Origin of the sequence: Mycobacterium sp. (assembly GCF_019247615.1) — a bacterium.
GTDB lineage: Bacteria > Actinomycetota > Actinomycetes > Mycobacteriales > Mycobacteriaceae > Mycobacterium.
Window position 1 is genome coordinate 1 of record NZ_JAFBAT010000174.1, and the last position, 45,425, is coordinate 45,425.

Annotated in this window: 44 protein-coding genes; 21 read left to right on the plus strand and 23 right to left on the minus strand. The window is 68.0% G+C overall.

Going from position 1 to position 45,425, the window contains the following annotated elements; all coding sequences use genetic code 11:
* The coding region (locus JO059_RS11635; RefSeq protein WP_293318710.1) for an AarF/UbiB family protein at positions 1 to 755 on the plus strand (755 nt) is incomplete at its 5' end.
* 7 nt (positions 756 to 762) lie between these two features.
* Here the strand turns inward: JO059_RS11635 and JO059_RS11640 are convergent.
* The 3 genes from JO059_RS11640 to JO059_RS11650 form a co-directional block, all read right to left on the minus strand.
* Positions 763 to 1,053 (minus strand): WhiB family transcriptional regulator, encoded by a 291-nt coding sequence (locus tag JO059_RS11640; protein ID WP_293318712.1) that lies wholly within the window; start codon positions 1,051 to 1,053, stop codon positions 763 to 765.
* Between the two features lie 134 nt (positions 1,054 to 1,187).
* Positions 1,188 to 1,337 carry a hypothetical protein gene (locus tag JO059_RS11645; protein WP_293318714.1) on the minus strand — a complete coding sequence of 50 codons (150 nt, stop codon included), beginning with the start codon at positions 1,335 to 1,337 and terminating at the stop codon, positions 1,188 to 1,190.
* A gap of 98 nt (positions 1,338 to 1,435) precedes the next feature.
* Complete coding sequence (locus JO059_RS11650) at positions 1,436 to 3,547, minus strand: ATP-dependent DNA helicase UvrD2 (RefSeq protein ID WP_293318716.1); 2,112 nt, start codon at positions 3,545 to 3,547, stop codon at positions 1,436 to 1,438.
* A 101-nt stretch (positions 3,548 to 3,648) separates the two neighbouring features.
* On the opposite strand from JO059_RS11650, the gene mrx1 reads away from it, so the two are divergent.
* Positions 3,649 to 3,903 carry a mycoredoxin Mrx1 gene (gene mrx1 / locus JO059_RS11655; protein ID WP_293318718.1) on the plus strand — a complete coding sequence of 85 codons (255 nt, stop codon included), beginning with the start codon at positions 3,649 to 3,651 and terminating at the stop codon, positions 3,901 to 3,903.
* Positions 3,904 to 3,908: 5 nt separating this feature from the next.
* Here the strand turns inward: mrx1 and nudC are convergent, their stop codons facing one another.
* The 4 genes from nudC to JO059_RS11675 all read right to left on the minus strand — a co-directional run bounded on the left by nudC (position 3,909) and on the right by JO059_RS11675 (position 12,574).
* Positions 3,909 to 4,841: an NAD(+) diphosphatase gene (nudC, locus tag JO059_RS11660; RefSeq protein WP_293318835.1), complete on the minus strand. Its 933-nt coding sequence runs from the start codon at positions 4,839 to 4,841 to the stop codon at positions 3,909 to 3,911.
* Between the two features lie 113 nt (positions 4,842 to 4,954).
* The gene (locus JO059_RS11665; RefSeq protein WP_293318720.1) at positions 4,955 to 6,025 is read right to left on the minus strand and encodes a potassium channel family protein; all 1,071 of its coding nucleotides are present in this window, start codon (positions 6,023 to 6,025) and stop codon (positions 4,955 to 4,957) included.
* 94 nt (positions 6,026 to 6,119) lie between these two features.
* Positions 6,120 to 9,437 (minus strand): ATP-dependent DNA helicase, encoded by a 3,318-nt coding sequence (locus JO059_RS11670; protein WP_293318722.1) that lies wholly within the window; start codon positions 9,435 to 9,437, stop codon positions 6,120 to 6,122.
* Positions 9,434 to 12,574: an ATP-dependent DNA helicase gene (locus tag JO059_RS11675; RefSeq protein ID WP_293318724.1), complete on the minus strand. Its 3,141-nt coding sequence runs from the start codon at positions 12,572 to 12,574 to the stop codon at positions 9,434 to 9,436. The genes JO059_RS11670 and JO059_RS11675 overlap by 4 nt, the downstream gene beginning before the upstream one ends.
* A gap of 145 nt (positions 12,575 to 12,719) precedes the next feature.
* On the opposite strand from JO059_RS11675, the gene JO059_RS11680 reads away from it, so the two are divergent.
* The 3 genes from JO059_RS11680 to JO059_RS11690 are packed head-to-tail and all read left to right on the plus strand — an operon-like array spanning position 12,720 to position 14,048.
* Entirely contained in the window at positions 12,720 to 12,926 is a 207-nt protein-coding gene (locus JO059_RS11680) for a hypothetical protein (protein ID WP_293318726.1), read from the plus strand.
* 25 nt (positions 12,927 to 12,951) lie between these two features.
* Complete coding sequence (locus JO059_RS11685) at positions 12,952 to 13,737, plus strand: alpha/beta hydrolase (RefSeq protein ID WP_293318728.1); 786 nt, start codon at positions 12,952 to 12,954, stop codon at positions 13,735 to 13,737.
* Positions 13,738 to 13,739: 2 nt separating this feature from the next.
* Complete coding sequence (locus tag JO059_RS11690) at positions 13,740 to 14,048, plus strand: MGMT family protein (RefSeq protein WP_293318730.1); 309 nt, start codon at positions 13,740 to 13,742, stop codon at positions 14,046 to 14,048.
* Here the strand turns inward: JO059_RS11690 and JO059_RS11695 are convergent.
* From JO059_RS11695 to JO059_RS11705, 3 genes are all read right to left on the minus strand, one after another.
* Entirely contained in the window at positions 14,045 to 14,899 is an 855-nt protein-coding gene (locus tag JO059_RS11695; protein ID WP_293318732.1) for a TIGR02569 family protein, read from the minus strand. The two genes, JO059_RS11690 and JO059_RS11695, sit on opposite strands and share 4 nt — an antisense overlap.
* Before the next feature lie 111 nt (positions 14,900 to 15,010).
* The gene (gene moeZ, locus JO059_RS11700) at positions 15,011 to 16,198 is read right to left on the minus strand and encodes an adenylyltransferase/sulfurtransferase MoeZ (protein ID WP_293318734.1); all 1,188 of its coding nucleotides are present in this window, start codon (positions 16,196 to 16,198) and stop codon (positions 15,011 to 15,013) included.
* Positions 16,199 to 16,313: 115 nt separating this feature from the next.
* The gene (locus JO059_RS11705) at positions 16,314 to 17,348 is read right to left on the minus strand and encodes a DUF3152 domain-containing protein (RefSeq protein WP_293318736.1); all 1,035 of its coding nucleotides are present in this window, start codon (positions 17,346 to 17,348) and stop codon (positions 16,314 to 16,316) included.
* Between the two features lie 198 nt (positions 17,349 to 17,546).
* On the opposite strand from JO059_RS11705, the gene JO059_RS11710 reads away from it, so the two are divergent.
* Positions 17,547 to 18,233 carry a TetR/AcrR family transcriptional regulator gene (locus JO059_RS11710; RefSeq protein ID WP_293318738.1) on the plus strand — a complete coding sequence of 229 codons (687 nt, stop codon included), beginning with the start codon at positions 17,547 to 17,549 and terminating at the stop codon, positions 18,231 to 18,233.
* Here the strand turns inward: JO059_RS11710 and JO059_RS11715 are convergent.
* Positions 18,220 to 18,492, minus strand: a complete 273-nt coding sequence (locus tag JO059_RS11715; protein ID WP_293318740.1) for a DUF3107 domain-containing protein — start codon at positions 18,490 to 18,492, stop codon at positions 18,220 to 18,222. The genes JO059_RS11710 and JO059_RS11715 overlap by 14 nt on opposite strands.
* 193 nt (positions 18,493 to 18,685) lie before the next feature.
* On the opposite strand from JO059_RS11715, the gene JO059_RS11720 reads away from it, so the two are divergent.
* Positions 18,686 to 19,396 carry an MmpS family transport accessory protein gene (locus JO059_RS11720; RefSeq protein WP_293318742.1) on the plus strand — a complete coding sequence of 237 codons (711 nt, stop codon included), beginning with the start codon at positions 18,686 to 18,688 and terminating at the stop codon, positions 19,394 to 19,396.
* A gap of 53 nt (positions 19,397 to 19,449) precedes the next feature.
* Here the strand turns inward: JO059_RS11720 and JO059_RS11725 are convergent, their stop codons facing one another.
* Positions 19,450 to 20,169 carry a ferritin-like fold-containing protein gene (locus tag JO059_RS11725; RefSeq protein ID WP_293318744.1) on the minus strand — a complete coding sequence of 240 codons (720 nt, stop codon included), beginning with the start codon at positions 20,167 to 20,169 and terminating at the stop codon, positions 19,450 to 19,452.
* A 268-nt stretch (positions 20,170 to 20,437) separates the two neighbouring features.
* On the opposite strand from JO059_RS11725, the gene JO059_RS11730 reads away from it, so the two are divergent.
* Together JO059_RS11730 and JO059_RS11735 are read left to right on the plus strand one after the other, a co-directional pair.
* Positions 20,438 to 21,973, plus strand: a complete 1,536-nt coding sequence (locus JO059_RS11730) for a DEAD/DEAH box helicase (protein WP_293318746.1) — start codon at positions 20,438 to 20,440, stop codon at positions 21,971 to 21,973.
* Positions 21,974 to 21,987: 14 nt separating this feature from the next.
* Entirely contained in the window at positions 21,988 to 23,211 is a 1,224-nt protein-coding gene (locus JO059_RS11735; protein ID WP_293318748.1) for a hypothetical protein, read from the plus strand.
* A gap of 21 nt (positions 23,212 to 23,232) precedes the next feature.
* On the opposite strand, the gene JO059_RS11740 is transcribed toward JO059_RS11735, so the two are convergent.
* Positions 23,233 to 24,033 (minus strand): AAA family ATPase, encoded by an 801-nt coding sequence (locus JO059_RS11740; RefSeq protein ID WP_293318750.1) that lies wholly within the window; start codon positions 24,031 to 24,033, stop codon positions 23,233 to 23,235.
* A 165-nt stretch (positions 24,034 to 24,198) separates the two neighbouring features.
* Between JO059_RS11740 and JO059_RS11745 the strand changes: the two genes are divergently transcribed.
* The 3 genes from JO059_RS11745 to JO059_RS11755 all read left to right on the plus strand — a co-directional run bounded on the left by JO059_RS11745 (position 24,199) and on the right by JO059_RS11755 (position 26,470).
* Positions 24,199 to 24,810 (plus strand): acid phosphatase, encoded by a 612-nt coding sequence (locus JO059_RS11745; RefSeq protein ID WP_293318752.1) that lies wholly within the window; start codon positions 24,199 to 24,201, stop codon positions 24,808 to 24,810.
* A 110-nt stretch (positions 24,811 to 24,920) separates the two neighbouring features.
* A complete protein-coding gene (locus tag JO059_RS11750) occupies positions 24,921 to 25,991 on the plus strand; it encodes an isochorismate synthase (protein ID WP_293318837.1) in 1,071 nt (356 codons plus the stop codon).
* Entirely contained in the window at positions 25,988 to 26,470 is a 483-nt protein-coding gene (locus tag JO059_RS11755; RefSeq protein ID WP_293318754.1) for a GNAT family N-acetyltransferase, read from the plus strand. The genes JO059_RS11750 and JO059_RS11755 overlap by 4 nt, the downstream gene beginning before the upstream one ends.
* Here JO059_RS11755 and JO059_RS11760 read toward each other — a convergent pair.
* Positions 26,422 to 26,856 (minus strand): hypothetical protein, encoded by a 435-nt coding sequence (locus JO059_RS11760; protein WP_293318756.1) that lies wholly within the window; start codon positions 26,854 to 26,856, stop codon positions 26,422 to 26,424. The two genes, JO059_RS11755 and JO059_RS11760, sit on opposite strands and share 49 nt — an antisense overlap.
* Positions 26,857 to 26,917: 61 nt before the next feature.
* On the opposite strand from JO059_RS11760, the gene JO059_RS11765 reads away from it, so the two are divergent.
* Both JO059_RS11765 and whiB1 read left to right on the plus strand, forming a co-directional pair.
* Complete coding sequence (locus JO059_RS11765) at positions 26,918 to 27,907, plus strand: diacylglycerol kinase family protein (protein WP_293318758.1); 990 nt, start codon at positions 26,918 to 26,920, stop codon at positions 27,905 to 27,907.
* A gap of 254 nt (positions 27,908 to 28,161) precedes the next feature.
* A complete protein-coding gene (whiB1, locus tag JO059_RS11770; RefSeq protein WP_023371700.1) occupies positions 28,162 to 28,416 on the plus strand; it encodes a transcriptional regulator WhiB1 in 255 nt (84 codons plus the stop codon).
* 87 nt (positions 28,417 to 28,503) lie between these two features.
* On the opposite strand, the gene JO059_RS11775 is transcribed toward whiB1, so the two are convergent.
* The 4 genes from JO059_RS11775 to JO059_RS11790 all read right to left on the minus strand — a co-directional run bounded on the left by JO059_RS11775 (position 28,504) and on the right by JO059_RS11790 (position 31,488).
* Entirely contained in the window at positions 28,504 to 30,000 is a 1,497-nt protein-coding gene (locus JO059_RS11775) for a sensor histidine kinase (RefSeq protein ID WP_293318807.1), read from the minus strand.
* A gap of 32 nt (positions 30,001 to 30,032) precedes the next feature.
* Positions 30,033 to 30,248, minus strand: a complete 216-nt coding sequence (locus JO059_RS11780) for a biotin/lipoyl-binding carrier protein (RefSeq protein ID WP_293318839.1) — start codon at positions 30,246 to 30,248, stop codon at positions 30,033 to 30,035.
* Between the two features lie 278 nt (positions 30,249 to 30,526).
* Positions 30,527 to 30,832, minus strand: coding sequence for a mycothiol system anti-sigma-R factor (gene rsrA / locus JO059_RS11785; protein WP_293318809.1), 306 nt, complete (start codon positions 30,830 to 30,832; stop codon positions 30,527 to 30,529).
* Positions 30,829 to 31,488: a sigma-70 family RNA polymerase sigma factor gene (locus JO059_RS11790; protein WP_293318841.1), complete on the minus strand. Its 660-nt coding sequence runs from the start codon at positions 31,486 to 31,488 to the stop codon at positions 30,829 to 30,831. The genes rsrA and JO059_RS11790 overlap by 4 nt, the downstream gene beginning before the upstream one ends.
* A gap of 240 nt (positions 31,489 to 31,728) precedes the next feature.
* Here JO059_RS11790 and JO059_RS11795 point away from each other — a divergent pair, with 240 nt between their 5' ends.
* Both JO059_RS11795 and JO059_RS11800 read left to right on the plus strand, forming a co-directional pair.
* Positions 31,729 to 32,589, plus strand: a complete 861-nt coding sequence (locus JO059_RS11795; protein ID WP_293318811.1) for an NAD(P)-dependent oxidoreductase — start codon at positions 31,729 to 31,731, stop codon at positions 32,587 to 32,589.
* 11 nt (positions 32,590 to 32,600) lie between these two features.
* Complete coding sequence (locus JO059_RS11800) at positions 32,601 to 33,095, plus strand: aminoacyl-tRNA deacylase (protein WP_293318813.1); 495 nt, start codon at positions 32,601 to 32,603, stop codon at positions 33,093 to 33,095.
* A 67-nt stretch (positions 33,096 to 33,162) separates the two neighbouring features.
* Here JO059_RS11800 and JO059_RS11805 read toward each other — a convergent pair whose 3' ends face one another.
* Genes JO059_RS11805 through JO059_RS11815 form a run of 3 tightly spaced genes read right to left on the minus strand, consistent with a single transcriptional unit; the run spans position 33,163 to position 37,209 of the window.
* A complete protein-coding gene (locus JO059_RS11805; RefSeq protein ID WP_293318815.1) occupies positions 33,163 to 33,984 on the minus strand; it encodes an alpha/beta fold hydrolase in 822 nt (273 codons plus the stop codon).
* Positions 33,985 to 34,009: 25 nt separating this feature from the next.
* A complete protein-coding gene (locus JO059_RS11810) occupies positions 34,010 to 35,695 on the minus strand; it encodes an alpha/beta fold hydrolase (protein WP_293318817.1) in 1,686 nt (561 codons plus the stop codon).
* 2 nt (positions 35,696 to 35,697) lie between these two features.
* Positions 35,698 to 37,209, minus strand: coding sequence for a long-chain fatty acid--CoA ligase (locus JO059_RS11815; protein ID WP_293318819.1), 1,512 nt, complete (start codon positions 37,207 to 37,209; stop codon positions 35,698 to 35,700).
* A gap of 145 nt (positions 37,210 to 37,354) precedes the next feature.
* Here JO059_RS11815 and JO059_RS11820 point away from each other — a divergent pair, with 145 nt between their 5' ends.
* A complete protein-coding gene (locus JO059_RS11820) occupies positions 37,355 to 38,596 on the plus strand; it encodes a helix-turn-helix domain-containing protein (RefSeq protein ID WP_293318821.1) in 1,242 nt (413 codons plus the stop codon).
* Here JO059_RS11820 and JO059_RS11825 read toward each other — a convergent pair.
* Positions 38,593 to 39,198, minus strand: coding sequence for an HdeD family acid-resistance protein (locus JO059_RS11825; protein WP_293318823.1), 606 nt, complete (start codon positions 39,196 to 39,198; stop codon positions 38,593 to 38,595). The two genes, JO059_RS11820 and JO059_RS11825, sit on opposite strands and share 4 nt — an antisense overlap.
* Positions 39,199 to 39,461: 263 nt before the next feature.
* Here JO059_RS11825 and JO059_RS11830 point away from each other — a divergent pair, with 263 nt between their 5' ends.
* Complete coding sequence (locus JO059_RS11830) at positions 39,462 to 39,647, plus strand: hypothetical protein (RefSeq protein ID WP_293318825.1); 186 nt, start codon at positions 39,462 to 39,464, stop codon at positions 39,645 to 39,647.
* A 24-nt stretch (positions 39,648 to 39,671) separates the two neighbouring features.
* Here JO059_RS11830 and JO059_RS11835 read toward each other — a convergent pair whose 3' ends face one another.
* Entirely contained in the window at positions 39,672 to 40,970 is a 1,299-nt protein-coding gene (locus JO059_RS11835) for a helix-turn-helix domain-containing protein (protein WP_293318827.1), read from the minus strand.
* A gap of 138 nt (positions 40,971 to 41,108) precedes the next feature.
* Between JO059_RS11835 and JO059_RS11840 the strand changes: the two genes are divergently transcribed.
* From JO059_RS11840 to JO059_RS11850, 3 genes are all read left to right on the plus strand, one after another.
* Entirely contained in the window at positions 41,109 to 42,908 is a 1,800-nt protein-coding gene (locus JO059_RS11840; RefSeq protein ID WP_293318829.1) for a DUF3556 domain-containing protein, read from the plus strand.
* Positions 42,905 to 44,320: an NAD(P)/FAD-dependent oxidoreductase gene (locus tag JO059_RS11845; RefSeq protein ID WP_293318831.1), complete on the plus strand. Its 1,416-nt coding sequence runs from the start codon at positions 42,905 to 42,907 to the stop codon at positions 44,318 to 44,320. The genes JO059_RS11840 and JO059_RS11845 overlap by 4 nt, the downstream gene beginning before the upstream one ends.
* Before the next feature lie 196 nt (positions 44,321 to 44,516).
* Positions 44,517 to 45,425 (plus strand): sensor domain-containing protein (locus tag JO059_RS11850; RefSeq protein WP_293318833.1); only part of this gene is annotated, 909 nt, incomplete at its 3' end.

Consider the following 45,425-nt stretch of genomic DNA (forward strand, 5'->3'; position numbering starts at 1 on the left):
TGATCGAGCGCACCGAAATGGAACTTGACTACCGGCTGGAAGCCGACAACCAGCGCGCATTCGCCAAGGCGTACCACAACCACCCGCATTTCGCGGTGCCACACGTGGTGGCCAGCGCGCCGAAGGTGGTGATCCAGGAGTGGATGCAGGGCGTGCCGATGGCCGAAATTATCCGCAACGGGACCACCGAGCAGCGCGACCTGATCGGCACCCGGCTCCTCGAGCTCACCTTCGACGCGCCGCGCCGGCTCGGGATGCTGCACGGTGACGCCCACCCGGGCAACTTCATGCTGTTGCCCGACGGCCGGATGGGTGTCATCGATTTCGGCGCGGTCGCGCCGCTCCCGGGCGGTTTGCCGATCGAACTGGGAATGACGATCCGGTTGGCCCGCGACAAGAACTACGACCTGCTGTTGCCGACGATGGAGAAGGCCGGTTTCATCCAGAAGGGCCAGCAGGTGTCGGTGCGCGACATCGACGAGATGCTGCGCCAATACGTCGAACCCATCGAGGTCGAGGTGTTCCACTACACCCGCAAGTGGCTGCAGAAGATGACCGCCATCGAGATGGACAAGTCGGTGTCACAGATCAGGACCGCCCGGCAGATGGACCTTCCACCCAAGCTGGTGATCCCGATGCGGGTGATCATGTCGGTGTCGGCCATCCTGTGTCAGCTGGATGCCCATGTGGCGATCAAGGCGCTGTCCGAGGAGCTGGTCCCCGGTTTCGCCGAGCCCGATACCGCCGTCGTCTGATACCGCCTCAGGCGGCCTCAACGTCTTTGCGGGCGTCTTTGCGGCCTTTGCGCGGACGTCCGCGCGGGCGCTTGTAACCGACGATCGAACCGCGCTCGAAGATCTCGCCGCCCCACACGCCCCACGGTTCGGCCCGCTGCAGCGCCGCGGCCAGGCACTGGCGGCGTATCGGGCAGCTCGCGCACAGCCGTTTGGCGCGCTCCAGCTCGGCCGGGGCCTCGGCGAACCATAGATCCGGATCGCCGCGATGACACGGCAATTCCGGGAGCAACTGTCTTCGCACGGTCCGTGCCGACATGTCGGCATCACCTGCTTCCTGGTCTGGGCGCTTTGGTTTGTTGTGATCCGGACCAGGCTGCGGGCTTCGACCGCAAAACTATGGCCACGGATCCTTGACTTCGGGTCCGTGGCCAGTGGGAAAAACCGGGCTAGTTAGGTATGACCCCGATTCACGGACGCGTCGGTCGCGGCGGCGACACGGTGCTTGACCGCTGCCGCCGGCGCGGCGGCGTGGGCGGCATGGGAGGTCGCCGCGGTCGGCACCGCGGTGGCCACGCCTGCACCAAACGCGTTGGTGATCATCGTGGCGACCCTCCTCTCATCGGCAGCGGTATGCGGTTCGAGGGTAGACGGTAGCAGGCAAGACTGACAATCAATTTTCTGACCTGCACGTTTGCCCCTCACGCGCGGCCACGCACTAACCCCAGCACGTCCGGGCCGTATTGCTCGAGCTTGCGTGCGCCAATACCCGGGATCGCGATGAGGGCCGCATCGTCGGACGGCAGCATCTCGGCGATGGCGATCAGCGTGTTGTCGGAGAACACGATGTACGGGGGCACCTTCTGTTCCTTGGCGACGTCCAGTCGCCAGGCCTTGAGCTGCAGCAACAGCTCCTCGTCGACGTCGCCCGCACACGTTTCGCAACGCCGCAGCATGATGGCAGCCGGCGTCGTCAGGCTGTTGTTGCAGACCCGGCAGCGTGTTGGCGTTCCGCGGCTGCGTCGGGATTTTCCCGGCGCCGGATCGGCACGCGCCTGCGGCGCGATGCCGTTGAGGAACCGCGACGGCTTGCGCGTCTGCCGTCCCCCCGGGCTCCGCGCCAAGGCCCAGCTGAGCGCCAAATGCACTCGCGCCCTCGTGATGCCGACGTAGAGCAGCCGGCGCTCCTCCTCGACGGCCTCGCTGTCTGCGCCGTGCGCCAACGCGTGCGAGATGGGTAGGGTGCCGTCGGCCAACCCGACCAGGAAGACCGCGTCCCACTCCAGTCCCTTGGCGGCGTGCAGTGATGCCAGCGTGACGCCCTGTACCACCGGCGGGTGCCGGGCGTCGGCGCGCATCCGGAGCTCGGCCACCAAGCCGGGGAGGTCGAGCCGCGGACGCTGCGCCACTTCTTCGTCGACCAGCTCGGCCAGCGCGGACAACGAATCCCAGCGATCCCGGGCCCGGCTGCCCGCCGGTGGCTCGCCGGTGAGTCCGAGGGGTTCCAGGAGCGCGCGCACGACGTCGGGCAATGGACGGCCTTCTAATGCCGCGCCGCGTTCGGCAGCACGCTGGAGCGCCAAGAGGGCCTGCTTGATCTCCTGGCGGTTGAAAAACCCCTCACCGCCGCGAATTTGATAGGTGATGCCCGCCTCGGTCAAGGCCTCCTCGTAGACCTCGGACTGTGCGTTTACCCGGTAGAGCACCGCGATCTCGGATGGCGGAGTGCCCGATTCGACGAGTCGGGTGATCGACGAGGCCACCGCGGCGGCCTCGGCTGTCTCGTCGGGATGCTCAGTAAACGACGGGGCCGGACCGGGCGGACGCTGGCCGGACAGGTGCAGCTTGCTGCCGGCGACCCGGCCCCGGGCCGCGGCGATCACCTGGTTGGCCAACGACACCACCTGCGGCGTCGAACGGTAGTCGCGTTCCAGGCGCACCACTGTGGCGTCCGGAAACCGACGCGAGAATTCCAGCAGGAACCGCGGCGTGGCCCCGGTGAACGAATAAATGGTCTGGTTGGCGTCGCCGACGACGGTCAGGTCGTCGCGATCGCCCAGCCAAGCCGAAAGCACGCGCTGTTGCAGCGGGGTGACGTCCTGATACTCGTCGACCACGAAACAGCGGTAGCGATCCCGGAACTCATCGGCCACGCCGGCGTCATTCTCGATCGCCGCCGCGGTGTGCAGCAGCAGGTCGTCGAAGTCGAGCAGCGTCACCGATTCGTCGCGGACCTTCAGGACCTCGTAGGCGGAGTAGACGGCGGCGACCTGCGCGGCGTCCATCGGGATGTCCCGGCCCGCGCCGGCGACGGCGGATGGATACTCCTCGGGGCCGATCAGGGACGCCTTCGCCCACTCGATCTCGCCGGCCAGGTCGCGCACGTCATCCGAGCTCGTGTTGATGCGGCAGCGGCCGGCCGCCCTGGCCACGACGGCGAACTTGCTGTCGAGCAGCTGCCAGCCGGTGTCACCGACCACCCGCGGCCAGAAGTAGCGCAGCTGGCGGTGCGCGGCGGCGTGAAAGGTCAAGGCCTGTACCGCGCCGACATCGGAACCGGTGCGCGCGGCGGCGGCCAAGGCCCGCAACCTTGACCTCATCTCTCCCGCGGCGCGCTGGGTGAAGGTGACGGCAAGCACCTGCCCGGCCGCGACATGGCCGCTCGCGATGAGCTGCGCGATCCGGTGCGTGATGGTGCGGGTCTTGCCCGTTCCGGCGCCCGCGAGCACACAGACCGGTCCGCGTGGAGCCAGCACCGCTTCGCGCTGCTCGTCGTCCAGCCCGGCGGTCATTGGGTCTGCGACCGTTGGCATGTCGTCCATCTTGGCAGTGGTGGGCGACAAACCGGCTACAGCGCCACGCCTGAATCGCACCGTCTCGGAACTCCCCATGACCGTGTCGCGTTGAGTGGGCTATGACCAATGTTCCGCTGACCGTCTACACCACGTCCTGGTGTGGCTTCTGCCATCGGCTTAAGACCGTGCTCAACTCCGACGGAATCTCCTATGACGAGGTCGACATCGAGCAAGACCCGGCCGCGGCCGAGTTCGTCGGTTCGGTCAACGGCGGCAACCGGACCGTCCCGACTGTCAAGTTCGCCGACGGGTCGACGCTGACCAACCCAAGCGCGGCCCAGGTCAAGGCCAAGTTGGCCGAAGTCGGCGGGTAGGCGGCTCAGTCGAGCGCGGCCCAGGATTCGATGATCACCCTCGCGATCGAAATCGATCCGGGCAGCAGCAGTTTCGACTCCTTGGACTGTTTGGCGTTGCTCCAATCGCCGGCTTGCAGCGCTGCCCGCACCTCGTCGCGGGTGAACCACTTAGCCTCGGCAATCTCGCCGTCGTTGAAGGAGAAGTCTTCGGCGGGGTCGGCCAGCGCATGGAAACCGACCATGAGCGAACGCGGAAACGGCCACGGCTGGCTGCCCAGATAACGCACGTCTCGGACGGTCAGGCCGATTTCCTCGCGGATCTCGCGAGCCACGCAGACTTCGAAGGATTCGCCGGCTTCGACAAACCCGGCCAGCAGAGAAAACATCCGCTCGGGCCACACCGCCTGCCGCGCCAGCACCGCACGGTCACCGCCGTCGTGGACCAGGCAGATCACCGCCGGGTCTATGCGCGGGAACTCCTCCTGGCCCGTGAGCGGGTTGACCCGTGACCAGCCCGCCCTGGCCGGCCTGGTCGGTGAGCCGTCGAGCGCACTGAAGCGTGCACTGTCATGCCAGTTCAGCAGCGCGATGGCCGACGACACCAGTTGGCTGCTGGTGTCGTCGAAGATCGGGCCAAGACTGCGGAGGTTCACCACCTCGGGTTGCACGTCGGGATCCTCGGGCGCCTGCAGCGCACTCCGGATGGCCCAGACATGGCGGCCGCCCTCGATCCGGCCCAGGAACACCGCCTCCGGCGGCGGCTCGTCCGCCAACGCGGCCGCCGCGCCGAGCAGCACCCGGCCGTCGGCAATCAAAACCTGATTGCGCGAATCCACCCGCAGCAGGGCGGCGTCGGCCCATCCCGCGGCCGCCGCCTCGACATCGGTGCGCAGCTTATCGGCGCGGTCGGCGCCCACGCGGGACAGCAACGGGACAGCCCGCAGCCGGAAGTCGATCAGGTCCGACGTGTGGCGACCCGCCGCGCCCGGCTCCGCCGCGCTTGCGGTCGCCACTGGGTCCGATCGGTGGCGACCGGCCGCGCCCGGCTCCGCCGCGCTTGCGGTCGCCACTAGTGCCCCGCGCTTCGGATGTACAGCAGCCGGTCGGTGGCCTCAATGGCGTCCACCTCGGGCGCCCCGATGCGCAACAGGTGACCGTCGCGCACCACACCGAGCACGATGTCGCGCAGATGCCGCGGAGATCCCCCGACCTCCGTCTGCTCGACCTCGCGCTCGGCGATTGCCAGCCCCGCGTCCGGCGTCAGCAAGTCCTCGATCATCTCCACCACGCTCGGCGTGGTGGTGGCGAGGCCCAGCAGCCGACCGGCGGTTTCCGAGGAGACCACCACCGAGTCGGCGCCCGATTGCCGCAACAGGTGCTGGTTCTCGGCCTCCCGGATCGAGGCCACGATCTTGGCCTTGGGCGCAAGCTCTCGCGCCGTCAACGTCACCAACACGGCGGTGTCGTCGCGGCTGGCGGCGACGACGATCGAAGCGGCGTGTCGCGCCCCCGCCAGGCGGAGCACATCGGACTTGGTGGCATCGCCGTGCACGGTCACCAGGCCCGCTGTCGCGGCGTGTTCGAGCGCGGTCCGATCGGTGTCGACGACGACGACCTCACCTTGAGCCGCCTCGTCACCGAGGATCGCTGCGACGGCTGTCTTCCCCTTGGTGCCGTAGCCGACGACGATCGTGTGATCACGCACTTTGCCCCTCCAACGCTGGATCTTCCACGCCTGGCGGGACCGCTCGGAGAGCACCTCGAGCGTCGTGCCGACCAGCACCGCCAGGAACGCGATCCGCAGCGGCGTAAAGATCAAGGTGTGGACGAGCCGAGCGGTTTCGGTGTATGGCGTGATGTCCCCGTACCCGGTAGTCGACAGCGACACCGCCGCGAAGTACAAGCAATCCAGAAAAGGGAGGCGCTGGCCGCGCACGTCGCGGTAGCCGTTCGGGTCCAAATAGACGATGACGGCAGCGCCGACCAACACCACCAGCGCGATCGCCAGCCGGCGGGTGATTACCCGGATGGGACCGGGGTGATCTTCGGGGATCCGCAGGATGCCAACCAGCTGATGGCCCGGCTGGGCGGTCAGTGTCTCATCGAGACCGCTCAGTTTGCGTGACCTACCGTTGCCCACGGCGGTCCATCATCGGCTTGGGGCCAGCGCACGAGGCACGCACGACTCAAATGTAACCGCGGTGGCGGGCCACCCAGAAGGTGGGCGGTGCACGTCACAAGGCCCTCGCCACCGACAACGCAGCAAGCGCAGCGGCATCGGGCAGTTCGCCGGGATCGACCGTGACGCCGGCACGCACGTAATAGAACGCCGTCCGCACTGAGGATTCCGGAAGGCCGGACAAAGCCGCCCAGGCCAGGCGGTAGACCGCGAGCTGGACCGCGGCCTGCCGCCTGACTTCCGCGCCGCGCGGCGGTTCGCCGGTCTTCCAGTCGACGACGGTGACATCGCCATCGGGGTCGGTGAACACCGCGTCAATGCGGCCGCGCACCATGGTATCGCCGATCGGCATCTCGAAAGGCACCTCAATCGCCACGGGAGTCCTTGCGGCCCAAGCCGACTCGAGGAACGCCGCCTGCAGCTCGGCCAATTCCGGGGTATCGCCGACGTCGGCGTCCGCCGCGCCGGGCAGGTCGCCGAGGTCGAACAGCTTGTCGGCGCCGTAGAACTGCTGGACCCAGGCATGAAACATGTTGCCTAACAAGGCATGAGGGTCGGGACGGGCCGGCACTCGACGCATCAATCGCTGCGCCGCACCCTTCGGGTCTCGCGCCAGGTCTACCAGACCGCTGACCGACAACTGGCTGGGCAGGGCGGGGGTGGCCGCGGGCTCCGAACGTGCCCGCTCGGCAAGCAACGCATCGACGTCGGCGGCCCAGTCGTCGATTTCGGTTTCGCCAGCACGGCTGTCGGCGGCACAACTGTCGGCCGACATCGCCCTGACCACCAAGGCCGCCCCGCGTTCGACATCGGTGCGACGGGCGGCCAATGGGTCCGCCGGCCACATCGCTTCGACAGCGCTGTCGCGCAGTGGGTTTGGCTCCCCGTCGGGGGGCGGGGGCGCCCACCGTTCCACGACCCCGCAGGGATCGCCTGCGGCGGCCGAACGGTCGACGACGGCCTTGAGTTCGCACAAGAAGTCCGAGGGGCCCCGCGGCTTGACCCCGCTGGAGCCCCAATGGTGGCCGGACACCAGCAGCGTGTCCTCTGCCCGAGTGATGGCCACGTATAGCAATCGGCGCTCCTCATCGATGCGCCGCTGCTCGAGCTGGCGACGATGGTCGAAGATCTTGTCGGACAACTGCTTTCGATTCGTGACCGCCGAGGTGTCCAGCACGGGAACGCCCAACGAGCCCTCCGAGGCGCGGTCACCGCGCAACAGCGGCGGCAACTGGCCGGCGTCCGTGAGCCAGGTGCTCCGTGACGTCGTCGACGGAAAGATTCCGTCCGATAGGTGTGCCACCGCGACCAGCTCCCACTCCAAACCCTTAGCGGAGTGCACGGTGAGGATCTGGACGCGGTCCCGCGCGACCGTCGGCGGGGCGGACGGCAGACCATTCTCGACCACCTCGGCGACATCCAGGTAGGCCAACAGGCCGGCCACCGATGCCAACGGTGCCCTGGGCGACACGTCCGTCGCGGCGCCTGCGCGATCGGCGTAGCCGGCGACGACGTCGGCGAACGCGTCGAGGTGCTCCACCCCCGACCAGCTGGCGGACACGCCCGCTGTGGCACGGGCCTCGCAGTCGACCCCCAGCACGCGGCGCACCTCGGCGACAAGGTCCGGCAGGGAATGGCCGAGGTGGCGCCGCAGGCCGCGCAATTCGCCGGCCAGCGTTGTGATGCGCCGATATCCTGCGGGCGAATAGAAGCCCGCCGGGCCGGGGTCGGCTATCGCGTCGGCGAGACACGCCGCGTCGGCGCCCGAGTGTCCCGCCGCCATCGCGATCGATTCGGGCGACAGCGCTGCCTCGTCTGGTTGCTGCCCAGCAAGGGCTAGCGCGCGCCGCCACAACGCCGCGATGTCGCGACCGCCGAGCCGCCATCGAGGACCGCTCAACACCCGCATCGCCGCCGTCCCGGCTGTTGGGTCGGCGACCAGCCGCAGCATGGCCACCACGTCGGCAACCTCGGGGATGGACAACAGCCCGGCCAAACCCACCACCTCGACGGGGATTCCGCGCGCGCGCAGGGCATCGGCGATCGGTGCGGCGTCGGCGTTTCGGCGAACGAGCACCGCCGCGGTCGGAGGGCTGACGCCTGCGGCCTGGGCTCGCTGGTATTGCTCGGCGAGATGGTCCGCGATCCACTCGATTTCCGCCCTGACATCCGCCAGCAGCGCGCACCGGACGGTCCCGAGCGGGGCGTCCGGACGTGGCCGCAGCGCGTGTACCGCGACGGAACGCCGCCGCGCCTCGGCCGATACGGCGTTGGCCACCTGTAGGACGCTCGGCGGATTGCGCCAGCTGGTCGACAGTTCCAGCACCGGCGCGGGGGCGCCATCCCAGCGGGGAAAGTCCGTGCTGAACCGTGGCAGATTGGTCGCCGAGGCGCCCCGCCAGCCGTAGATCGACTGGATCGGATCGCCCACGGCCGTCAACGCCAGCCCCTCGTCTGCGACCTCGGAGCCGCCCCCGAAGAGGGCCGACAGTGCGATGCGCTGAGCGTGCCCCGTGTCCTGGTACTCATCGAGCAGCACAACCCGGTAGCGGCTCCGCAGGTCCCGACCGACCTGCGGGAAGGCCACCGCAAGCCGTGCGGCATACGCCATCTGCAGACCGAAGTCCATCACCTTCGCCGCGCGCATGCGCTCGTGCAGTGCGTCGAGCAGCGGCACCAGCTCGGCACGCTCGGTCTGCGTCGCCAGCAGCCGCAGCAGCCACTGGCCGGGTCCACTATCGCGCTGGTACGGACCGGCCGGCAGGGCCCGGATCAGCCGTTCGAGTTCGACGTGCGTATCGCAGAGCTGCCGGGTGTCCACGAGGTGCTCTGCCAACTGGCCCCACAGCCGCAGCACCATCGAGGTGACCAGCGCGGGCGTCTTGTCGGTGCGCAGGCTGCCGCGGTAGCCGTTGACCACGTCGAAAGCGAACTGCCACAGCTCGGTATCGCCGAGTAGCCGGGTGTCCGGCTCGACGGGCAGCAACAGGCCATAGTCACGCAGGAGCGAGCCGGCGAACGCGTGGTAGGTGCTGACCGCGGGGGCGCCCAACGGTTCGGCTTCCGGCGCGGTGGGGTTGGTTGGGGCCAAGCCGATGCCGGCCAGCCGGGCCAGCCGGGAACGAACCCGGCGCAGCAGCTGGCCCGTCGCCTTGCGGGTGAACGTCAGCCCCAGCACCTGGCCGGGTTCGGCGTAACCGTTGGCGACCAACCACACCACCCGCGCGGCCATCGTCTCGGTTTTGCCGGCCCCGGCCCCCGCGATGACCACCAGTGGGCCCGGCGGCGCCGCAATAACCGCGGCCTGCTCTGTCGTGGGCGGGAAAAGCCCTAGCGCGCAAGCTAATTCGGCCGGGCTGTAGCGGGCCTTCAACGCGGTCCCCCCAGTTCCGAATCGACGTGGGCGGGGCAGGATGGCCGCACCGGGCAGTGCGCGCAGCCGTCGTTGCGCCGGGCGATGAACTGTGGGCCCGCCGTCGCCTCCGCCGCCGCCCGAACCAGGTCGCGCCATTCGTCGCGGGCGCCGGCTGTCATCGGGTCCTGCTCGCGGACCGTGGCTCCCGCAGCGCCCACCCGGCCGAGGTAAACGAGCCGGCCGCCCCCGGGCTCCTCGGCGGCGCCCAGCAAGCCTTCGTCCACCGCCAACTGGTACATGGCCAGTTGCGCGTGGTGTTGGGCGTCGTCCTTGCTGACCGGTGTCTTTCCGGTTTTGAGGTCGACGATCACCAGCCGGCCGGCGCCGTCTCTCTCCAGCCGATCGATCCGGCCGCGCACCCGGATTCGGCCCCCGCCAGGGCGCATGGTTTCGAGAATTCCGTCGACCTCAACCTCGACACCGACTTCGGTCAACTGGGTTCGGGACTGCGCCCGCCATTCGACGAACGCGTCAACCATCGCGCGGTGCCGCTCCAACTCGTTCGCGGCATGCCAGTCGGCTTCGAACGGCAGGTGCTTCCAGGCCCGCTCGAGCCCGGCGCGTAAGTCCGATTCACTTGTGTCGGGTTGTGCGATCAGGGCATGCAACACCGAGCCGACGGTGGACCGCAGATCGCGTCCGTTGGTGCCGCCGTGTCGTTCGGCCAGCCACCGCAGCGGGCATTCGTTGAGCGCCTGCAGGGTCGACGGGGTCAACGTGACGGGGTCGCCGGCTCCTCGCAGCGGCTCGGCTGTGCTGACCGGCAGCAGGCCATGCCAGCCGGCCGGATCGGCGCCAGCCACACCGGCATTCGCCAACCGAGCCAAATGGTGTGCCGCGCGATCACGAACGGCGTCGTCGACGGCTCCCGCCGGCGCGCACACGACACCGCGGAGCCCGCCCACCAGCGCCGCGGCGGACAACACCGGCGGTGCCGAATCAGGTTGCACGGCAACCGGTTCAACCTTCCCAACCGCGGACTGCGCGATCTCGTAGAAGAATGCCGACGGCAGCGCAGCCACGCGGCCCGGCCCGTCCGTGTCGCTGTCCACGGCGGTCACCAACAACCGGCGCCGCGCCCGGCCCATCGCCGCCACCAGCAGCCTGCGCTCCTCGGCCAGCAGCGGCGCCCGCATCGAGGCGTCCTGCGTCACCCCGTCCACGGCGTCGAGCAACCGCTGGGTGGCCAGCACGCCCCCGCGTGGAATTGTGTTGGGCCACAACCCTTCCTGCAGCCCGGCGATGACCACGAAATCCCATTCGTGCCCGAGTGCTGCGTGCGCGCTGAGCACCCTGACCTGCTCCGCGTCAGCCATCGGCTCGGGGTTGGCGGTGGGCAGTCGCAGCCCGGCGACGTGGTCGATCAGTCCGCGCAACGACGCACCGGGCGTGCGTGAGACGTAGAGATCGGTGACGTCGAACAAGGCGGTCACCGCCTCCAGGTCCTTGGCCGCCTGGGCGCCCAGGGGGCCGCCGCACTCGATGGCCGTCAGCCAGCGACGCTGCAGCCCCGACCGGTGCCATGCGGCCCAGAGGGTGTAGCGCGGATCTTTACCTGCGCGATGACAGCGCGCGGCGGCACCCAGCACGGCACGCACCCGCTGCAGTGGGCGCGACCGCGCTGCGGGGGACGCCGCGTCACCGTTCAGTGCCTCGACCAGGAGATCTCCAATGTCGCGCGGCCCGGGCGCGGTGTTCGTGGGCTGCAGGCTTCGGCCCAGCTGGCGAAGCGACACCGGGTCGACGCGACCGATGGGACCGGTCAACAATGTCAGCGCCCGGTCGCTGTCCAGCCGGTCGGCGGTGGCCGCCAGGACGGTGAGCAGCGCCCCGACCGCGGGCTCGCGGGCCAACGGTCCGCTCACCGGGGCTGTCGCCAGCGGAATTCCGGCCGCAGCCAAGGCTCGCGGCAACCGGGCCCCGACCCGCGGCACCGACCGCACGATGACCGCCATCTGCGACCAGGGCACCCCGTCGATCAGGTGCGCACGCCGCAACGCGTCGGCGATCAGCGCTGCCTCCGCATGAGCCGAAGCGGCCAGGCGCACCGCGACCGATCCCTCCTCTCCGGTGCCGTCAATGTGCCTGCCGCCGTTGCCACCCGGCAATCGCAGCGCGACGCGGCTGACCGCCCGTGCGACGGCCGGCGCACACCGGTGCGACGTCGTCAGCATCACCGAGGGCGAGTCACCGGCGAGCAACCCGGAGGCGTCGCCGCCCCGGAAACCGAACACCGCTTGGTGCGGGTCCCCCGCGACCAGGGTCGCGTCAGTGCCTGCGGCCAGCACCCGAGCCAGGCGCGCCGCTTGCGGGTCGAGCTGCTGGGCGTCGTCGATCAGCAAGACGCGGACGCGGGCGCGTTCCGCCGCCAGCAGCTCCGGGTCGACCGCGAACGCCTCCAGCGCGGCACCCACGAGTTCGGCGGCACCCAACGCCCGCGTCGTCGTGTGCGGCGCCCCCGTGCCGACGGCAGCCCGGAGCAACATCACCTGCTCGTACTGGCGCGCGAACCGACCGGCGGCGGCCCATTCCGCACGCCCCCGCCGACGGCCCAACCGCTCGAGTTCCTGGGGGTCGACGCCGCGTTCGGCGCAGCGCGCCAAGAGGTTCCGCAGTTCGTTGGCGAAGCCGGCGGTGCTCAGGGCGGGCCACAGGTGGGGCGGCCATCCGCTGGCCGCGCACGGTCCGTCTTCGAGGTCGCCGGCCAGCAGCTCCCGGATGATCGCGTCCTGTTCGGCGCTGGTGACCAGCCGCGGGGCGGCATCGCCGGCACGCTCTGCGGCCCGCCGCAGGACGGCGTACGCGTAGCTGTGCACGGTGCGCACCACGGGCTCGCGAACGGCGGATCGGCCGGAATCAGCCGGAACCGAGCGCAGCAACGCGCTCGTCAAGGCGGTGCGCGCGCGCATACCGATCCGACCCGAACCGGAAAGCAGCAGAACGGATTCCGGCTCCGCGCCGGCACCGATTCGGGCGATCGCGGCGTCGATCAGCAGGCTGCTCTTGCCGGTGCCCGGGCCGCCCAGCACACGCACCAGGCCGCGCAGGTCCGGCGCCAGGACGGCCCGCGCCTCCAGATCCCAGGAGTGTGACATGGCTGCATGCAATCACTAGGGTCTGACATCGGACCGTTGCAGCCCGTCCGGGCAAGCGGCCATCGGACCCGGATACTGGATGAGGGAACGCCGAAACACCCGGGGCAACGCCGGGCGGTTAAGCAGTTAAGGAGGAATTGGAGTCGTGAACGACGTCGAGGGTGTCGGCCCGGATGACGGGGTGCCCGAAGCGGACGCGGTGGAACAACTGCTGGCGATCGATTCCGAGGAGGCCGGCTTGGACACCGAGTATCTGAACGCCGACGCCGCGGATCGCGATGCCAATGAAGCCGACGTGATCGAGCAGGCGTTCATCGTCCCGGCCGACGACGAGTGGGGCGACGATCACTGAACCCGGCACGGAATCGGGGAACGTGGTGAGCGCCGACGTTCACGTGCACCGCTACGGTCCGGCCGGTCCGGTACGGGTGCTTGCCATTCATGGGCTGACCGGCTACGGGGGGCGCTGGCGACAGCTGGCGGGCCACTTGCCCGAAATCGCCATCGCCGCGCCGGATTTGCTGGGCCACGGCAGGTCATCGTGGGCGGCGCCGTGGACCATTGACACCAACGCCACGGCGCTGGCGAGACTGCTCGACGACGAGGCCGACACACCGGTGCTGGTGGTCGGCCACTCGTTTGGCGGCGCGCTCGCATTGCACCTGGCCGCCGTTCGCCCGGACCTGGTGGCGGCGCTGCTGCTCCTCGATCCGGCGGTCGGGTTGGACGGCACGTGGATGCGCGAGATCGCCGACGGGATGTTCTCCTCCCCCGACTACCCGAACCCCGAGCAGGCCCGCGCGGAGAAGGCGACCGGTTCCTGGGCGGACGTCGAGGCGGGGCTGCTCGAGACCGAGATCGCCGAACACCTCGTCAGGCTCCCGGGCGGGCGGTACCGATGGCGTGTCAGCATGCCGGCCATGATGTCCTACTGGAGTGAGCTGGCACGCGATATCGTGTTCCCGCCACCCGGAACGGCGACGACGCTGGTGCGGGCGAAGCAGACTTCGCCGCCCTATGTCAGCAACGAACTGATCGACGGGCTGCGCGAGCGCCTCGGACGCGATTTCGCGCTGGTGGACTACGACTGCAACCACATGGTGCCCCATGCCAGGCCCACGGAAGTAGCGGAACTTGTCCGCGAGCTGTTGACGAACCACTGACCGTGGCGCCGGTGACCGACGAGCAAGTAGAACTGGTACGTTCGCTGGTCGCTTCGATCCCGTCCGGGAACGTCGTCACCTACGGCGACATCGCCCGTGCCGCTGGGCTTTCCAGTCCGCGTATCGTCGGATGGATCATGCGGACCGACTCCTCGGACTTGCCCTGGCACCGCGTCATCACCGCCTCCGGGCGGCCCGCGCGGCACCTGACCACCCGGCAGCTGGAGTTGCTCCGCGCCGAAGGCGTGCTGGCCGTCGACGGAAGGATCGCGCTGGGCGAAGTTCGCTACGAGTTCCCGCTCCGCGGTTAGAGCACCAGACGGATCAGCGCGGCGGTCCGAGCCAGGCCGGGGAATGCCTCGGCCGTCGACCGCGGGTGCAGCGCGTGGACGGCCAGCCGAAACATCAACGCCCGCAATAACATCTGCGGCCATTCGGGCAGCGCATTCCAGCGCTCGATGAGGCCGTCATCGGCGTCGCCCCAGGACAGCGCGTCGACGACGACCACCCCCGCGGCCCACGAAGCCGGCCGCCAGTAGGGCGTGATGTCGGTGATCCCGGGGGCCGCGGTGCCGATGAAAAGCACTGTGCCGTAAAGGTCTCCGTGCACCAGCTGGTTGGGACTCCTGGTCGGCCGGCGCAAGGTGGCGAGCTGGTTGATCAACTCGATGGATCGCTCGGCATCGGCCGACGGCGGGGCCGTCCGCGCGCCCGGCGGCACCGACTGCAATGGCCGCTCCTCCCAGGCGGCGCGGTCGGCGGCGATGAAAACATCGACTTCGCCCCAGGGCGCCGTGGGCCCCTGTGTCAGGAAGCGTGGCCGCTCCAATTTGCCGGTCGCCTCGTGCAGCCGGACCGCCGCCGACACGACTTCGTCATGACGGGGTTCCGGCGTGCCTGCGACGAAGGTGTCCGCCCGCCAGCCGGAAACCACGTATCGGCCGTCGGTCGAGCGAACCGGCCGGGCCAACCGGACCCCGTCCACGAACAACGTCTCCCGCACGCGGGCCGACCACGCGGCCCGGGCATGGTCGGCGACGATCGACAGGACGACTTCGCCGCATCGCCAGCCGCCCTCCCAGTTGCTGCCCAGGGCAATGGGCTGCACGCCGGTCAAGCCGAACGCCGCCAGCACATGGTCCGGCGGTGGCTCGACTGTCACACCGGTAGCCTAAACGAGCCCACCAGCGGCGACCGCAAGCGCGGCGAAGCCGGGCGCGGCGCGGCATAGCCGGGCGCGGCGCGGCATAGCCGGGCGCGGCGGGTCGCCGCGTCAGTACATCACCATGTCGGGCTGCACCTGTTGGGCCCATGCCTCGATGCCGCCCTGCAAATGAACGGCGTCGGAGAAACCGGCCTTCTTCACCGCGGCCAGCGCCTCGGCCGAACGCACGCCCGTCTTGCAGTAGAGCACCGCCTTGCGGTCGTGTGGCAGCTGCGCCAGGCCCTCGCCGGAACTGATCAACGAGTTCGGGATCAGCTGGGCGCCGTCGATGTGGTTGATGTCCCACTCCACAGGCTCGCGAACGTCGATCAGGGCCAGCTTCTTGCCGGAGTCCAGCAACTCCCGCAACTCCCGCGGGGTGATGGTCGAGCCCATCGTCGCCTCGGCGGCGGCTTCGGACACCGCACCGCAGAATCGCTCGTAGTCGATCAGTTCGGTGATCCTCGGTGTCGACGGGTCCTTGCGGATCTTGATCGTGCGGTACGTCATCTCCAGCGCGTCGTAGATCAGCAACCGACCGAGCAGCGGTTCGCCGATCCCGGTGATGAGCTTGATCGCCTCGGTGCCCATCACCGAAGCGATGGAGGCGCAGGTTATCCCCAGCACGCCACCCTCCGCGCAGGACGGCACCAGCCCGGGCGGCGGCGGCTCCGGATACAGGTCGCGGTAGTTCAGGCCGCTCCCATCCGGGGCGTCCTCCCAGAACACCGACACCTGGCCCTCGAATCGATAGATGGATCCCCACACATACGGCTTTGCAGCCAGCACCGCGGCGTCGTTGACCAGATAGCGGGTGGCGAAGTTGTCGGTGCCGTCAATGATCAAGTCGTATTCACCGAACAGCTCGACGGCGTTGCCGGGCTCCAGCCGGAACTCGTGCAGTCGCACCTGGACCAACGGGTTGATGGCCAGGATCGAGTCGCGCGCCGACTGGGCCTTGGACCGTCCGACGTCAGCCACGCCATGGATGATCTGACGCTGCAGGTTCGACTCGTCGACGACGTCGAAGTCCACGATGCCGATGGTGCCGACGCCCGCGGCCGCCAGGTAGAGCAACGCGGGTGCGCCCAGCCCCCCGGCGCCGATGACCAGCACCCGGGCGTTCTTGAGCCGCTTCTGACCGTCGACCCCGAGGTCGGGAATGATCAGATGGCGGCTATAGCGGGCCACCTCATCGCGACTCAGCTCGGGCGCGGGCTCGACCAGTGGCCGCAATGATGTCTGGGGCGTCGACACCGAACATCTCCTCGGTAGCTTTCGTCGGCTCTATCCATCACAACAGTTGCCGGCATCAACGGCAAACATCCGCGGTTACTTCCCCTGCCCGGCCTGCAGCAGCTGCTCGCGAGCTTCAGGCGATCGGATACGGCCAGGGGTTGAATCGGCAGATTTTCCCGTCTGCCTTGACGAAATCGGGGTCGAACTTGGCGGCGTCGTCGTTCGACGTGGAGAAGGTCTGCTGCATCATCACGGGCGCCAGGCCACCTTGCTGCGCGCAGGGCTCGTGTCGCACGTATCCGATGGCGTGGCCGACCTCGTGGTTGATGACGTACTGACGGTAGGAACCGACGTCGCCCTCGAAAGGCACGGCGCCACGCACCCAGCGCGCCTCGTTGATGAACACCCGCGCCTGCCGGTCTAGCCCGTATACCGGGTTGTAGCAAGAGGTTTCCAACCGGAATTCGTAGCCGCAGCCCTCGCGCACCGTCACCGGTGACACCAGCGAAATACGCAAATCGGGTTTGCCGCCCGCGTTTCCGTCGATCCGGACGAATGCGAACTGCGGATTGTGTGTCCAGCCCTTGGGATTGGCCAGCGTCTGGTCGACCATCTCGGCGAAGGCGTTGTCGCCGCCGAACATCGTGGGGTCGATGCCGTTTTCGACTTCGACGGTGTACCGCACCACTCGGGCGGTGCCCTGCCCGACCTGTGGCGTGGTGCCCGCAACGGCATGCCAGGTTTTGTTGCCCGCCTCGGTGAAGGGGCCGCCGTCCGGGAGCGTCCCGGCCGGCAGATTGGCGTCGAAGGCCGCGAGCCCGCGGGGTGGTGCGTCGATGATCGCGGTGCCCACCGCCGTGATGTCCGGCGGACCCTGAATGGGTTGGCTGGCCGCCGGTTTCGGCGCGCTGGTGCCGGTCACCGTCTGGTAGATGACCAGTGCGGTGATGACGACGAGCACCGGCAATGCGTAAGCGCGCCAGCCGTAGGTGGAGACGAAGCGTCCCAGCCATGTCTGCTTGCGCCATTGGCGCTGTCGGTCGCGGTCGGCCCTGGCCCGTCCGGCTTCGTGCGCGACGGGGTCACGCAGGGCCCGAAGTGGTTCCCGCCAGTCGTCGCGCAGCATGGGGACCGGACCGGTGCCATGCACAGGCCGCTGACGCGTCATTTCCCCAGGATTGCACAGCCGACACCGCGGCCGCCCCCGGCGCGCCCTAATGCGCCGCCCGTCACCGTTTCTGCCAGCGGCGACGGCGGCGATGACGGTCGAAAAAGCGTCGCGGGTAGTAATGTCGTTGCGACGAGCGGTGCGTGGCTGGCCCCGGGGGGTCCGGCGGCCAGTTGCCCACGATCAGATGAGGACTCGATGAGCGATCTCGCCAAGGCAGCGGCACGACGTGCCGTCAAACCGGTCGAGCGAACTCGGCCGGCGGACGGGATGGCGGCCGCCAGCCGCCGCGGCAACCGGTTGCCGCGCGACGAGCGTCGTGGCCAACTGCTGGTTGTTGCCAGCGACGTCTTCGTCGACCACGGATACCACGCGGCCGGTATGGACGAGATCGCTGACCGGGCCGGAGTTAGCAAACCCGTTCTATACCAACACTTTTCGAGCAAGCTCGAACTGTATCTGGCGGTGCTGCAGCGCCACGTCGAAAACCTGGTCTCCGGCGTGCAGCAGGCGTTGAGCACCACCACCGACAACCGGCAGCGGTTGCACGCCGCGGTGCAGGCCTTCTTCGACTTCATCGAGCATGACAGCCAGGGCTACCGGCTGATCTTCGAGAACGACTTTGTCACCGAGCCCGAGGTGGCCGCGCAGGTGCGCGTCGCGACCGAGTCGTGCACCGACGCTGTTTTCGCCCTGATCAGCGAGGATTCCGGGCTGGACCCGCACCGGGCCCGCATGATCGCCGTGGGGCTGGTCGGCATCAGCGTCGACTGCGCCAGATATTGGCTGGACTCCGACCGTCCGATTTCCAAATCGGACGCCGTCGAGGGCACCGTCCAGTTCGCCTGGGGCGGGCTGTCGCACGTGCCGCTTACTCGCTCTTAGCGGCCTTTCCCGCGGCGCGGGCGACGGATTCCACCCCGATTCCGAAGCCGACCCGGCGCGCGTCGGCGACACCGATCTCGACGTACGCGATCTTCACGGCCTGAACCAGGAACCGACGGCCCCGCTCGTCGCTCAGGCTGAGCAGGCCCGAGCCTTCGCGGACCGCGGCGGCCACCCGTTCTTCGACTTCGGCGGGCGTCTGCGTACTGGAGAAGACCAGTTCGCGCGGACTATCCGTGATACCGATCTTGACCTCCACGGGTGGCCCCTTCCGTTGGCTTCGAAGTCGTCAGGCGTGTCAGCAGCAGGCTAGTGGACGCGGAGGGCTCCGGTGGTTCGCGGTCCGCGAAACGGGCGGCGGGACGGTAACGATTGGCTCCCAACTGAGCCAAGATGCCGCTGGCCACCGAGTGCTCATCGTTCACGTCAGTAACATCGGCACCATTATGAACATGGTCACCGATCGCATCGGCCGGGTCCATGACTACCCCGACGACGACGAGCTTTACGGCGGAGCCGACGACGAGGACGGCTACGGCGAATCCACCTGGGCGCCCGAGGGCCGGTGGCGGCCCGCCGCCGCAATCATGGGCGTCGTGGTGGCCCTCGGCGCCATCGCCACCGCCGTGATCATCAACAGCGGCGACAGCGCAACGACGAAGGCGACTGTCGGGCCACCGGCTCCCCTGACGTCCGCTCCTTCCGCGCCCCGGACGTCCGCCACACCCAGCGCCCCTCCCAGCGCGTCTCCCAGCCCGGTACCCAGCGCCACGCGCGCGCCACAGTTACCGCCCGAGACCGTTACCACCGTGACCCCGCCAAGCACGCAGCCCACGTTGCCGCCGAGCGCCGCGCCCGCGCCGACGACCTCGCCACCTTCGCCACTGCTGAATCCGCGCACCGTCGTCTACACCGTTGCGGGGACCAAACAGCTCCTGGACCTGGTCAACGTGGTGTACACCGACGCCCGGGGCTACCCGCAGACCGAGTTCAACGTCTCTCTGCCGTGGTCGAAGGTCGTTGTCCTGAACCCCGGCGTCCAGACCGAGTCGGTGGTCGCAACCAGTTTCTACGGCCGGCTCAACTGCGCGATCGTCAATGCCGCCGGCCAGACGGTACGGGCATCGACCAACAACGGAGCCCTGGCGACCTGCACGCGGTGACCGGATAGCCCGATATCGGTTCAGCCCGATATGCGTTCAGCGCCGACATCGGTTCAACTCAGACCCAGTTCGCGCATCCGCCGGTCGTGTGTCTGCTGCAGGCGGTCGAAGAACGCGCCGAGCTGGCCCAGACCAGCGGGACCGGACACCACCAGGTCGACCAGCTCGTCGTGCTCGGCCAACACGTACTGAGCCTGGGTGATCGCTTCGCCGAACAGGCGACGAGACCACAGCGCCAGCCGGCTGCGCTGTTTCCCGCTGGCGGTGACGGCGGCGCGAACTTCGGCGACGACGAACTGCGAATGCCCGGTCTCCGACAGGGCCGCGCGCACCACATCGGCGACCTCGTCGGGCAGGCCATCGGCGAGCTCGAGGTAAAGGTCCGCCGCCAGGGCGTCGCCGACGTAAGTCTTCACCAAAGCTTCCAGCCACGTACTCGGCATCGTCAGCCGGTGGTAGTTTTCCAGCGCCGAGACGTATTTCGACATCGCCGCCACCACGTCGACACCGCGGCTTTCCAGGGCGTCGCGCAGCAGCTCGTAGTGCTGCATCTCGGCGGCGGCCATGCTGGCCATCGAGATCCGTCCGCGCAGATCGGGCGCCATTCGCGCCTCGTCGGTGAGCCGGTAGAACGCCGCGATCTCGCCGTATGCCAGCACCGCGAACAATTCGTTGACGCCCGGGTGATCAGCCGACAGCCGCGAGGCGGCGGAATCGTCTACCTGGTCGGCTTCCTGGCCGGGGGATGCGGGCTTCCAGGTGGGCCGGGTCATGGCAACACTCTAGTCGCCGGGCTTAGCGGAAAATGGGCGCCAGTTGTCGACCAGCTATCATGCAGGTAGGTATTGGCTGTATTTCTTCGACCGCCCTTGCCTGCGAAATGTGCGTGCACAGCTGGCCCGCCTAGTCCGAGCTCCGCTCGGACCGAGCAGGGCCGCGATTCGGCGACGTATCGGGAGTCGGAATTCGTGCGCGCGTGACCGCGACAGAGAAACACCGACACAACACCGATACCGTCACCGAAAGGCTCGTCATTCACATATGACCTCAGTTACCAGCGCAACCGAACCGACCCCCCAACCCACATTTGCCCAACTCGGCGTTCGCGACGAAATTGTGCGTGCACTGGCCGAAAAAGGCATCGAGCAAGCATTTGCCATTCAGAAGCTGACCTTGCCGCTGGCGCTGGCCGGCGACGACGTGATCGGCCAGGCCCGCACCGGGATGGGCAAGACCTTTGCGTTCGGCGTGCCGCTGCTGCAGCGCATCACGGCCGGCGCCGATGCCAGGCCGCTCACCGGCGCGCCCCGGGCACTGATCGTGGTGCCCACCCGCGAGCTGTGCCTCCAGGTGACCGAGGACCTGGCGACCGCCGCGAAGTATTTGACGACCGAGGCCGGCCGGCCGCTGTCGGTGGTCGCCATCTACGGCGGACGCGCCTACGAGCCACAGATCGAGGCCCTGCAGGCCGGCGCCGACGTCGTGGTGGGCACGCCCGGCCGGCTACTCGACCTGTGCCAGCAGGGCCACCTGCAGCTAGGCGGGCTGTCGACGCTGGTGCTCGACGAGGCCGACGAGATGCTGGACCTGGGCTTTTTGCCCGACATCGAGCGGATCCTGCGGCAAATCCCCGCCGAACGGCAGTCGATGTTGTTCTCGGCGACGATGCCAGACCCGATCATCACGCTGGCCCGCACCTTCATGACCCAGCCCACCCACATCCGCGCGGAAGCGCCGCACTCGGCCGCCACGCACGACACCACCGAGCAGTTCGTCTACCGCGCGCACGCCTTGGACAAGGTGGAGCTGGTCAGCCGTGTGCTGCAGGCCGAGGGCCGCGGCGCGACGATGATCTTCACCCGCACCAAACGCACCGCGCAGAAGGTCGCCGACGACCTGGCCGAGCGCGGCTTCAAGGTCGGCGCGGTGCACGGCGACCTCGGTCAGATCGCCCGGGAGAAAGCGCTCAAGTCCTTCCGCTCCGGTGACATCGACGTGTTGGTTGCCACCGACGTCGCGGCGCGGGGCATCGACATCGACGACGTCACCCACGTCATCAACTATCAGATTCCCGAGGACGAACAGGCCTACGTGCACCGGATCGGCCGCACCGGCCGCGCCGGCAAGACGGGTGTCGCGGTGACCCTGGTGGACTGGGACGAGCTGCCCCGCTGGGAGACGATCGACAAGGCCCTGAGCCTGGATTCCCCGGATCCGGCCGAGACGTACTCCAACTCGCCGCATCTGTACCGGGAGCTCGGCATCCCCGCCGAAGCGGGCGGAACCGTCGGCGCACCCCGCAAGTCGCCGGCCAAGCGGCGCGACGCCGAACGCACAGACGCGACCGCGGGCCAGGCCTCGGTGAAGTCCGGGCGGGCGCGCTCCGGCACCCGGCGGCGGCGCACCCGTGGCGGCCAGCCGGTCACCGGTCACCCCGACGGCAGCACAGCCGCCGGCGGCGCCACCGGTGAAGTCGGCGCGGAGGCGTCGTCGGGCGGCGGCACTGCGTCCAGCCGGCGGCGCCGTCGGCGGCGGAAGCCCGCTGACGGCGCCGCGGCCACCGCCCACGCCAACTGAGCCCTCGCGGGCGCATGGTCAAACCCGAACGCCGGACCAAAGGCGACGTTTTGGCCGCCGTCGCCATCGCGGTCGCGGTGGCGGCGTCCGCGGCGCTGATCTGGTGGACGAGCGACGCCCGGGCCACCACCAGCCGCCCGGCCTCCGCTCCGGCGTCCAACCCCACCCCGGCACGCGAAGTGCCGGCCACCCTGAATCAGCTGTGGACAGCCGCCAGCCCCGCCACCACCGCCCCCGTGGTGGTGAGCGGGACGGTTGCCACCGGCGACGGCCGCCGGGTCGAGGGACGAGATCCCGGTACCGGGCAGATCCGCTGGAGCTACGCCCGAGACGCCGACCTGTGCGGGGTGTCGTGGGTGTACCACTTTGCCGTCGCCGTCTACCACGACGACCGCGGCTGCGGGCAGGTCAGCGCCATCGACGGGGCCACCGGCCGGCGGGGGCCGGCCCGCAGCGGCTATGCCGATCCGCGGGTCACCCTCTCCTCCGACGGCACCACCGTGCTGGCAGTCGGCGATACCCGGCTGGAACTGTGGCGCTCGGACATGGTCCGGATGTTGGCCTACGGCGAGACCGATGCGCGGGTGAAACCGTCGGCGCGGGGGCTGCACTCCGGCTGCCGGTTGCTCTCGGCGGCGGCCAGCTCGTCGGCGGTCTCGGTGCTCGAGAGCTGCGCGCATCAGGCCGACCTGCGACTCGTCCTGCTGCGCCCGGGTAAGGAGGATGACGAACCCCAGCAACACGTGGTGGCCGAACCCGGCATCAGGGCGGATTCCGGCGCGCGAGTGCTGAGCGTCTGGGAGAACAACACCGCGGTGTATCTCCCCGGAAACGCCGGCGCCCAGCCCCGGGTTGACGTGATCGACGACACCGGCACCACCGTGTCGAGCACGCTGCTCCCCAAGCCGCCGTCTCCCTCGGCCACGGTGTCCCAGGCCGGCAGCCTGGTGACCTGGTGGACCGGGGATTCCCTCATGGTCTTCGAGGCGGGCAATCTGACGCCGCGCTACACCATCGCCGCCGGCGAGACCGCCGCGCCGGTGGGACCGGGCGTGATGATGGCGGGCCGGCTGCTCGTGCCGGTCACCGGCGCGATCGGCGTCTACGATCCCGTCAGCGGCGCGAACGAGCGCTATATTCCGGTGAACCGCACATCGAGCCCGTCCGCGGTGGTCCCGTCCGTTTCGGGCTCACGGGTGTTCGAGCAGCGCGGCGACACCGTGGTGGCCCTCGGCTGATCGCCGGCTAGACCTCGAAGGCTAGATCTCCACGGCGAACGTGGGCAGCGATTTACCCGTCTTCCAATGCTTGAGCAACGCCTGCGCCAGCTCGCCGTAGGCCGCGGCGCCCTTGTTCTTGCGCCCGGCCATCACCGACGAGCCCGAGGCGCTGGCCTCCGCGAAGCGCACCGTGCGCGGGATCGGCGGGGCGAGCACCGGAAGGTTGTAGCGATCGGCGACGTCGAGCAACACGTCGCGGGTGTGGGTGGTGCGCGAGTCGTACAGCGTCGGGAGTGCGCCCAGCAGCCGCAGATCCGGGTTCGTGATCTGCTGGACATCGGCGATCGTGCGCAGGAACTGGCCGACACCGCGGTGCGCGAGCGTCTCGCACTGCAGCGGGACGATGACCTCGTCGGCGGCGGTCAACCCGTTGAGGGTGAGTACCCCCAGCGACGGCGGGCAGTCGATGATGACCACGTCGAAGTCGTCGGCGAGCTTGGCCAGCGCCCGTTTGAGTGCATACTCGCGGCCGGCCCGCATCAGCAGCATCGCCTCGGCGCCCGCCAAGTCGATGTTGGCCGGCAGCAGCGTCATTCCCTCCATCGTCGTCACGAGCGCCGCGTTCGGCTCGACCTCTCCCAGCAAGACCTCGTGGACGGACACCGGTAGCTTGTCGGGATCGTGGCCGAGCGAAAAGGTCAGACAGCCTTGCGGATCCAGATCGACGATCAGGACCCGTTGGCCGGCATCCCCCATCGCCGCGCCCAGCGACGCGACCGTCGTCGTCTTGGCCACGCCGCCCTTCTGGTTGGCCACCGCCAGTACCCGGGTCTTGGGCATAGGCGCCGCTCCTCTCACCATCACTAACTCATCGCTGAGTGCCCACGAGCGTGCGATGCCCCGCTACATCGCCACCAGCGCGGTCATAAGCGCCATCCTGGCATGTTCTTACCCCGTGCGCTTCGGCCGACATGCCCTGCATGACGTCGGGCAGAATCTGTCGGCATGGGCGTACAAAATCACCGACTGGTACTTCTCCGCCACGGCGAGACGGCGTGGTCAAAATCCGGCCAACACACCGGCCGCACCGACATCGAACTGACGGATGCCGGCCGGGTGCAGGCCGAGCTCGCCGGACGCGTGCTGCGAGAACTGAATCTCGCCGACCCGCTGGTGGTCAGCAGCCCGCGCATACGCGCACTGACCACGGCCAAACTGGCCGGCCTCGCGGTCGACGAGGTGTCTGCGCTGCTCGCCGAATGGGATTACGGTTCCTATGAAGGCCTGACCACCCCGCAGATCCACGAATCGGTCCCCGATTGGCTGATCTGGACGCACGGATGCCCAGGCGGGGAGAGTGTGGCGCAAGTCAGCGACCGCGCCGATCGGGCCGTCGCATTCGCGTTGGAGCACATGACCTCACGCGACGTGCTGTTCGTGGGCCATAGCCACTTCTCGCGCTCGGTGATCACCCGCTGGGTCGAGCTGCCGCTCGTCGAGGGCAGCCGTTTCTGGATGCTCGCGGGCTCCATCGCCGTATGTGGCTTCGAGCATGGCGTGCGACAGCTTGCCGCGCTCGGATTGACCGGCCTCCCGCAGGCGATCGCACCCGGGTGAGCGGCCCCGAAGGCGACGATGCGCGCCGCGCAGCCGCGCGTGGGGGTACCCCCAGCCGCGAAGCGGCTAGGGGGCGAGACGAGCATCCCGGCCCCGAACCACCCTTCGCGCTGTGCGGGCCGGGGCGGGCCCTGGTCGTCGATGGGGTGCAGCAACGCTACGACGACGTCCGGGCGGCGAAGGCGGCACTGCGTTCGAAGAGGGCAGCAATTGTCTTGGGAGCGTTGCCTTTCGATGTCAGCAGGCCCGCTGCCCTGCTGGTGCCGAACACCGTTGCGTCCCTTGCCGGACCGCCCGACTGGCCGACCGGCCCGCTGCCGTCGGTGCACATCGCGGCCGCAATCCCCACACCGGCCGCTCACCGGCACCTGATCGCCCGCGCGCGAGACGAGCTCGCCGCCGGCGGGCCGCTGCGCAAGGTGGTACTCGCGCGCGGATTGCGGCTCGTTGCCGACGCCCCGCTGGACGCGCGCGTCATCCTCCAACGGCTCCTGGTCGCCGACCCGGCCGCCTACGGCTACGTCGTGGACCTGAGTGCGGCCGGCGGCGACTACGCGGGCACGGCGCTGGTGGGCGCGAGCCCCGAGCTTCTGGTCGCGCGCGCGGGCGAGCATGTCATGTGCCGGCCGTTTGCCGGTTCGGCCCCGCGCGCCGCCGACCCGCAGGTCGACGCCGCAAATGCCGACACGCTCGCCGCGTCGGCCAAAAACCGTCACGAACACCGGCTCGTGGTCGACACCATGCGGGCCGTGCTGCAGCCGCTGTGCGATGACCTTGTGATCGCGCCGGAACCCGAGTTGAGCCGCACCGCGACGGTATGGCATCTATGCACTCCGATGACTGGCCGGCTGCGCGACAAGTCAACCACCGCAATCGATCTGGCGCTCGCGTTGCACCCCACTCCGGCCGTGGGCGGGGTCCCGACGAGGGCCGCCACGGGGCTTATCGCCGAGTTGGAGGGTGACCGCGGTTTCTACGCCGGGGCCGTCGGCTGGTGCGACGCCAGCGGCGACGGCGAGTGGGTGGTCGCCATTCGCTGTGCCCAGCTGTCGGCGGACCGACGCTCCGCGCTCGCGCGCGCCGGCGGAGGCATCGTCGCCGAATCCGATCCCGACGACGAAGTCGCGGAAACCACAAGTAAATTCGCCACGATACTCAATGCGCTGAAAGTTGAGCAATGACGCAGAACATTCGCCGCGCCGAACCGGACGACACCCCCGAAATTACCGACATGATCCATGCGCTGGCCGAATTCGAGCACGCAGCCGATCAATGCACCGTCACCGAAAAACAGATCTCCACAGCACTTTTCGGAAATTCACCCACACTGCAGGGGCATGTCGCCGAGGTCGACGGCAAGGTCGCCGCCATGGCCCTGTGGTTCGTCAACTTCTCCACGTGGGATGGGGCGGCGGGAATCTATCTCGAAGACCTGTTTGTGCGGCCCGGGTTTCGGCGCCGCGGCCTGGCCCGGGCCATGCTGGCCGCGCTGGCGGGTGAATGCCTGGACAAGCGCTACACGCGGTTGTCATGGGCGGTGCTGAATTGGAACTCCGACGCCTTGGCCCTCTACAACGGGATCGGCGCGCAGCCGCAGGGTGAGTGGACAACTTATCGGCTCTCCGGTCCGCGCTTGGCCGAGCTTGCGGGACCATCCTGATCGCTGCCGGCGGCCCAACGCACGGCCGGCGGGCTGAACAGGAGGATCAGGGCGGCAAGCGCCACGACGCCCAAGGGAATGCCGAACGCCGGCTGATGGGAGCCCACCGTGAGATACCACGCCACGGGCACCAGGAGCAGCTGGGTGAACACCGCCGGCCCGCGGCCCCAGCGCTTGCCGAGCGCCAGCGCGCGCCCGGCCGCGAGCACCACGCCGCCAACCAGAAAGAACCAGACCGCCGTGCCCAGCCCGTTGACCACGCGCTGGTCGGCACCGGCGATTCCCCGCGCCACGAGCACCGCGCCCACCACCAACGCGACCACACCCTGCACCGCGACGATGACGCCCGCGCCGCGGACAGCGGCCGGAGCGGAGGGAAGATTCACAGCGTCAGCGTAAGGTTCCCCCACAGCTGCGTCTTAGCGACTCGGCATAAGCTCGTGCATCATGCGGGCCGTGCTGATCGTCAACCCAACAGCCACCTCCACGACTGCCGCCGGCCGCGACCTGCTGGCTCACGCGCTCAAGAGTCGGCTGAAACTCACCGTCGAGCACACCGACCACCGTGGTCACGGCATGGAACTCGCGCAAGCGGCCGCCGCCGACGGGATGGACCTGGTCGTGGTCCACGGCGGGGACGGCACGGTGGGCGGCGTGGTCAACGGGCTGCTCGGCCGTCCTGGCTCGAGGCCCGCCGGGCATGTGCCCGCGGTTGCGGTGGTACCGGGCGGCTCGGCCAATGTACTGGCGCGATCGCTGGGTATCTCCCGGGATCCCGTCGCCGCCACCAACCAGCTCATTCAGCTGCTCGACGACTACCGCCGACACCAGACGTGGCGCCGGATCGGGCTGATCGACTGCGGTGAGCAGTGGGCCGTGCTCAACGCGGGGATGGGCGTCGACGCAGAGGTGGTCGCCGCGGTGGAGGCGCAACGCGACAAAGGTGTCAAGGTGACGCCGATGCGTTACTGGCGGGTGGCCGTGCCCACCACGCTGGCCTTTCGCCGTCGCCCACCGACGCTCACGCTCGAGCTGTCCGATCGCGACCCGGTGGCGGGGGTGCATTTTGTGTGGGTGTCCAACACCAGTCCGTGGACCTACAGCAACAACCGGCCGCTGGTGACCAACCCCGGCTGCACCTTCGAGTCGGGCCTGGGAGTGTTCGCGCTCACCGAGATGAAGGTGTTCCCCACACTGCGATTGGTCGGCCAGCTCCTTTCGAACGGCCCGAAGCCAGACGTCCAACAACTCATCCGCGACGACGACGCCGCTTGTGCGCGGGTGAGCGCAGCCGGGTCCCCGATCGCTAGTCAGTGCGACGGCGATTACCTTGGCCTGCGCGAGAGCATGACCTTCCGGGCGGTCCCCGACGTGCTTCCAGTGGTGGCCCCGCCAGCAAAATCGCGTCTGAGCAGGGGCGATGAGGAACGAAAATGACGGCCGGGAAAACTCCTCGTGAAATCCGGCCGCTGAGTGTAGTACAACGGAGTAGGGGCTCGGCTAAGAAATCGGTGAAGTGAGATACCCCACGAGGCAACTCACACTATTGACATCTGTTGAGCCTGTGAAACGATCGAAAGGTTGCATGCAGAAATTTGTGTAGGGGTACGGACCCTTTTCTTGTGCACGTGTTAACAGCCGAAGAAAATGTCCGTGCGCCTTGCTGCGCACTCAGTGAGGAGTAACAACGTATGGATTGGCGCCATAAGGCGGTCTGTCGCGACGAGGATCCGGAGCTGTTCTTCCCGGTAGGGAACAGCGGCCCGGCGCTCGCGCAGATCGCTGACGCGAAACTGGTCTGCAATCGGTGTCCGGTGACCACGGAGTGTCTCTCCTGGGCCCTGAACACCGGCCAGGACTCGGGCGTCTGGGGGGGCATGAGCGAAGACGAGCGGCGCGCACTCAAGCGTCGCAACGCCCGTACGAAGGCCCGCAGCGGAGTCTGACCCAGTCTGGCGAACAGTGCGGCCCCGACGAAAGTCGGGGCCGCACTGTTGCGTGGGTGGGTGCGTGGGTGGGGCTCGCGTCGGCGCTCACAGCAATAGTCGGGTCCGCCGACCGATCGGTACCCGCAACACCACATCGGTGCCGCGGGCGGAAGCTTGCCGCATGCCCAACGTGCCATCCAGTTCCGCCGATACCAATGTCCGCACGATCTGCAGTCCCAGGCTGTCGGACTTCTCCAGACTGAATCCTTCGGGCAGTCCGCGGCCGTCGTCGTGCACGACGACGTCGAGCCAGCGGGCGGAGCGCTCCGCGCGGATGGTCACGGACCCTTCTTGGGCCGCCGGATCGAATGCGTGCTCGATCGCGTTCTGCACGAGTTCCGTGATCACCATGATCAGGGCCGTCGCGCGGTCGGAATCCAAAACGCCCAGGTCGCCGACGCGGTTGATCCGGATCGGCCTGTCCACCGATGCCACGTCGTTCATGATCGGCAGGATCCGGTCGATGACCTCGTCGAGGTTCACCTGCTCGTCCACCGACATCGACAGCGCGTCATGCACCAGCGCGATCGACGACACCCGCCGCACCGACTCGATCAGCGCCTCCCGGCCCTCGGCGTTCGCGGTCCGGCGGGCCTGCAGGCGCAGCAGGGCGGCGACGGTCTGCAGGTTGTTCTTCACCCGGTGATGGATCTCCCGGATGGTGGCGTCCTTGGATATCAAGGCCCGGTCGCGGCGCTTTACCTCGGTGATGTCGCGGATCAGCACGGCGGCACCGGCGCTGGCGCCGTGAACCACCAACGGCAGCGTGCGCAGCAGCACCGTGGCGCCGCCGGCGTCGACCTCCATCCGCATGCTCCTCCCGCCGGCCAATAGGTCGAGCACGTGCTCGGCCAGCTCTTGCGCCTCGAACGGATCCGAGATCAGCGGACGCGTCACCTTGACCAGATTGCGACCCTCCAGCTCGGAGGTCAGACCCATCCGGTGGTACGCCGACAGCGCGTTGGGGCTGGCATAGGCGACGACGCCGTCGACGTCGAGGCGGATGAAGCCGTCGCCCGCGCGCGGGGTCGAGCGTGACATGACGACGTCGCCGACGTCGGGGAAGGTACCCTCCGCGAGCATCTGCACGAGGTCCTCGGCGCACTCCCGGTAGGCGTTCTCCAGTTGACCAGACGCGCGGTCGGCCGCTTCGGCGGTTCGGTGCCGGGTGATAACCGCGACCACGTTTCCGCCGTAGCGCACCGGGGAGGCCGCGACGCGCTGGCCGGCAAGTTGCCACGAATGTTGTTGAGCCGCATCACTGTCGCGCGTAGCGGCGCCGGAATCGAACGTCTCGTCGACGAGCGGAAGCCGTTCGACGACACTGCCGACGGCGTCGGTCTGCAGAACCGTCGGCGCGGTGTTCGGACGGCACTGCGCCACACAAACCAGCACGCCGTCGTCGCGGCGGACCCACATCAAGTAGTCGGCGAACGACAGGTCGGCCAGCAGCTGCCATTCTCCGACGACCGCGTGCAGGTGGTCCACCGCGTTGCCCGGCAGCATGGTGTGCTCGGCAAGCAGGTCACCGAGAGTGGACATCGGCTCCCCGATCTAGCGAAGCCCAGCCGGGGCTAACTGATGACTGCGATGAGGTCGCCCGCCTGAATGACGTCGCCCACCGACACACTCACCTTGCTGACAGTGCCGCCCACTTCGGCCAGCACGGGGATCTCCATCTTCATCGATTCCAGCAGCACCACGACGTCCCCCTTGCCGATCCGGTCACCCTCATTGACAACGACTTCGAGCACGCTGGCCACGATCTCGGCCCGGACATCCTCGGCCATCTTCACCCCACTCGTGTCGGCCATCTACGCATGCTGGGCGCTGTTCTCCATCAAGCTTTCACCCGGATCATGTATATCGAACCACAGGACCGGCCGGGATCGCGGCACGCGGGCCGTGAGACAATGTGAGACAAGCTAACGGGTGCGCGCCGCCCGGTCGATGCAATCAACGGAGGTTCGACGATGGCCAAAAGGGGCCGCAAAAAGCGGGACCGCAAGTACAGCAAGGCCAACCACGGCAAGCGTCCCAATTCCTGAGCGGAATTGCTGCCCGGTTTCTACTGCGCACCGCGGATGATGGTGGTCCGCTGAATTTCCAGCCGGAGGCGCTCCCGTAAGCCTTGGGGAGCTTTTTCGCCGCCGCACTTCGTAGCTATCAGCGTCTTGATGCGCTCCTCGATCCCGTAATGCTGGAAGCATCCGGGGCATGCCTCGAAGTGCTGGCGCAGCTTCTCGCGCTTTTCGGCGGTGCACTCGCCATCGAGCAGCGTCCACACCTCGGCGATCACCTCGGCGCAGCCAAGGCCGCCGTGGGAATGACTGTCGTCGGCGGCGGGGTCGACCGGGCGGGAAGACTCGCTCATGACGACACCTCCTCGTGCGCATGCTGACCGCGGTTGAAGCCTCGTTCCTTGGCCACGTCGGCCAACAGGCCACGCAGCTGACGTCGGCCACGGTGCAGCCGCGACATCACGGTTCCAATCGGCGTACCCATGATCTCGGCGATTTCCTTGTAAGGGAAACCTTCGACGTCGGCGTAGTACACCGCCATCCGGAACTCTTCCGGTAAGGCCTGCAGCGCTTCTTTGATCTCGCTGTCCGGCAGCCCCTCGAGGGCTTCGACCTCCGCCGAGCGCAGGCCGGTCGAGGAGTGCTCGGCGTTCGAAGCCAACTGCCAGTCGGTGATCTCCTCGGTCGGATACTCCGCCGGTTGGCGCTGTCTCTTGCGGTAGCTGTTGATATAGGTGTTGGTCAAAATCCGGTAGAGCCACGCTTTGAGGTTGGTGCCGGCCCGGAACGAGCGAAAACCGGCGTAGGCCTTGACCATCGTCTCTTGCAGCAGGTCCTCCGCGTCGGCGGGATTGCGCGTCATGCGCAGCGCACCGCCGTACAACTGGTCGATCAGCGGAATCGCGTCGCGCTCGAAACGCGCGGTGAGCTCCTGGTCGGTCTCCTCGGACCGCGCGGGCGCCAACGCCTCCGACGCCTCCGAACCCGTAGCGCCGTCGATATCGGCCATATCGGTTAACACGATCCCTTCTGCTGCGGCATCGCTGGCCAGCGCCGAACGCGCGGCACCATCCAAGAGGCACGTGGCCGTTGGCACCAGACTGCTCCTCCCAATCTAGAGGCTGCCCCCGACAGTGTCTGCCGGGGTGTGCCCCGCTGCATCAGAAATCGAATTGATTAACAGTGTTAGCCACCGCGCTATTTCCGGGGCAGGGATGGCATCGATCGGGCGGACGTTAGTGTGACGTCCATGTCCCATGCCACGTCCTTGCAAGGCAAGACCATGTTCATCTCCGGCGCCAGCCGCGGTATCGGACTTGCGATCGCCAAGCGCGCCGCACAAGACGGGGCCAACATCGCGCTCGTCGCCAAGACGGCCGAACCGCACCCGAAGCTGCCGGGGACCGTGTTCACGGCGGCGAAGGAGCTCGAGGATGCGGGTGGGCAGGCCCTGCCGATCGTCGGGGATGTCCGCGACCCCGATTCGGTCGAGTCGGCGGTGGCGAAGACTGTCGAGCAGTTCGGCGGCATCGATATCTGCGTCAACAACGCCTCGGCGATCAACCTCGGATCCATCACCGAGGTGCCGATGAAGCGGTTCGACCTGATGAACGGCATCCAGGTGCGCGGGACCTATGCGGTCTCGCAGGCGTGCATTCCCCACATGAAGGGCCGGGAGAACCCGCATATCCTGACGCTCTCGCCGCCGGTGCTGCTCGAGAAGAAGTGGTTGAAGCCGACGGCCTACATGATGGCCAAGTTCGGCATGACGCTATGCGCGCTGGGCATAGCCGAGGAGATGCGCGCCGAGGGCATCGCGTCGAACACGTTGTGGCCCCGCACGCTTGTGGCCACCGCCGCGGTGCAAAACCTGCTTGGCGGTGAAGAGGCGATGGGACGGGCCCGCAAGCCCGAGGTATACGCCGACGCCGCCTATGTCATCTTCAACAAGCCCGCCCGCGAGTACACCGGAAACACGTTGCTGTGTGAGGACGTGCTGGTGGAGTCCGGCGTCACCGACCTGTCGGTATACGACTGCAGGCCGGGTTCGCAGCTGGGCGTGGACTTCTGGGTGGACGGCGTCAACCCGCCGGGATACACCGGGCCCTGAAGGACCCTAGCGTGGCCCGCGCCGCCACCCCGGCGATCGCCGCGCTGGTCAAAGCCGGTGTGCCACACCAGATCGTGAAGTACGGGCACGATGCCGGGGAACGTTCGTTCGGCGCGGAAGCCGTTGCCGCGCTAGCCAAGTCGGGCGGCATAGCGCCGGGGCAGATTTTCAAGACGCTGGTGATCGCGGTACCCGACGGATTGGCAGTTGCCATGGTGCCCGCGTTGGCCAGGCTCTCGCTCAAGGCGGCCGCGACGGCGCTCGGGGTGGCCAACGCCGAGATGGCCAAACCGGACGCCGCCGAGCGGGTGACCGGTTATGTGGTCGGCGCAGTTTCGCCGTTCGGGCAGCGCAAGGCGCTGCCGACGGTGGTCGACGTCGGCGCACTGGCCTGGGAGCGCGTGTATTGCAGCGCCGGCCGGCGGGGCTGGGACGTCGCGGTCTCACCGCGGGACCTGATCCGGCTGACGGGCGCGATCACTTGGGAATTGACCGCGCGAGCCTAACGCCACGGCGCAAAACAGCGCCAGATTTCGCCGTGGCGTTACGCGCTCGAACGGACTCGCACCGAGCTCAGGGGCGCTCTCCCGGTTCATCCAAAAATCCCTGGATGACGGGCGCGAGCTCCGTCGCGTTGTGCACCACGTCGATATGGCCGCCGGAATGCAGGTACAGCAACGCGTGCGGCAGCAACTTGTGCAGGATGTGCGCGTTGGCCACCGGAATGATCGGGTCGTCGGTGCCGGCCACGATCAGCGTCTCCTGCCGCACCGCACGCAACGCGAACAGGCTCGTCCACACCGAACCCGCCAACAGCTGGTGCAAATATCCGATCTTCGATCCCGCATGCAATTGCCGAACGAATAGTTGGGCGACGTCTTGACCGTGAGCGCGGACGGTCCCACCGTACAGCTCACCCGCGATGGAGGCGGCATAGGCGGGATCCGAAAACCGGCGCGGCGTGGCCATTTTCAACAGCACCCTTGGGTGCGCGGGCACCATCAGGAGGCCGGTGCCCGTCGCCACCAACACCAGGCGCCGGCACCTGCGGGGATTCTGGAAGGCAAACTGTTGCGCCAGGGCACCGCCCCAGGACAACCCGAAGACATCGACGACGCCGATTCCCAGCTTGGACAGGACCCGCCCGAGTACCCACGCGAGGTAGGGAAACCCGTAGGGCAGAGGCGATGTCGGTGACCCGCCGGTTCCGGGAACGTCGAACCTGACCACCGTGCTCTGCAACTGCTCGACCAGCGGATCGAGTACCTCGAGGCTGGCACCAATGCCGTTGCACAGCACCAGCGGCACGCCGGATCCATGGCGCACGTTGACCCTGATTCGCTGTCCGCCCGCGGTGACGTAACACTCCTCGCCGACCGAGCTCACCGCCGGCATCGGGGACTCCGCTGCGCACACGCCGTCACTTCTCCATGACGTAGGTGCCGGGAGCCGGGCAGAGTGGCGGGAAACCTTCTCCCCCAAGCACTTTCGGTGAATCGACTTTCGGACCGCTGCGCTCGGCGAGCCAGGCGACGTAGTCGGGCCACCATGAGTCACTGTGCTTCTCGGCGGATTCCAGCCACTGTTGCGGATCTTCCGCGTCGACGGGGCCGGTCCGGTATGAAGCCTTCGGGTTGCCCGGCGGGTTGACCAGCGCCGCGATGTGACCGCTGGTGGACAGAACGTAGCGATTGTCCTTGCTGCCCAGCAGCCGCGCGCTGCGATAGGTGGCCTGCCACGGGCAGATGTGGTCGGCGATGCCGCCGACCACGTAGGCGTCGGCGGTGACCTTCCCAAGGTCGACCGGGCTGCCCAGCATGGTGAGCGCGCCGGGGGTGACAAGGGCATTGCGCTGCGCCATCAGGATCATGTCGCGGTGCAGAGCCGCGGTCATCCGGGTGGTGTCGGCATTCCAGAACAGCACGTCGAACGCCGCCGGCTTGCGACCCTGCACGTAATTGTTCACCCAGTAACGCCAGACCAGGTCTGTGGGCCGCAGCCATGCGAACATCTCCGCCATGTCGCGCCCGTCGAGGTAGCCCTTCCGGCGCGAAACCTGGATGGCGGCTTGGGCCGCGCGGTCACTCATCATGGCGGCCGCGAAACCGGCCCGCGTCTCGTCCAGCACGGTGACCGACAGGTTGAGGCTGGCCACCCGGTCGCCCTCGCCGATGTCGGCGAGGTGAGCCGCCGTCATCGCGGCCAGGATGCCGCCGGAGCAGGTGGCCAACAGGTGAGTGCTATCAGTCCCGGAGATCTTCTGCACCGCGTCCATGGCCTCGACTATCGCGGCACCGTACGCGTCGAATCCCCAATCCCGGTGTCGCTTTTGGGGGTTGCGCCAGGAGATGGCAAACACTTGCTGCCCCTGCTGGACGAAGTACTCGATGAGGCTGCGGCCGGGGGCAATGTCCATGATGTAGAACTTGTTGATCACCGGCGGCACCATGAGCAATGGAATCGCATTCACTTTCGGTGTCTGTGGGGCGTATTGGATCAGTTCGAACACCGAGGTCTGCAGCACGACCGCCCCCTTGGTGACGGCCAGGGTCTCGCCCACGACGAAGGCGTCGGGCTCGACCATCGCCGGCACCCGCGGCTTCGAAAGCACGTCGCGCGCAAAGGCTTTGAGGCCACGGACCGCGCTCAGTCCGCCGGTGTCGATCATGGCCTTCCAGCCCAGGGGGCTGATCAGCGGGTTGTTGCTGGGCGCCAGCCCCTCGACCAGGTTGTCGACGACGAAGCGCATCCTCTGCTCGTCCCGCCAGTCCAGGTGGGCGTCGGCGAGCAGCCCTTCGGCGGTCTCGGAGCCCGCGAGGTAGGCCTGCATGATCCGGTGCAGCAGCGGATTCTCTTGCCAGGCAGGGTCGCTGAATCGCTTGTCGCCCCGGGCCGGGGCGCGCTGCGACTTACCGGTCGCGATGCTGCCGAGTTCACGGGTCAACGCGCCGACCCTGTCGCCCACGGCACCGGGGTGCTGGGCGAGGTTGCCGGCGAAGCGGGCCCAGGTGGCGTCCGGCATCATTCGGCTGGCAAATGGCTTGGTGGCGCTGGTCAGGAGCAGGTCCAGCGGCGCGGCCAGCTCGTCGACTTTGGTGCTAGCCATGGTTATCGCGTGCTTTCGCTTGTCGGGATGGTGATGTCGCGCTTTTGGACCTTGCCGGTCGGTCCTTTGGGCAGCTCCTCGACGAGCCACACCAGGCGCGGGTATTTGTAGGCGGCCACTTGGGCTTTGACGTGCTCGCGCAACTCTTCGGGGGTCGCGACCGCGCCTTCCTTGAGCGCGACGGCTGCCCCGACCTCTTCGCCGAGGGAGTCGTGCGGCACGCCGATGACGGCGGCCTCCGCCACGGCCGGATGCTCGTAGAGCACCTCCTCGATCTCGCGGGGGTACACGTTGTATCCGCCGCGGATGATCATGTCCTTGGTCCGGTCGACGATGTAGAAGTAGCCGTCGTCGTCGACCCGCCCGACGTCCCCGGTGTTCAGCCACCCGTCCTCGGTGATCGTCGCCATTGTCGCGTCGGGCAGGTTCCAGTAGCCCTTCATCACGTTGTGGCCGCGGATCTGAATTTCGCCCACTTCTCCCCGCGGCACCTCGACCCCATCCAGATCGACCACCCGCATGTCCACGCCCTGAACGGGGGTGCCGATCGACCCCACCTTGCGCGGCCGGCCCGGATGGTTGAACGCGGCAACCGGAGAGCTCTCCGAAAGGCCGTAGCCCTCGAGAACCATACAGCCGAAAGCCTTTTCGAAATCCATGAGAACCTGGACCGGCAGGGCCGCGCCACCGGAGACGCAGGTCCGCAGGCTCTTCAGTGCACCGGGCCGGGCCTTGTCCGCCACGCTCAGCAACGCCGAATACATCGTCGGCACCCCCTCGAACACCGTGACGGCGTCACGCTCGATCACCTCGAGAGCCTTCAGCGGGTCGAACCGCGGCATCAGCGTCAACGTCGCGCCCGTGAGGACCGATGTGTTGAGCCCGCAGGTCAGGCCGAAGACGTGAAACAGGGGTAGGCAGCCCATCACCACGTCTTCCGGCCCGATCTCGATGAGGGTGCGGACGGCGACCTCGGCATTGCGGCTCAGATTCCCGTGCGTGAGCATGGCGCCCTTGGGCTTGCCGGTGGTCCCGGAAGTATGCAGGATGACCGCGACTTCGTGGTCGCCGCATTCCACCGGGGACTGCTGCTCGGGCAGGTCGGCGATCAGGTTCGTCAGGCCGGCGTCGTCGACCAGCCAGCACTGTGCACCAACCTCGGCGGCGCCGGCGGTGGCCTCGTCGGCGAACGCCGGTGTCGCGAACATCGCCTTGGCGCCGCTGTTGGACAGGTAGAACGAGATTTCGCGCGCCTTCAGCAGCGGGTTCATCGGCACCGCGACTGCGCCACGGTAGATGATCCCGTAGTACGCGATCGCGAACGCGGGTGTATTCGGCAGCATCAGGCCGACGCGGTCGCCCGGTTCGACGCCGGCCCGCTCCAGCAGCGTCGCCACGCGGGCGGCGGCGGCGTCGAATTCGGCGAAGGTGAATTGCAGGTCGCCGCAACGCAAGGCAATGCGGTTCGGGCTGCGATCTTTAGATGCGACGAGGTTGTTGCTCAATGCGCTCATTGGGGTGCTCCAGAGAAGGGCTTATCGGGCTCACGTCGAGCGTTATCCCGGCGACATCAAAACGCAATGTCCGCACACACAACAGCACGCCCCTTTTGGTGTTACCGCGCACATCGGCCCCGCCCCGGGCATAGGGTTTGCGGGTATGGGCGTGGCCTCAAAAGTCACCGGAAGAACCGGCACGCTCGGGCGCGGCGCGCGCGTTGACCCGTACGTCGTCGAGCTGAGCAAACTCATGCTGGCTCGTGCGCCGGAGCTGGGAAATGAGATGGCGGAAGTGATCTGCCGGGAGGTCGACGCGTACCGCGACGACAGCATCGTGACGACGGATCAGGTAGCGCAAAGCTGTGTGGCCAACGTGACGTTCATCTTCCACGCGCTCGCCGGCGACGCGGACGTCTCGGAGGTGGACGTCTCCCCCGCCGAGCGCACCGGCACCGAACGCGCGCTCGCCGGTGTGCCACTGCCGGCGGTGATGACCGCCTACCGGATCGGTTTCCGGTTCATGTGGGAACAAACCATCGCCACCGCCCGGGCTGCGGCCATACCCGCCGACTCGATCCTGAACGCCACCGCCCGAGTCTTCTTCGCCCAGGAGACCTTCACCCAGGCGATGAGCGACGCATACCGACAGCAACTCACGGCCCAGATCCTCGAACGGGAGGAGGAGCGCTCGGCGTTGGTGGAAGCTCTGTTGTACCGGCGGATGACCGATCGGCAAAGCCTTTGGGAGGCAGCCGATCTGCTGCGCCTGCCCACCTCGGGTCCTTACGTCGTCGTGGCGGCCGAGCTGCCGGCTATCGGCCGGCTCGGTCTACCCGCCATCGAGAACAAGCTGTCCGCCCGCGACATCCGGTCGGCGTGGCGGCTGCTGCCCGACCTGCAGGTGGGGATAGTGCATCTGCGCGGCTCCGCGCGCGGCGGACTGGACCCGCTCGTCGAGGTGCTCAAACAAGCGGCCGCCGCCCGAGTCGGCATCAGCCCACCGTTTCAGGAGCTGTCCGAAACCAGCGACGCGCTGCGGTTCGCCCGGTGCGCCCTGACGGGTAAGGGATCGGCCGACTCGCTCGTCGCAGCGTTCGACGCGACCCCGCTCGCCGTCGCCGCGGTCAGCGCGCCCGACGCGATGGCGAAGATCAAGTCGTCGGTGCTTCGGCGAGTCGACGCACTGCCCGGCGAGGAACGCACGGTGCTGATCGGCACCTTCGACGCGTGGTTGGATGCCGGCGGGTCGGCCAGCGAGACGGCGGGGAAGCTCTATTGCCATCCCAACACCGTGCGGCATCGGCTGCGCCGCATCGAGGAGTTGACCGGTCGATCACTCTCACGGCCGAGGGACCTCGCCGAGCTGTGCCTAGCGTTCGAGGTCGACCGGCAGCTGCCCTAAGCGCCCCGAGGCGCCCCGAGAGATTCCGCCGCGCGTTTCGCCTCGTGGCGAATCTGGAATCCGCTGATGATGTCCACGATGCCGATGGCGATCAGCCAGCAGCCCGTGACCAGGGTGAGGATCTCGATCGAGTCCATCGGGTAGACGATGAGCACCACACCGCCGGCGACGATGATGAGCCCGGAGATTATCTGCCAGCCGCGTCCGGGGAGTCTGTCGAACGATATCGCGGTGCCGAGCAGCGTCATCCCGCGGAAGACCCAACTGATGCCGATCCACAGGGCGAGGAGCCAGATTGCCTCAAACTTGTCGCGGAAGCAGAACACCCCGAGCACCACTGACACCGCACCGGTGATGAAGCTGAACACCCTCATCGCGCCTCCGATGTGCGCGCTGAACGCGGCGAACATGTAGCCGATCCCGGAAAGGATCAGGTACACGCCGAAGAGGACACCGGCCACGAACAAGCTCTTGCCCGGGTAGTACAGGATGATGGCACCGAGGGCGATGGCCACGATGCCGACGAACAGCGTCAATTGCCACGCGCTGCGTGCCAGCTGCTGCAGCGGACGCTCGAAAACTGGGTGCTCGCTAGTTGTCATGACAATATGATTTGCCATCCCGGGCATCCAAGGTAAGGGCCTTTAGGCCACAATTCGGCATCGGGCCGGCAAGGTCCGCGTACGGCGTTTGTCTCCAAAAAACAACCATTCACCACAAGTTGGTTGTTTCGCGACATCGCCACGGGTCAGGCGGCGGCGTTAGGTTCTGCCGCGAACTCGATGGTTCGGCCCGCGGCGGCTCGAATTATCACCCCGCACAGACCGTTCCCGTACCCCACGTAAAGCAGAAACGTAGGTGAAACATGTTCGAATCCCTTTTGGTGATCGCGATTTACCTGACGGGCGTTTTCACGCCGGTGCTTATCCCGGCGAGCATTCACGCCGTCCATGTTGTCCGCGACGGGCAAGTGACGTTCCCGTCGCGCCTGAAGGTTCGCCTTCCCCGGCCGGTCCGGTCGCGTCGCGTCGCGGTGCCCGCCACCGCGTGAGCGCCGCGTCCGGCGCCCGTCGGCTCACTTAGCCATCAGGACCGCACTGCCGTACCAGTGACAGGCGAGCAACGCGAGTTCGATGTCGAGCCGATCGGTGCCGATTTCCCGCCCGCGCCGGGCGACGGCGCGGCCGACTCGGTACTTGACGGAGTTGAAGTGCAGGTTCAGCTCCTCGGCGGCCAACTTGTAGCTGCAGCCGCAGGCCAGAAACACCCGTAACGTCTCACGCAACCGTGCGTCGGTTTCATTGTCGCCCGCCAGGTCGCCGAGCACGCCGATCACCCAGTCGCGGGTACCCGCGATATCACCGCCGAGGCGCGAAACCACCGACAGGCCGGGATCGGTGGCGGCGATCACCGTCGGTCCGCCCCGCGCGCTCAGCATCGCCACGGTACGGGCCTCGTCCGCCTCGCGGTGCGAGCGCCGGAACCCCTCGATGCCGGCCGCCACGCTCCCCATCGCCACGTTGGGCGGATCGGATTGCGTCTGTGCGAACCCGCGGATTTTGCCAACGGCGTCAGCGGCATCGGCAACGGCGCTGCGATACGGCAGCCATGCCCACGCGCACCCTTGGTCGGCGGCGATGAAAAGCGGACTGGCTCCAACGCCGGCGACTTCGCCCACTTCACGAACAAACCGCTGCAGCCGGGAGAGCTCATCGCCATCGGCGCCGGCGTCGGTGTACCACACCACCAGCCCGACGTGGTACCAGCGCAGGGGGTAGCGGATCGCCTCGGTCGCCGCATCGACGTCAACCTTCTTGTTCGCGGACAGCAGTTCGCGTACCCGCATGCCGCGCAGGCTGTTCCGATTCTCGAGCCAGCGTTCGCGCTCGTCCTCGTAGACGGTGACGACCTGTTGCGACATCCAGTCGATGTACTCGAACATCGACGCGCTCATCGCCTCGATCACCGACACCCGCACCGCGTCGGGGATGTCGACCTCGCGCAACTCGGCGAAGATCAGCTCGTTCATCCGGCGTTGGCCGAGTCGGTAGGCCCGGACCAGCGCATTGACGGGAGCCCCGTGCTGCGCCAGTCGTCGGGCGTACTCCAGCGCCGCGGTGGGCGCCTCGACGCGCTCGACGGCGATGTCGTAGCGCAGCGCGCGCAGCATCGTGTCGACGTTCCCCTCGACGCTGGCGCCGAGCAACTCGGCGATCCGCGGCTCGCGGGGAAGGTCGGGGATCTGGTCCTTGAGCGCACGACCGATCTCCGTCGTCACGTCGGCCAGTCGGCGGTGCAAGCGGCCGGCGACCTCGGCGACATAACGGCTTGGCTCGACTTGAATATCTGGGCTGTCGAGCCTCGATCTCTTCACGCTGACGACGTTAGCCCCCGCGGTTGTCTTCCGGGGATAACCGCGGAACGCAGTTTTGTCGACTTGCGACTGTGCCGGGACTTACACCGTTCCTAGCGTTGTGGCCACTGTTACTCCCAACGGCAGAAGGAGCCACGAATGGGATTCACAAAGCCGGATCTCCCCGCGGTCGATCCGGACACGTTCTTGCGGAAGCCCCTGATGGAGCGGATGCGATTGATGGCCGCCGATTGGGCCGAGAACGGCTTCGGCTCGCCGCGGATGGTGCATCTCATCTACATCGTGAAGCTGGTCGTCTTCTTTGCGATCGGCGGCATCACGGTGGCCACGGCGACGTCGGGCCTGCCGGCCTTCTGGCACGTATCGCAGTGGTGGAACCAGCCGATCGTCTACCAGAAATTCATCCTGTGGACCGTGTTGCTGGAGTCCATGGGCGTGGCCGGCTCCTGGGGCCCGCTGGCCGGAAAGGTCAAGCCGATGACCGGCGGGATCCTGTTCTGGATGCGGCCCGGCACCATCCGGCTGCGGCCCTGGAAGTGGGTGCCGTTCACCGCGGGCGACCGGCGCACGCGGTTCGACGTCGCCGGATACCTGGCGCTGTTGGTGAGCCTGGCCGTCGCGCTGCTGTCCCCTGGAGTGCACAGCGAATCGCTGTCGAAGGCATTGCCGCACAACACCTCTGGGCTGGTCAGTCCCGCTATGCTGGTCGCGCCGATGGTGCTGCTGGTGCTCATCGGTCTGCGGGACAAGATCGTCTTCCTGGCCGCCCGGTCCGAGCAGTACCTGCCGGCGCTGTTCTTCTTCGCCGTTCTGCAGTTCACCGACATGATCATCGCCTGCAAGATGCTGATCGTGGTGGTGTGGGTCGGCGCCGGTTTCTCAAAGTTCGGCAAGCACTTCTCCAATGTCATTTCGCCGATGGTCAGCAACAGCCCTTCCATCCCGTTCAAGTGGCTCAAGCGGGCGCACTACCGTGACTTCCCGCGGGACCTGCGTCCGTCGCGGTTGGCTCACGTCATGGCGCACTTCAACGGCACGTTCGTCGAGATTGTCGCGCCGCTGATCCTGTTGTTCTCGACCAACAAGTGGCTCACACTGGGCGCCGCGGTGCTGATGGTGGCATTCCACCTGTTCATCATCTCGACCTTCCCGCTGGCCGTCCCACTGGAATGGAACGTCGTGTTCGCCTACACCACGGTGTTCTTGTTCCTGGGCTTCCCTGCATGGGAGGGCTACGCCATCACCGACATGTCCTCGCCGTGGTTGACGGCGGCGATCGCGGCCGGCCTGCTCTTCTTCCCCGTCCTCGGGAACCTGCGGCCGGACAAGGTCTCCTTCCTGCCGTCGCTGCGGCAGTACGCCGGCAACTGGGCCTCGGCGGTGTGGGCGTTCGCGCCGGGAGCGGAGGCGAAGCTGGACCGGGTCACCCGGTCGTCGCGCAACCAGGTCGACCAGTTCATCGCGGCCGGCTACGAGCCGCAGTGGGCGGAAATCGCCCTGCAGAAAGGCATAGCGTGGCGCACCATGCACAGCCAGGGCCGGGGCCTGTTCTCGCTGTTGCTGAACCACCTGCCCGACGTCGACACCCGCACCGTGCGGGAGGGCGAGTTCGTCTGCAACTCGCTGGTCGGATGGAACTTCGGCGACGGCCACCTGCACGACGAGCAGATGATCCGTGCCGTGCAGAGCGAGGCCGCCTTCGAGCCGGGCGAGTGCGTCATCGCGTGGGTGGAGTCCGAGGCCTTCGGCAGCGGCATCCAGCGCTACAAGCTGATCGACGCCGCACTCGGTGTCATCGAACGCGGAACTTGGGAGGTGGCCGACGCGGTCAAGGAGCAGCCCTGGCTCCCCAACGGCCCCATCCCGACCCGTGTCGTCTGGTCCCTCAAGCGCACAGCGAGGGCGGCCGGCCTGCGGACTGAGGGAGCGCTCCGGTGAGTACCGCACTGGTGGTGGGCGGCGGGCCGAACGGGCTCGCCGCCGCCATCGCGCTGGCAGCCGAGGGTGTCCAGGTCACCGTCCTCGAGGCCGCCGAACAGGTCGGCGGCGGAGCGCGCAGCAGCGAGGCGATCATCCCGGGCCTCGTGCACGACCATTGCTCGGCCATCCACCCGATGGCGGTCGGCTCCGAGTTCCACCGCCGCTTCGACCTCCAGCGGTACGGTCTGGCGTGGCGCTGGCCCGAGATCGATTGCGTGCATCCCCTCGACGACGGCAGCGCCGGAGTGCTGTACCGCTCGGTGGAGGCGACCGCGGCCCACCTCGGCGGCGACGGACGGCGGTGGTGCCTGGCGTTCGGCTATTCGGCCGCCCGGTTCGACGCGCTCAGCGAGGACATCATGCGTCCCCTGCTGCGGCTCCCCCGGCACCCCCTGATGCTCGCCCGGTTCGGCGCGCCCACCGCGCTTCCGGCGTCGGCGTTCGCCCGGTTCTTCCGCGCGGACCAGGGCCGCGCGTTGTTCGGAGGCGTTGCGGCGCATGCCTTCCGGCCGTTGCACCACCCGATGACCGCAGCGATCGGGCTCGGCATCATCGCCGCCGGCCATCGGCACGGGTGGGCGGTGGCCGAGGGGGGATCGCAGTCGATCACCAACGCCATGGTGGCGCTGCTCGACGAGTTGGGAGGCAAGATCGAGACCGGCGTGCAGGTAACCGCGGCGTCGCAGCTGCCGCCTGCTGACATCACCATGTTCGACCTCGCGCCGGACGCCGTCGCGCGGATTCTGGGTGACCGCCTGCCGCGCCGAGTTTCGCGGGCGTTCAGACGGTTTCGCCGGGGACCGGGCGCGTTCAAGGTTGACTTCGCCGTCGAGGGTGGCGTCCCCTGGACCAACCGCGACGCGCACCGGGCGGGCACGGTGCACCTGGCGGGACCCTATTCAGAGCTGGCCGCAACGGAACGGGCCATCCATGCCGGGCGTATGCCGGAGCGGCCGTTCGTGTTGGTCGGGCAGCAGTACCTGGCGGACCCGAAACGGTCGGTCGGCAACATCCATCCGGTGTGGAGCTACGCGCACGTGCCCAACGGCTATGCCGGTGACGCGACAGAGGCGATCATCGCGCAGATCGAGCGGTTCGCTCCCGGCTTCCGGGAACGCATCGTCGGATTGACGGTCCGATCCGCCACCCAGATGGACTCCTACAACGCCAACTATGTGGGCGGCGACATCATGACCGGGGCCAAGGACATTCGCCAGCTGACCTTCGGTCCTCGAATCACATTGTCGCCGTACAGTCTTGGCGTACCGGGGATGTACATCTGCTCGGCCGCCACCCCGCCGGGCCCGGGGGCGCACGGCATGTGCGGCGCGAACGCCGCGGCACACGCACTGCGCCACTTGGCCCGGTGAAGCGGAATCCGTTGCAGCCAAACGACTTACCGCGGTAAGGACGGCGCTCGCGGCACCCCGCGGATCCAGTCGACCGCTCGCCACGCGGTGTTCAGCGGTATCGGTTACGCTACCTTCTGCTGCCCTTCGGCACCGTGCGAGTGGGCGGGCAGCGCGCCACAATCGAGGGCTTGACCCGACCAAGAGGGGCGAAGGCATGCGCCACTGGACAGTTGCGGTGGCCGTCGCCGCCGTCGCCGCGTTGGTTGCGTCGTGCGGTGGACACAACGCGAGCGGCCCGGGCCCGACCACGACGACGACCACCACGACGAAACCGCCGCCGCCCGTCGCGCAGGCCGCACTCGGAGGCATCTTGCTGACGCCGGCCGAGATCGACGGCCTGTTGGGTCTCACCGGGACCAAGAGCAAGGAAAAGGTCGACAAACTCGTCGACGACAACGCCAAGCAGCAATGGCCCGCCGGATGGAAGTTTCCCGACGAGTGTCTCTACGCCCTCAACCCCGCGGAGGCACCCGTCTACGCCGACAGCGGGTTCACGGCGGTCAGCGGTGACGACGACGTCGCGTCCCTGCCACCGGGGTCGAGCGAGCCGGACCCCGAGCTCACCCAGGCCGTGGTGTTGTTCCCGTCCGCCAACGAGGCGAATGCGTTCTTCGCGGCGTCCGCCCAGAAGTGGCCGGCCTGCAACAACCGTCAATTCACCACCCCCGGGGGCCCCGATAACCCCGAACTCGCCTGGAAGGTGGGAACGACCGCCAACACCAACGGTATTTTGACGACCACCATCTCGGTGACCATGAACGTGACCCCGCCGCCCGCCAACGGCGCCGGATCTTCCACCGTGAGCTGTCAACGTGCGCTCACCGTGCGCAACAACGTCGCGATCGACGTCTCGGGCTGCCGCCAGGACCCGGGCGACCTGGGTGTCAAGGCGGCCAACCAGATCGCCGGCAAAGCCGATTCGGCGAATGCCAACTTCTTGGCCGGTTCGGTATCAAAGGGCTACGGGCTCAACAATTGCCGGCCGGCGCCGGCGGCAAAATTGACCGGCCAGGTACTCGCAGGCCTCGATTGCGGACAAAACCCCGACCCGGGCGGACCGGTC

Bases quoted from the DNA above. Each gene is read 5' to 3' on its own strand.
- JO059_RS11650 (WP_293318716.1), bottom strand. From the start codon at position 3,547: ATGCCAACGGTCGCAGACCCAATGACCGCCGGGCTGGACGACGAGCAG.
- JO059_RS11740 (WP_293318750.1), bottom strand. From the start codon at position 24,033: ATGCCCAAGACCCGGGTACTGGCGGTGGCCAACCAGAAGGGCGGCGTG.
- JO059_RS11775 (WP_293318807.1), bottom strand. From the start codon at position 30,000: ATGTCCACTCTCGGTGACCTGCTTGCCGAGCACACCATGCTGCCGGGC.
- JO059_RS11815 (WP_293318819.1), bottom strand. From the start codon at position 37,209: ATGAGCGCATTGAGCAACAACCTCGTCGCATCTAAAGATCGCAGCCCG.
- JO059_RS11735 (WP_293318748.1), top strand. From the start codon at position 21,988: ATGGTCAAACCCGAACGCCGGACCAAAGGCGACGTTTTGGCCGCCGTC.
- JO059_RS11710 (WP_293318738.1), top strand. From the start codon at position 17,547: ATGAGCGATCTCGCCAAGGCAGCGGCACGACGTGCCGTCAAACCGGTC.
- JO059_RS11745 (WP_293318752.1), top strand. From the start codon at position 24,199: ATGGGCGTACAAAATCACCGACTGGTACTTCTCCGCCACGGCGAGACG.
- JO059_RS11780 (WP_293318839.1), bottom strand. From the start codon at position 30,248: ATGGCCGAGGATGTCCGGGCCGAGATCGTGGCCAGCGTGCTCGAAGTC.
- whiB1 (WP_023371700.1), top strand. From the start codon at position 28,162: ATGGATTGGCGCCATAAGGCGGTCTGTCGCGACGAGGATCCGGAGCTG.
- JO059_RS11790 (WP_293318841.1), bottom strand. From the start codon at position 31,488: ATGGCCGATATCGACGGCGCTACGGGTTCGGAGGCGTCGGAGGCGTTG.
- JO059_RS11640 (WP_293318712.1), bottom strand. From the start codon at position 1,053: ATGTCGGCACGGACCGTGCGAAGACAGTTGCTCCCGGAATTGCCGTGT.
- JO059_RS11720 (WP_293318742.1), top strand. From the start codon at position 18,686: ATGGTCACCGATCGCATCGGCCGGGTCCATGACTACCCCGACGACGAC.
- JO059_RS11765 (WP_293318758.1), top strand. From the start codon at position 26,918: ATGCGGGCCGTGCTGATCGTCAACCCAACAGCCACCTCCACGACTGCC.
- JO059_RS11675 (WP_293318724.1), bottom strand. From the start codon at position 12,574: ATGTCACACTCCTGGGATCTGGAGGCGCGGGCCGTCCTGGCGCCGGAC.
- JO059_RS11820 (WP_293318821.1), top strand. From the start codon at position 37,355: ATGGGCGTGGCCTCAAAAGTCACCGGAAGAACCGGCACGCTCGGGCGC.
- JO059_RS11830 (WP_293318825.1), top strand. From the start codon at position 39,462: ATGTTCGAATCCCTTTTGGTGATCGCGATTTACCTGACGGGCGTTTTC.
- JO059_RS11755 (WP_293318754.1), top strand. From the start codon at position 25,988: ATGACGCAGAACATTCGCCGCGCCGAACCGGACGACACCCCCGAAATT.
- JO059_RS11645 (WP_293318714.1), bottom strand. From the start codon at position 1,337: ATGATCACCAACGCGTTTGGTGCAGGCGTGGCCACCGCGGTGCCGACC.
- JO059_RS11805 (WP_293318815.1), bottom strand. From the start codon at position 33,984: ATGCCGGCGGTGAGCTCGGTCGGCGAGGAGTGTTACGTCACCGCGGGC.
- JO059_RS11705 (WP_293318736.1), bottom strand. From the start codon at position 17,348: ATGACGCGTCAGCGGCCTGTGCATGGCACCGGTCCGGTCCCCATGCTG.
- JO059_RS11795 (WP_293318811.1), top strand. From the start codon at position 31,729: ATGTCCCATGCCACGTCCTTGCAAGGCAAGACCATGTTCATCTCCGGC.
- JO059_RS11840 (WP_293318829.1), top strand. From the start codon at position 41,109: ATGGGATTCACAAAGCCGGATCTCCCCGCGGTCGATCCGGACACGTTC.
- JO059_RS11825 (WP_293318823.1), bottom strand. From the start codon at position 39,198: ATGACAACTAGCGAGCACCCAGTTTTCGAGCGTCCGCTGCAGCAGCTG.
- JO059_RS11810 (WP_293318817.1), bottom strand. From the start codon at position 35,695: ATGGCTAGCACCAAAGTCGACGAGCTGGCCGCGCCGCTGGACCTGCTC.
- JO059_RS11730 (WP_293318746.1), top strand. From the start codon at position 20,438: ATGACCTCAGTTACCAGCGCAACCGAACCGACCCCCCAACCCACATTT.
- mrx1 (WP_293318718.1), top strand. From the start codon at position 3,649: ATGACCAATGTTCCGCTGACCGTCTACACCACGTCCTGGTGTGGCTTC.
- rsrA (WP_293318809.1), bottom strand. From the start codon at position 30,832: ATGAGCGAGTCTTCCCGCCCGGTCGACCCCGCCGCCGACGACAGTCAT.
- JO059_RS11725 (WP_293318744.1), bottom strand. From the start codon at position 20,169: ATGACCCGGCCCACCTGGAAGCCCGCATCCCCCGGCCAGGAAGCCGAC.